General features: G+C 74.4%; 51 protein-coding genes and 1 tRNA gene (1 of these 52 only partly in view). 19 read left to right on the forward strand and 33 right to left on the reverse strand.

Annotation, left to right across the window (positions count from 1 at the left end; genetic code table 11):
- The 3 genes from CYJ76_RS12330 to CYJ76_RS01615 form a co-directional block, all read right to left on the reverse strand.
- The coding region (locus CYJ76_RS12330; RefSeq protein WP_180802170.1) for a M16 family metallopeptidase at positions 1-460 on the reverse strand (460 nt) is incomplete at its 3' end.
- 90 nt (positions 461-550) lie between these two features.
- Positions 551-1,903: an NAD(P)/FAD-dependent oxidoreductase gene (locus tag CYJ76_RS01610; protein ID WP_180802171.1), complete on the reverse strand. Its 1,353-nt coding sequence runs from the start codon at positions 1,901-1,903 to the stop codon at positions 551-553.
- A 251-nt stretch (positions 1,904-2,154) separates the two neighbouring features.
- Positions 2,155-2,231, reverse strand: a tRNA-Met gene (locus CYJ76_RS01615).
- A 91-nt stretch (positions 2,232-2,322) separates the two neighbouring features.
- Here CYJ76_RS01615 and CYJ76_RS01620 point away from each other — a divergent pair.
- A complete protein-coding gene (locus CYJ76_RS01620; RefSeq protein ID WP_238138110.1) occupies positions 2,323-2,808 on the forward strand; it encodes a PPA1309 family protein in 486 nt (161 codons plus the stop codon).
- 6 nt (positions 2,809-2,814) lie between these two features.
- Here CYJ76_RS01620 and CYJ76_RS01625 read toward each other — a convergent pair whose 3' ends face one another.
- The gene (locus CYJ76_RS01625) at positions 2,815-3,930 is read right to left on the reverse strand and encodes a YlbL family protein (protein WP_101849058.1); all 1,116 of its coding nucleotides are present in this window, start codon (positions 3,928-3,930) and stop codon (positions 2,815-2,817) included.
- Between the two features lie 88 nt (positions 3,931-4,018).
- On the opposite strand from CYJ76_RS01625, the gene CYJ76_RS01630 reads away from it, so the two are divergent.
- Positions 4,019-5,572 carry a zinc-dependent metalloprotease gene (locus CYJ76_RS01630; RefSeq protein ID WP_101849059.1) on the forward strand — a complete coding sequence of 518 codons (1,554 nt, stop codon included), beginning with the start codon at positions 4,019-4,021 and terminating at the stop codon, positions 5,570-5,572.
- Positions 5,573-5,575: 3 nt separating this feature from the next.
- On the opposite strand, the gene CYJ76_RS01635 is transcribed toward CYJ76_RS01630, so the two are convergent.
- Together CYJ76_RS01635 and CYJ76_RS01640 are read right to left on the reverse strand one after the other, a co-directional pair.
- Positions 5,576-6,211, reverse strand: coding sequence for a M48 metallopeptidase family protein (locus tag CYJ76_RS01635; protein ID WP_083323680.1), 636 nt, complete (start codon positions 6,209-6,211; stop codon positions 5,576-5,578).
- Positions 6,208-7,050, reverse strand: coding sequence for an enoyl-CoA hydratase/isomerase family protein (locus tag CYJ76_RS01640; protein WP_101849060.1), 843 nt, complete (start codon positions 7,048-7,050; stop codon positions 6,208-6,210). Before CYJ76_RS01640 ends, CYJ76_RS01635 begins: the two co-directional genes overlap by 4 nt.
- A 165-nt stretch (positions 7,051-7,215) precedes the next feature.
- Between CYJ76_RS01640 and CYJ76_RS01645 the strand changes: the two genes are divergently transcribed.
- Positions 7,216-8,235, forward strand: a complete 1,020-nt coding sequence (locus CYJ76_RS01645) for a hypothetical protein (protein WP_101849061.1) — start codon at positions 7,216-7,218, stop codon at positions 8,233-8,235.
- A gap of 7 nt (positions 8,236-8,242) precedes the next feature.
- On the opposite strand, the gene CYJ76_RS01650 is transcribed toward CYJ76_RS01645, so the two are convergent.
- The 4 genes from CYJ76_RS01650 to nudC all read right to left on the reverse strand — a co-directional run bounded on the left by CYJ76_RS01650 (position 8,243) and on the right by nudC (position 12,164).
- The gene (locus CYJ76_RS01650) at positions 8,243-8,536 is read right to left on the reverse strand and encodes a WhiB family transcriptional regulator (protein WP_101849062.1); all 294 of its coding nucleotides are present in this window, start codon (positions 8,534-8,536) and stop codon (positions 8,243-8,245) included.
- A gap of 200 nt (positions 8,537-8,736) precedes the next feature.
- Positions 8,737-8,883, reverse strand: coding sequence for a hypothetical protein (locus CYJ76_RS12335; RefSeq protein WP_168168508.1), 147 nt, complete (start codon positions 8,881-8,883; stop codon positions 8,737-8,739).
- Between the two features lie 175 nt (positions 8,884-9,058).
- Positions 9,059-11,188 (reverse strand): ATP-dependent DNA helicase UvrD2, encoded by a 2,130-nt coding sequence (locus tag CYJ76_RS01655; RefSeq protein WP_101849063.1) that lies wholly within the window; start codon positions 11,186-11,188, stop codon positions 9,059-9,061.
- Complete coding sequence (gene nudC, locus CYJ76_RS12340) at positions 11,181-12,164, reverse strand: NAD(+) diphosphatase (RefSeq protein ID WP_180802172.1); 984 nt, start codon at positions 12,162-12,164, stop codon at positions 11,181-11,183. Before nudC ends, CYJ76_RS01655 begins: the two co-directional genes overlap by 8 nt.
- A gap of 36 nt (positions 12,165-12,200) precedes the next feature.
- On the opposite strand from nudC, the gene CYJ76_RS01665 reads away from it, so the two are divergent.
- On the forward strand, positions 12,201-14,123 hold the full coding sequence (locus CYJ76_RS01665; RefSeq protein WP_101849064.1) for a cation:proton antiporter: 1,923 nt from the start codon (positions 12,201-12,203) through the stop codon (positions 14,121-14,123).
- Between the two features lie 75 nt (positions 14,124-14,198).
- Positions 14,199-15,083, forward strand: a complete 885-nt coding sequence (locus tag CYJ76_RS01670) for a phosphotransferase (protein ID WP_101849065.1) — start codon at positions 14,199-14,201, stop codon at positions 15,081-15,083.
- A 50-nt stretch (positions 15,084-15,133) separates the two neighbouring features.
- On the opposite strand, the gene CYJ76_RS01675 is transcribed toward CYJ76_RS01670, so the two are convergent.
- The 3 genes from CYJ76_RS01675 to CYJ76_RS01685 are packed head-to-tail and all read right to left on the reverse strand — an operon-like array spanning position 15,134 to position 22,910.
- Positions 15,134-18,490, reverse strand: coding sequence for an ATP-dependent DNA helicase (locus CYJ76_RS01675; protein ID WP_101849066.1), 3,357 nt, complete (start codon positions 18,488-18,490; stop codon positions 15,134-15,136).
- On the reverse strand, positions 18,487-21,621 hold the full coding sequence (locus CYJ76_RS01680) for an ATP-dependent helicase (protein WP_101849067.1): 3,135 nt from the start codon (positions 21,619-21,621) through the stop codon (positions 18,487-18,489). Before CYJ76_RS01680 ends, CYJ76_RS01675 begins: the two co-directional genes overlap by 4 nt.
- 47 nt (positions 21,622-21,668) lie before the next feature.
- The gene (locus CYJ76_RS01685) at positions 21,669-22,910 is read right to left on the reverse strand and encodes a ThiF family adenylyltransferase (protein ID WP_180802173.1); all 1,242 of its coding nucleotides are present in this window, start codon (positions 22,908-22,910) and stop codon (positions 21,669-21,671) included.
- 87 nt (positions 22,911-22,997) lie between these two features.
- On the opposite strand from CYJ76_RS01685, the gene CYJ76_RS01690 reads away from it, so the two are divergent.
- A complete protein-coding gene (locus CYJ76_RS01690; protein ID WP_070705273.1) occupies positions 22,998-23,225 on the forward strand; it encodes a DUF3107 domain-containing protein in 228 nt (75 codons plus the stop codon).
- A gap of 230 nt (positions 23,226-23,455) precedes the next feature.
- Positions 23,456-24,988: a DEAD/DEAH box helicase gene (locus CYJ76_RS01695; RefSeq protein ID WP_101849069.1), complete on the forward strand. Its 1,533-nt coding sequence runs from the start codon at positions 23,456-23,458 to the stop codon at positions 24,986-24,988.
- 24 nt (positions 24,989-25,012) lie between these two features.
- On the opposite strand, the gene CYJ76_RS01700 is transcribed toward CYJ76_RS01695, so the two are convergent.
- Together CYJ76_RS01700 and CYJ76_RS01705 are read right to left on the reverse strand one after the other, a co-directional pair.
- The gene (locus tag CYJ76_RS01700; RefSeq protein ID WP_101849070.1) at positions 25,013-25,858 is read right to left on the reverse strand and encodes a PHP domain-containing protein; all 846 of its coding nucleotides are present in this window, start codon (positions 25,856-25,858) and stop codon (positions 25,013-25,015) included.
- Positions 25,855-27,531, reverse strand: coding sequence for a threonine/serine exporter family protein (locus CYJ76_RS01705; RefSeq protein ID WP_144043012.1), 1,677 nt, complete (start codon positions 27,529-27,531; stop codon positions 25,855-25,857). The genes CYJ76_RS01700 and CYJ76_RS01705 overlap by 4 nt, the downstream gene beginning before the upstream one ends.
- 312 nt (positions 27,532-27,843) lie before the next feature.
- On the opposite strand from CYJ76_RS01705, the gene CYJ76_RS01715 reads away from it, so the two are divergent.
- The 4 genes from CYJ76_RS01715 to moaA all read left to right on the forward strand — a co-directional run bounded on the left by CYJ76_RS01715 (position 27,844) and on the right by moaA (position 31,448).
- Complete coding sequence (locus tag CYJ76_RS01715; protein ID WP_070705766.1) at positions 27,844-29,322, forward strand: aminopeptidase P family protein; 1,479 nt, start codon at positions 27,844-27,846, stop codon at positions 29,320-29,322.
- Positions 29,323-29,410: 88 nt separating this feature from the next.
- The gene (locus CYJ76_RS01720) at positions 29,411-29,938 is read left to right on the forward strand and encodes a MogA/MoaB family molybdenum cofactor biosynthesis protein (protein ID WP_101849073.1); all 528 of its coding nucleotides are present in this window, start codon (positions 29,411-29,413) and stop codon (positions 29,936-29,938) included.
- The gene (locus tag CYJ76_RS01725) at positions 29,935-30,456 is read left to right on the forward strand and encodes a molybdenum cofactor biosynthesis protein MoaE (protein WP_101849074.1); all 522 of its coding nucleotides are present in this window, start codon (positions 29,935-29,937) and stop codon (positions 30,454-30,456) included. The genes CYJ76_RS01720 and CYJ76_RS01725 overlap by 4 nt, the downstream gene beginning before the upstream one ends.
- Complete coding sequence (gene moaA, locus CYJ76_RS01730; RefSeq protein ID WP_070705627.1) at positions 30,453-31,448, forward strand: GTP 3',8-cyclase MoaA; 996 nt, start codon at positions 30,453-30,455, stop codon at positions 31,446-31,448. Before CYJ76_RS01725 ends, moaA begins: the two co-directional genes overlap by 4 nt.
- A gap of 208 nt (positions 31,449-31,656) precedes the next feature.
- Here moaA and CYJ76_RS01735 read toward each other — a convergent pair whose 3' ends face one another.
- From CYJ76_RS01735 to CYJ76_RS01765, 7 genes are read right to left on the reverse strand one after another with little or no spacing between them, the layout of a single operon-like run.
- Complete coding sequence (locus CYJ76_RS01735; RefSeq protein ID WP_070705626.1) at positions 31,657-31,899, reverse strand: MoaD/ThiS family protein; 243 nt, start codon at positions 31,897-31,899, stop codon at positions 31,657-31,659.
- Positions 31,896-32,195: a DUF6457 domain-containing protein gene (locus CYJ76_RS01740; protein WP_101849075.1), complete on the reverse strand. Its 300-nt coding sequence runs from the start codon at positions 32,193-32,195 to the stop codon at positions 31,896-31,898. The genes CYJ76_RS01735 and CYJ76_RS01740 overlap by 4 nt, the downstream gene beginning before the upstream one ends.
- Positions 32,192-32,887: a molybdenum cofactor guanylyltransferase gene (gene mobA, locus CYJ76_RS01745; RefSeq protein ID WP_238138111.1), complete on the reverse strand. Its 696-nt coding sequence runs from the start codon at positions 32,885-32,887 to the stop codon at positions 32,192-32,194. The genes CYJ76_RS01740 and mobA overlap by 4 nt, the downstream gene beginning before the upstream one ends.
- The gene (moaC, locus tag CYJ76_RS01750) at positions 32,884-33,369 is read right to left on the reverse strand and encodes a cyclic pyranopterin monophosphate synthase MoaC (protein WP_070705846.1); all 486 of its coding nucleotides are present in this window, start codon (positions 33,367-33,369) and stop codon (positions 32,884-32,886) included. The genes mobA and moaC overlap by 4 nt, the downstream gene beginning before the upstream one ends.
- On the reverse strand, positions 33,366-34,655 hold the full coding sequence (locus tag CYJ76_RS01755; RefSeq protein ID WP_101849076.1) for a molybdopterin molybdotransferase MoeA: 1,290 nt from the start codon (positions 34,653-34,655) through the stop codon (positions 33,366-33,368). Before CYJ76_RS01755 ends, moaC begins: the two co-directional genes overlap by 4 nt.
- Positions 34,656-34,683: 28 nt before the next feature.
- The gene (locus CYJ76_RS01760; RefSeq protein ID WP_101849077.1) at positions 34,684-35,886 is read right to left on the reverse strand and encodes a HesA/MoeB/ThiF family protein; all 1,203 of its coding nucleotides are present in this window, start codon (positions 35,884-35,886) and stop codon (positions 34,684-34,686) included.
- On the reverse strand, positions 35,883-36,518 hold the full coding sequence (locus tag CYJ76_RS01765) for a YflT domain-containing protein (protein ID WP_238138112.1): 636 nt from the start codon (positions 36,516-36,518) through the stop codon (positions 35,883-35,885). Before CYJ76_RS01765 ends, CYJ76_RS01760 begins: the two co-directional genes overlap by 4 nt.
- Positions 36,519-36,619: 101 nt before the next feature.
- Here CYJ76_RS01765 and CYJ76_RS01770 point away from each other — a divergent pair, with 101 nt between their 5' ends.
- Genes CYJ76_RS01770 through CYJ76_RS01780 form a run of 3 tightly spaced genes read left to right on the forward strand, consistent with a single transcriptional unit; the run spans position 36,620 to position 39,816 of the window.
- Positions 36,620-37,945: a magnesium transporter MgtE N-terminal domain-containing protein gene (locus CYJ76_RS01770; protein ID WP_101849106.1), complete on the forward strand. Its 1,326-nt coding sequence runs from the start codon at positions 36,620-36,622 to the stop codon at positions 37,943-37,945.
- Positions 37,935-38,696: a DUF1003 domain-containing protein gene (locus CYJ76_RS01775; RefSeq protein WP_238138113.1), complete on the forward strand. Its 762-nt coding sequence runs from the start codon at positions 37,935-37,937 to the stop codon at positions 38,694-38,696. Before CYJ76_RS01770 ends, CYJ76_RS01775 begins: the two co-directional genes overlap by 11 nt.
- The gene (locus CYJ76_RS01780) at positions 38,683-39,816 is read left to right on the forward strand and encodes an Mrp/NBP35 family ATP-binding protein (protein WP_101849108.1); all 1,134 of its coding nucleotides are present in this window, start codon (positions 38,683-38,685) and stop codon (positions 39,814-39,816) included. The genes CYJ76_RS01775 and CYJ76_RS01780 overlap by 14 nt, the downstream gene beginning before the upstream one ends.
- Before the next feature lie 88 nt (positions 39,817-39,904).
- Here CYJ76_RS01780 and CYJ76_RS01785 read toward each other — a convergent pair whose 3' ends face one another.
- The 3 genes from CYJ76_RS01785 to CYJ76_RS01795 form a co-directional block, all read right to left on the reverse strand.
- Positions 39,905-40,348 (reverse strand): Sec-independent protein translocase family protein, encoded by a 444-nt coding sequence (locus CYJ76_RS01785; RefSeq protein WP_141494745.1) that lies wholly within the window; start codon positions 40,346-40,348, stop codon positions 39,905-39,907.
- A 100-nt stretch (positions 40,349-40,448) separates the two neighbouring features.
- Positions 40,449-41,075, reverse strand: a complete 627-nt coding sequence (locus tag CYJ76_RS01790; RefSeq protein WP_101849079.1) for an O-methyltransferase — start codon at positions 41,073-41,075, stop codon at positions 40,449-40,451.
- 81 nt (positions 41,076-41,156) lie between these two features.
- Entirely contained in the window at positions 41,157-41,327 is a 171-nt protein-coding gene (locus CYJ76_RS01795; RefSeq protein WP_070704863.1) for a DUF3117 domain-containing protein, read from the reverse strand.
- Positions 41,328-41,558: 231 nt separating this feature from the next.
- Here CYJ76_RS01795 and CYJ76_RS01800 point away from each other — a divergent pair, with 231 nt between their 5' ends.
- Positions 41,559-42,353 (forward strand): enoyl-CoA hydratase/isomerase family protein, encoded by a 795-nt coding sequence (locus CYJ76_RS01800; protein ID WP_070704866.1) that lies wholly within the window; start codon positions 41,559-41,561, stop codon positions 42,351-42,353.
- Positions 42,354-42,431: 78 nt separating this feature from the next.
- On the opposite strand, the gene CYJ76_RS01805 is transcribed toward CYJ76_RS01800, so the two are convergent.
- The 7 genes from CYJ76_RS01805 to CYJ76_RS01835 form a co-directional block, all read right to left on the reverse strand.
- Positions 42,432-42,866, reverse strand: coding sequence for an SRPBCC family protein (locus CYJ76_RS01805; protein ID WP_180802174.1), 435 nt, complete (start codon positions 42,864-42,866; stop codon positions 42,432-42,434).
- 81 nt (positions 42,867-42,947) lie between these two features.
- Positions 42,948-43,244: a DivIVA domain-containing protein gene (locus tag CYJ76_RS01810; protein WP_070705496.1), complete on the reverse strand. Its 297-nt coding sequence runs from the start codon at positions 43,242-43,244 to the stop codon at positions 42,948-42,950.
- A 36-nt stretch (positions 43,245-43,280) separates the two neighbouring features.
- Positions 43,281-44,042 carry an LOG family protein gene (locus CYJ76_RS01815; protein WP_070705495.1) on the reverse strand — a complete coding sequence of 254 codons (762 nt, stop codon included), beginning with the start codon at positions 44,040-44,042 and terminating at the stop codon, positions 43,281-43,283.
- A 118-nt stretch (positions 44,043-44,160) separates the two neighbouring features.
- Positions 44,161-45,447: a citrate synthase gene (locus CYJ76_RS01820; protein ID WP_070703320.1), complete on the reverse strand. Its 1,287-nt coding sequence runs from the start codon at positions 45,445-45,447 to the stop codon at positions 44,161-44,163.
- Between the two features lie 78 nt (positions 45,448-45,525).
- Complete coding sequence (gene fdxA / locus CYJ76_RS01825; RefSeq protein ID WP_070703319.1) at positions 45,526-45,849, reverse strand: ferredoxin; 324 nt, start codon at positions 45,847-45,849, stop codon at positions 45,526-45,528.
- 106 nt (positions 45,850-45,955) lie between these two features.
- Positions 45,956-47,968: a VanW family protein gene (locus CYJ76_RS01830; protein ID WP_101849081.1), complete on the reverse strand. Its 2,013-nt coding sequence runs from the start codon at positions 47,966-47,968 to the stop codon at positions 45,956-45,958.
- Positions 47,965-49,416 (reverse strand): flavin reductase, encoded by a 1,452-nt coding sequence (locus CYJ76_RS01835; protein ID WP_101849082.1) that lies wholly within the window; start codon positions 49,414-49,416, stop codon positions 47,965-47,967. The genes CYJ76_RS01830 and CYJ76_RS01835 overlap by 4 nt, the downstream gene beginning before the upstream one ends.
- A gap of 69 nt (positions 49,417-49,485) precedes the next feature.
- Here CYJ76_RS01835 and ppk2 point away from each other — a divergent pair, with 69 nt between their 5' ends.
- The 3 genes from ppk2 to CYJ76_RS01850 all read left to right on the forward strand — a co-directional run bounded on the left by ppk2 (position 49,486) and on the right by CYJ76_RS01850 (position 53,183).
- Complete coding sequence (gene ppk2 / locus CYJ76_RS01840; protein ID WP_070703523.1) at positions 49,486-50,376, forward strand: polyphosphate kinase 2; 891 nt, start codon at positions 49,486-49,488, stop codon at positions 50,374-50,376.
- Between the two features lie 97 nt (positions 50,377-50,473).
- Entirely contained in the window at positions 50,474-51,784 is a 1,311-nt protein-coding gene (locus CYJ76_RS01845; RefSeq protein WP_202820447.1) for an SLC5/6 family protein, read from the forward strand.
- A gap of 124 nt (positions 51,785-51,908) precedes the next feature.
- The gene (locus CYJ76_RS01850) at positions 51,909-53,183 is read left to right on the forward strand and encodes a dicarboxylate/amino acid:cation symporter (RefSeq protein ID WP_101849083.1); all 1,275 of its coding nucleotides are present in this window, start codon (positions 51,909-51,911) and stop codon (positions 53,181-53,183) included.
- A 64-nt stretch (positions 53,184-53,247) separates the two neighbouring features.
- On the opposite strand, the gene typA is transcribed toward CYJ76_RS01850, so the two are convergent.
- On the reverse strand, positions 53,248-55,137 hold the full coding sequence (gene typA / locus CYJ76_RS01855; RefSeq protein WP_070705555.1) for a translational GTPase TypA: 1,890 nt from the start codon (positions 55,135-55,137) through the stop codon (positions 53,248-53,250).
- A gap of 206 nt (positions 55,138-55,343) precedes the next feature.
- Between typA and CYJ76_RS01860 the strand changes: the two genes are divergently transcribed.
- On the forward strand, positions 55,344-56,170 hold the start of the coding sequence (locus tag CYJ76_RS01860) for an ABC transporter substrate-binding protein (RefSeq protein ID WP_101849084.1). Its footprint extends 862 nt past the window's final position; only the first 827 of its 1,689 coding nucleotides appear in the window; its start codon is at positions 55,344-55,346; its stop codon lies beyond the right edge, outside the window.

The raw sequence follows: 56,170 nt of genomic DNA on the forward strand, positions 1-56,170 counted from the left end.
GCGCGGCCTGCATGCGGTGGAAGGCGCTGCCGTACGGCTGGTTGTCGTAGCGCTGACGCTTCTCCTCCACCACCACCGAGCGCTGGTTGTCCAGCGTGGACTGGTCGAGTGCCTCGCGCAGCAGCAGGTGACGGTCGGACTCCAGCCACAGGGCCAGGTCCAGCGCGCCCGCGGGAAGGGTCTCGAAGTAGTTGGTGCGGTCCAGGGCGGTGGTGGCGTTGGCCGAGCCACCCACGGCCATGAGGCGCTCGAAGTGCTCACCGGTGCGCACATTGGCCGACCCCTGGAACATGAGGTGCTCGAAGAGGTGGGCGAAGCCCGTGTGCCCCGGCGCCTCGTGGCCGGACCCGACCCTCACCCAGAGGTTCACCGCCACCACGGGGGCGGTCGCGTCGGGCTGCACCACCACGCGCAGGCCGTTGGGCAGGGTGCGTTCCACCAGGGGGAGGTCCACGGGCATGCGCGTCACCCTACGTGGCGCCGGGCACACGACGGCGCTCCCCCCATCACCCGTGGGCGATGGGGGGAGCGTCGGTGGTGCGGCGGCCGGTCAGGCCTGGCGGGTGGGCGCCGGGTGGGAGGTGATCTCCTTGACCTCCGGCGAGGGGGCGCCCAGGGCGTCGGTGACCCACGCCTTGAGGGAGAGCGCACGGTTGCGCAGACCCGGCAGGTAGGCCAGGTGGATGCCCAGCCACATCAGCCACGCGGGGACGCGGGTGAGCTCGACCTTCTTGTCCGCACCCAGGTAGCCGACGGCCTTGCCGCGGGCGATGACCGCGAAGGAGCCCTTGTCGAAGTAGGAGTACGGCTCGGTGGAGTCCAGGCCCACGGTGCGGCGGGCGATGGTCTCACCGGCGTGCTTGCCGGACTGCATGGCGTTCTGGGCGACGCCCGGGGCGCCGTCGAACTTGATCATGTCGCCGACGAAGAGGATCTCCGGGTGGCCCGGGAGGGTGAGGTCGTCCTGCACCACGACGCGGCCGGCGCGGTCGGTCTCGGCACCGGCCTTGTCGGCCACCACCTTGCCGATGCCGGCGCACTGCACACCCGCGGCCCAGATCTTGGTGTCGGCCTCGATGGTCTCCGGCTCCTGGTCCTTCACCGAGAGGGTGATGCCCTCGGCGGTGATGTCGGTGGCCATGGAGTTCAGGCGCACCTCGACGCCGAGGTCCTCGAGCTGGCGCTGCGCGGAGGCGCCCAGCTTCTGGGAGAACGGCGGCATGACCTGGCCCATGCCCTCGACGAGCACGAGGCGGGCCTCACGGGTGTCGATGTGCTGGTAGCGGTCAGCCAGAGTGCGGTTGCAGATCTCGGCGAGCTGGCCGACGAGCTCCAGGCCGGTGGGGCCGGCGCCGACGACCACGAAGGTCAGGGCCTTGCGGGCGTCGTCCATGCGGCCCTCGGCGGCGGCCTTCTCGGCGCGGTCGAAGGAGTCGAAGATCAGGGAGCGCAGGTAGAGCGCGTCCTCGACGGTCTTCATGCCGGGGGCGAACTCGGCGAAGTGGTCGTTGCCGAAGTAGGACTGGCCCGCACCGGCGGCGAAGACGACCTCGTCGTAGGCGAAGCGCTGCTCGGCCCCGTTCGCGGTGGCGATGACGGCCTTGCCCTCGAGGTCGATGTCGGTGACCTCGGCCTGCACGATGGTGACGTTGTCCTGGCCCTTGAGGACCTCGCCGATGGAGGGGGCCACCTCGTTCTCGGTGATGAGGCCGGTGGCCACCTGGTACAGCATGGGCACGAACAGGAAGGTGTCGGTCTTGCTGACCAGCGTGATGTCGACGTTCGCGTCGGCCAGCGCCTGGGCGGCGGAGATGCCACCGAAGCCGGATCCGACGATCACGACGCGGCGACGACCGGTCGAGGCCGCCGGGACGGCGGTGTTCTGGGCGGACTGAACGGACACGTGGATCTCCTCGGGGATGCTGCGAGCAGGGGTGAACCGAGCGTGGTTCGCCCCTACGGTACCCACTGTCCCGGGAGTCCCGCGCACCCCCACGGCGCGGCCCGTCCCCATGCGTCGCCGGATGCCCGCGGACGCGCCCGTTCGTGCTCCGGGTGACGCACGAGTGACGGCGATCGGGTACGACGAAGGGCCCGGAACCTTCTGGTTCCGGGCCCTTCGGGCGCTTGCGATCCGGTGGGACCTCGACGCGTTGGTAGCGGGGGCAGGATTTGAACCTGCGACCTCCGGGTTATGAGCCCGGCGAGCTACCGAACTGCTCCACCCCGCGTCGGCGGAGCACTACTCTAGACGATCGGCAGCGCCGATGCAAAACGGTGTGCTGCTGCGGACTCCGGGACCGGCTGCGGGAGGATGGGGGCGTGGAACACCCCGAGACGACCCCCCGGACCGACCTGCCGCCCGAGCACCTGCTGGCCGTGGCCACCGAGACCGAGCAGCACGTGGCCGCCGACGGGTGGGGCCAGCCCGACCGCGTGTTCGCCCTCGTGCGCACCAGCGACCTCGCGGCGGCCGAGCCCGCCCTGGCCGCTGCCCTGAGCGACGCGGGCGCGCTCACCGCGGTGGAGCAGGAGCTGCCCGCCGGGACCGACCTGCACGACTACCTGGGCCACCTCGCCTGGCCGGCCGGCGTACACGGGTGCGCCCTGGCGGTCGAGCGCCGCCGTGCCGCGCACGAGGGCGGGTCCGAGACCGAGGCGGTGCGCCTGCTGGTGCTGGCCACCCGCGAGGACGAGCGCCTCACCCTGGTGCGCCTGGCGCAGCACGACAGCGACGACGCCGTGGCCGTCGCCCACCACGTGGCCGACGACCTCGAGGGCGCGCTGGCCGCGAGCCTGGAGGACTGAGCCGGGTCAGCGCCCCGCGAGGTGCTCCTCGCAGGTGGGCAGGGCGTCGGTGCTGCCCGCCGCGATCGCCTCGACCGCCCTGCGCGCCTCGGCGAAGTCGGTGACGGCCACGTCGTGCATGCCCTCGGGCACGTGGCCCACCACCTGCTCGCAGTTGTCGTCCGGGGCGAGGAACCACGTCGCCCCGGCCTCGCGGGCGCCGTGCATCTTCTGCGCGATGCCGTCGATGGGGCCCACGGTGCCGTCGCTGTCGATGGTGCCCGTGCCGGCGACGTCCTGGCCCCCGGTGAGCGGGCCCTCGGTGAGCTTGTCGTAGATACCCAGGGCCAGCATCATGCCGGCCGAGGGGCCACCCACCGAGCCCGCGTCGACGTGCACGTCCACCGGGCTCTCGGCCAGCGTGGCCAGCTGCACACCGACCACCGTGCGGCCCTCCATCTGCCGGGTGGGGACCGTGACGGTGCGCTGGGTGCCCTTGCGCTGCACCACGACCCGGACCGTGGAACCGGCACCGGCCCGCTGCACCGCCTGCTGCACCACCTGCACGGAGGTGGCCTTCGCGCCGTCCACGGACACGATGGTGTCCTCGGCCTCGAGTCGTCCCTCGGCCGGGGCGCCCGGGACCGCCTGGGCCACGACCACCTTCTCGGTCACCGGCACGCCGGCAGCGCGCAGGGCCACCGTCTCGGCGCTGGACTGGGAGCCCGCCATCTGCGCGGTGCTCACCTTCTGCACCTGGTCGGCGGTCACGTCCTCGGGGAAGACGCGGCTGCGCGGCAGGATCTCGTCCTGCCCCCCGAGCCACGAGGTGCCCACCTCCCACCAGCTCAGCTCGTGGCCGGGGCCGCCGTACATGGCCACCGTGGTCATGCGCAGGGCGCCGTCGGTGGGAAAGGTCTCGTGCCCGTCCACGCGCAGCATCGGGCCGTCACCGGGGCCGTCCTCGGCGAGCACGTCGTAGGCGCCGCCGGGTGTGAACACGACGTAGGGGGCGGTGACGGCGTTGGCCACCACGATGCCCACGACGAGCAGCAGGGACAGCACGAGGCCGAGCACGGCCAGCGGGTGACGGCGGCGGGCGGGGGGCGCCTCCCCGGGGGAGGTGTCGCGGGCCGAGGTCATTGCGACATCATCGCACCGGGCCGTGGGCGCCCCGGGAAGGTCCGGACGGCCACGGGTGTTCACCCCTCACCACGACAGGGAGGTCACGATGAGCCAGGACAACCTGCCCCAGGACGACGCGGGCGCCGACGACGAGCACACCCCCGGCGAGGGCGGCTCCGAGCAGCCCACCGACCCGATGAAGGACATGCTGCGGCAGTTCCTCGGCGACGCCGTGGACTCCCCCGAGGTGGACGAGATGCTCTCCGCGCTGGGCATGGGCGGCGCCGGGGCGGCCGCGGCGGGGGCCGGGGCGGCCGCGGCGGGGGCCGGCGGCGCCGCGACCAACCCGATGGCCGCGATGATGGCGAACAACCCGGCGGCGTTCGGGGCCCTGCAGGCGCAGGTGCAGCAGATGTTCGCCGGCGGCGACGGACCGGTGAACCAGCAGCTGGCCACCGACGTGGCCCGCCGGGCCGCCGCCCAGGGGGGCGACTCCTCGGTGGGCGAGGCCGCGCAGCGCGACGCCGAGCAGGTGGGCAACGTGGCCTCGCTGTGGCTCGACGCGGCCACCGAGTTCCCCGCCGCGTCGGGGGCCGTGCAGGTGGTGAGCCGCGCGGAGTGGGTGGAGACCACCATGCCGGCGTGGGTGGAGGCGCTCACCCCGTTGGCCGAGGGCGTGAACTCGGCCGTGGCCTCCTCGCTCACCGACCGCCTGGGTGACGACCCGGAGACCCTGCGCTCGCAGCTCCCGCCGGGGATGTCGCTGCCCGGTGGCATGGACATGGAGGCCGTCATGGGCCAGATGGCGCCGATGATGGAGCGCATGTCCAGCTCGATGTTCTCGCTGCAGCTGGGCCAGGCCGCCGGGGCGCTGAGCCAGGAGGTGGTCTCCGGCACCGACGTGGGGCTGCCGCTGGTGCCCGAGGGACGGGTGCTGGTGCTGCCGACCAACGTGCGTGCCTTCGCCGAGGGGCTGGAGATCGACCCCGCCGAGGTGATGCTCTTCCTCACCGTGCGCGAGAGCGCCCGCCAGCGCCTGTACGCCGGGGCGCCGTGGGTGCGCAGCCAGGTGCTGGAGGCGGTGCGCTCCTACGCGGCGGACATGCGCCTGGACACCGACGGCATCGAGGCCAAGCTGGGCTCGGTGGACCCCACCGACCCGGAGGCGATGCAGTCGGCGCTCTCCGGCGGGCTGTTCCACCCCGAGCCCAGCGAGCGGCAGAAGGCGGCGTTGACTCGCCTGGAGACCTGGCTCGCCCTCGTGGAGGGCTGGGTGGACGTGGTGACCGACCGCGCCACCCGCGGCACCCTGCCGCACGCCGACGCCCTGGCCGAGGTGGTGCGCCGCCGCCGCGCCACGCAGGGTCCGGCCGAGAAGACCTTCGCCGGGCTGGTGGGCCTGGAGCTGCGTCCGCGGCGCCTGCGCGACGCGGCCAACCTGTTCGCGGCCATGGAGGACAAGCACGGCGCGGCCGCCCGCGACGCGGTCTGGGACCACCCCGACATCGCGCCGGACGCCGCCGCCCTGGACGACGTGCTGGGCTACGTGGAGCGCTGGGGCACCAACGAGCCCGGCGAGGCCACCGGCACCGACTTCGACGCCGAGCTGGCCAAGCTGCTGCAGGACGAGGGCGGCGACGGCGGGGCCGGGGCGCGCTGAGGCTCAGCCCTCCGGGTGCGCCCAGCCGTGGCTGACGCCCTGGAGGAAGACCATCGCCTGGTCGTACCGCGGGTAGCGGCGCACGGCGGCCTGGAAGTCCGGGCCGTGCCCGCGGTGCAGCAGGTGGGCCAGCTCGTGCACCAGCACGGCGTCCACCACCCAGTCGGGCATGGGCTGCAGGCGGTCGCTGAGCCGGATGGTGCCGCGCCCCGGGGTGCACGACCCCCAGCGCGACCGCTGGTTGGCCACCCACCGGACGTCGACCGGCACGGCCACCCCGTGGAAGTAGGTGCGGTTGAGGCGCTGCGCGCGCTGTACGAGCGAGGCGGTCGAGCTGGCGTTGCGCCGACGGCGCAGCACCCTGCCCACCAGCTCTGCCACCGCCCGCTCCTCCTCGTGGGGCGGCATGCCGGCGGGCACGGCCACGTGCACCCGGCCGTCCTGCCAGCGCGCCTGGAGGGTCTTGCGCCGCCGAGCGCTGCGGGTGACCACCACCTCGGGTGCCGGCTCGACCGCCGGCGGCGCCTCATCGGCCCACCCGTCGGGCTCCCAGCCGCCGTCCTCCGGCGCAGGCCCGTCCCAGCCGTCGCCCTCCCAGCCGGGCAGCGGCTCCCCCATCGGCTCCCCCTGGGCGGTCATCGGCCGGTGAACTCCGGGGCGCGTCGCTCGGCGGCCGCGGCGATCCCCTCGGCGAGGTCCGCGGTGGTGAGCGTGACGCCCTGGGCGAGGGCCTCCCACTGCAGGGCGTCGGCCAGCGACCGGTGGCCGCCGTCGCGCAGCGCCACCGTGGTGAGGCGCTCGGCCTGCGGCGCCGTGGAGGCCACGGCCCGGGCCATGTCCAGGGCCTCGGGGAGCACGTCCCCCGGCTCGGCCACCCGCGAGGCGAGCCCGAGCCCCACCGCCTCGTGGCCCTTCACGCGGCGCCCGGTGAGCAGCAGGTCGCGTGCCACCGGCAGCCCCACGGCCTGCGGCAGCAGCCAGGTGGAGGCCATGCCCGGGTGCAGCCCCAGGTGGGTGAACGGCATCGCGAGGGTGGCCTGCGAGGAGACGACGCGCAGGTCGCAGGCCAACGCCACCGCGAGCCCCGCCCCGATGGCGTGCCCGTTGACCGCCGCGATGGTGGGGACCTCGAGCTGGCCGAGGGACAGCCAGGTGGCGTAGAAGCGCGCCATGCGCTCGCGCAGGTCCGTGGCCGAGGCGTCCGGCTCGGCGACGATCCAGTCGAGCTGGCCGCCGGCGCAGAAGGCCGACCCGCGGCCCGTGACCACCACCGCCCGCAGGGCCCGGTGCTCGGCCAGCTGGCGCACCACGCGCGCCCACGAGTCGGTCATCTCCTCGCTCATGGCGTTGCGCTTCTGCGGCAGCGCCAGCTCGACGACCGCGACCTCGCCGGTGCCCTGCGGCAGCAGGTGCAGGGCGAGGTCGGGCAGCTCGGTGGTCTGCGCACCGGGCAGGGACAGGGGGGTCTGCTCGCTCATGGGCCGAACGCTAACCCCCTGACCCGGCCGCACCCACGGGCGCGAGGCGACGCGCTGTGGACGAGCACCCGGGGGGTTGATCTCGTCCACCACCCGGCGCGCGCTCCCGTCGGGCCTGTGGACGGAGGACCACCCGCACCCCGGCGGTGGTGTCAGGGTGCCGCCATGGTCGATCTGGTTCGCCTTCCCCACAGCCTGCGCCCCCTGGTGCGCGCCGACGGCGTCGTGCAGCTGGGCAGCCCACCCGGCCGCTGCCTGGAGGTGGACGGGCTCACCCCCGCCGAGGTGCGCTATCTCACCTCGCTGGCCGGACCGGCCTCCGAGCGCAGCGACCGGGCCGCCGCCCTGGCCGCCGGGCTCGACGAGGAGGCCCGCGAACGGCTGGTGGAGCGCCTCCGGCGGCTCGACGCCGTGCTCGACGTGAGCGACCCGCCCCGCGCCCGGGCCATGTGCGGCGCCCGCCGCGACCGGCTGCGGGCGGCCGTGCAGAGGATGCAGGCCGCCGGCGGCACGGGTGGCTGGGACCGGGTGGAGGCGCGCGACCGGGCGACCGTGGTGGTGGACGACCTGGCGGGGTGGGCCGGGGACGTGGCGGTGGACCGCGTGCTGCACGGCCTGCGCGACCGGCTGCGCGAGGGCGGCGTGGGCCAGGTGCTGGGCCCGGTGGAGGCACCCCGCTGGTGGCACGGCCTGGGGGACCACGGGGCGGTGGAGTCCGCACAGCTGGTGGTGCCGGTGCTCACCACGCGCACCGCGGCGGTGGACCTGCGGCGGCTGGTGGAGACCGGCATCCCCCACCTGCCGGTGGTGGTGACGCCGGGCTGGGTGGGCATCGGGCCGTTGGCGGTCCCCGGCGCCGCGTGCGCGGAGTGCGTGGTGCGCCACGAGGTGCCACCCGAACAGCTGGCACTGGAGTGGGGCGGGCCGCAGGCCGAGAGCCCGACGCTCGAGCACCTGGCGCCGGTGGGTCAGACGCCGGTGGACCTCGTGGAGTGGGCGGTGCGGTGGGGTGCCCGCACGGCGCTGTGGGTGCTGGACACGTCGGACGGCCCGGGCACGGCGGACGGCACCGCGGAGCGGGCCACCACACGGGTCAGCGTGGTGGCCCACTCCCCGGTGCCGAGGGTGGAGCGGTTCGCGGTGCACCCGGACTGCTGGTGCACCGGTCGACGGGCCACGGCCTGAGCCGGGGTCACGCCGCGACGGGGTGCTTGCGCGGGCGGCCGCGGGGGCGCTTGCGCGGCAGCACCCGACCGGAGTCGATGAGCTCGCCGCCCCACACGCCCCACGGCTCGCGGCGCTCGAGGGCGCCCTCGAGGCACAGGGTGCGCACGGGGCAGTCGAGGCACAACGCCTTGGCGTGCTCGACGCCGGCGGGGGTGTCGGCGAACCAGGTGTCGGGGTCGTTCACGAGGCACGGCAGGGGGCTGCCGGCGGCACGGGCTTCGTCGATGAGGGTCTGGTGGTGATCTGCCAGGGCCAACATGCCTGGGAGTCCTTCCGGGGTCCTGCGGATGGGTGCCCGTCGGGGCCACGCACGGCTGCGCGGCGGTGTGGGACGGGGCGGCACGCGCCGGGGGCTGCGTGCGAGGGCACCGGGGTCCGGTCGGGGGACACGGGTGCCGTGGTGGGAGCGGCCGGTGGCCGGTCCTGGGCGCGGGGCGCAGTGGGCGCCGCGACGTCGCGTCAGGCCACCAGGGGGAACGCGGTCGAGGCGGAGCGATCTCGCGTCATGCGGCCGGTGGCCGGCACGAGGTCAACACGCCCACGGGCGTCCGTGGCGGCAGCGCGGGCATCGAGTGCCACTGCGGTGCAGGTCAGGGTGTTGATCATGGTTCTCGCTCCTCCTTCCTCGATCGCGGTCAGGTACCCACCCGGCAGGAGCCGCAGACGACTCCCGGAAGGTGTGGCCCCACCCTAGAAACCCCTCCACGGCGGGGGCAACCGATTTAACGGATCCGCCCGATTCGTGACCTTTTCGAGACCTGCGGGTCGCAGGAGGGCCGGCTCAGCCCGCGGCCTCCTCGCCGAAGACCTCGTCGGCCACGGCCTGCGGGTCCTCCCCGCCGAGCACCCGCATCACCGACGGACCGAAGCGCTCCAGCTTGGCCCGCCCGATGCCGGACACGCCCGCGAGGTCGGCCACCTCGCCCGGGTCGGCGGTGGCGATCCCCTCCAGCGTCACGTCGGTGAACACCGTGAACGCCGGCTTGGAGGTGTGCAGTGCCACCGCCTTGCGCCAGGCCTTGAGCGCCTCGAAGGTGGCCACGTCGTACTCCGGCGGGCAGTCGGCGCAGCGCCCCACCTTGGCCTGGGTGGCGTTCTCCAGCGGGACCCCGCACTGCCTGCACACCGCGGGCCGGGCTCGGCGCCGCGAGCGCCCGCCGCCGGGCTCGGCCGGGGCGCGCGTGGCCACGGCCTCGGAGCCCAGCACGGACGCGGCCCCGGCGAGGAAGCGCGAGGGCTCGCGCTCGCTGCGCGCCCCGGGCCGCCCCTTGGCCCGGGAGAGCAGCAGCCGGTCCCGGGCACGGGTGATGCCGACGTAGGCCAGCCGCCGCTCCTCGTCGACGGCCTGGGGCGTGCGGGCCAGCGAGATCGGCATGAGCCCCTCGGAACACCCGATGATGAACACCACGGGCCACTCCAGCCCCTTGGCGGCGTGCAGCGAGGCCAGCGTGACCCCGTCCATGGCCGGGGCGTGCTGCTCGGCCGCGCGCCGGTCGAGCTCGGCCACGAGGTCGGCCATCCGGGCCTCGGGGGCGGCGGCCGCGAGGTCCTCGGCCACGGTGAGCAGCGCCTGCAGGGACTCCCAGCGCTCCCGCTGCGCCCCGCTGGACTGCGGCGGCTCGTGCGTCCACCCGGCCCCGGAGAGCACGTCGGCGGTGAGGCGCACCAGCGGCAGCTCGCCGTCGTCGCTGCGCACCGCGCCGCGCAGCAGGACGATGCCGGCCCGCACCTCCTGCCGGTTGAAGAAGCGCTCCCCGCCCCGCACCAGGTAGGGCACACCGGCGCGCGCCAGGGCGGTCTCCACCGCCTCGGACTGGCCGTTGGTGCGGAAGAGCACCGCCACGTCGCCCGGGGTCACCTCCCCCGATGCCGTGAGCTCCCCGATGCGCTGGGCCACCCAGCGGGCCTCGGCCTCGTCGTCGGCGTGCACGGTGAGCTCCGGCTCCGGGCCCGGCGGGCGCTGCGCGTGCAGCTCCACCCGGCCGGCCGCCGAGCGCACGTCGCCGGCGATCACCGCGTTGGCCACGCCGAGCACCTGCGGCGTGGAGCGGTAGTTGCGGTGCAGCTGCACCGAGGTGACCCCGGGGTGGCGCGTCGGGAAGTCCAGCAGGTGCTGGGGCGTGGCACCGGTGAAGGAGTAGATGGTCTGCGCCGCGTCGCCCACCACGCACACGTCGTGGCGCTCGCCGGTCCAGGCCTCGAGCAGGGCCTGCTGCACGGCGTTGACGTCCTGGTATTCGTCCACCACGAAGTGCCGGTACTGGCTGCGCACCGTGCGGGCCACGTCGGGGCGGTCACGCAGGATCGCCAGCATCGAGAGCAGCACGTCCTCGAAGTCCATGACCCCGCGGTCGCTGGCCACCTCGGCGTAGACCTCCAGCAGCCGCGCCATCGCCGAGGGGTCCAACCCGCCGGCCGAGCGCTCCAGGCGCCGGGCCTCGGCGGCGTAGGTGGCCGGGGTGAGCAGCGAGACCTTGGCCCACTCCACCTCGGCGGCCAGGTCGCGCACGGCGGTGCGGTCGACCTCCAGACGCAGCCGGCTGGCGGCCTCGGCCACCAGCGGCGCCTTGGAGTTGATGATCTGCGGCGGCGCGCCGCCCACCACGTGCGGGTGGAAGTACTGCAGCTGGCGCAGCGCCGCGGCGTGGAAGGTGCGCGCCTGCACGCCCGGCACGCCGAGCGCGCGCAGGCGGGTGCGCATCTCCCCGGCCGCACGCGCGGTGAACGTGACCGCCAGCACCTGCTGGGCCGGGAAGGCCCCGGCGTGCACGCCGTAGGCGATGCGGTGGGTGATGGCGCGCGTCTTGCCGGTGCCCGCACCGGCAAGCACCCGCATCGCGCCCACGGGGGTGGCCGCCACCTGCCGCTGCTCGGGGTCGAGCCCCTCGAGGATGCGCTCGGGGTCAGTCACGCACGGACCCCCGCACCTCGTCGCGCACCGGCAGCGGGCCGCCGTACCACTGCTCGATGAGGCGGCGGGCGATGGAGAACGGCCCCGGCAGGCCCACCTCGCGCGCGGCGAGCGCGGCGGCCAGGCCCTCCCGGGACACCCAGCGGGCCTCGGCGATCTCGTCGTGCTCCAGCGCCGTGGCGGGCACCTCGTCAGGCTGCGCCCCGGCCCGGGCGGTGAAGCCCACCATGAGCGAGGCCGGGAAGGGCCACGGCTGGGACCCCGCGTAGGTCACGTCCGACACCTGCACCGACACCTCCTCGTACACCTCGCGCGCCACGGCCTGCTCGAGCGTCTCGCCGGGCTCCACGAAACCGGCGAGCACCGACAACCTCCCCTCCGGCCAGTGGCGGCCCCGAGCCAGCAGCAGCCGGTCGCGGTCGTCGACCACGGCCATGATCACCGCGGCGTCCGTGCGCGGGAAGTGCAGGCGCCCGCCCTCCTCGCGGCGCACCCAGCCGGAGGAGACCACCTCGGTCTCCGCGCCGGTCTCCGGGGAGAAGCGGTGCCGCTGGTGCCAACGCGCCAGGGCGACGGCCGTCATCGCCGCCTCGCGGTCCTCCTCGCCCAACGCGCTCCCCACCACCTTGAGGTCCGCCCAGGAGGCCCCCTCGGGCAGGTGCACCGCGTCCTCGTCGGCCACCACCACGGCCACCAACGGGCCGTCGGATCCCCGGCCCAGGAAGACCTCGACGCCGTCGGCCACCCCGTCGGCGTCCAGGTCCGGCAGCTCGCCGGCCGGGGAGGTGCGCCACAGCACCGCCGCCGGGCTGCCGGTCACCGCCACGGCCCCCTCGAGGGTCACCCAGAGACGCCGGTGGGGTGCCTCACGCCCCCACGCCGGCTCCCCCGCCGCGCTCCCCCGCAACCACGCGGCCCGCTGCAGCGCGGGCTCGATCCGGGCGGACGACGCGGGCGGTGTGGGAGGGCTGGACACACCCGCAGCCTATGCGGCCGCACTTAGGGTGTGCGCATGGATCCGGCGCCGTACCTCGCCCTCGTCGTGGCCCTGGCGGTCGTGTGCCAGTGGGTCGCGTGGCGCTGGAAGGTGCCCTCCCTGCTGGTGCTGCTGCTGTGCGGCTTCGCCCTGGGACGGGTGGAGTCCCCCGACACCGTGCTGGGGCAGACCATGCTCTTCAGCGGCGTGAAACTGGCCGTCGGCATCATCCTCTTCGAGGGGGCGCTCGGGTTGCGCCTGCGCCAGGTGCCCGACCTCGGCAAGCCCATCCTGCGGCTGTGCACGTGGACGGTGCTCATCACCTGGGTGCTCGTCACCCTGCTGGCCTGGGGGCTCGGGTTCGACCTGCGGGCCGCGCTGCTCGTGGGCGCCATCCTCACCGTCACCGGCCCCACCGTCATCAACCCCATCCTGCGCACCCTGCGCCCCACCCGGCGCGTCTCCCAGCTGCTGCGCTGGGAGGGCATCGTGGTGGACCCCATCGGCGCCATCCTCGGCGTGCTGGTGCTGCAGGTGGTGACCGCCACCGGCCGGGCCGGCCCCTGGGCCGACGCGGCGCTCACCCTGGTGCGCGCAGTGGGCGTGGCCGTGCTGCTCACCGTGCTGGTGGGCTGGCTGCTCACGTGGATGATGCGCGAGGACCTCATCCCGGACTACCTGCAGGGCGTCACCTTCCTGGCCGCCGCGCTGGGCTCGATGACGGCGAGCAACACCGTGCAGCCCGAGTCCGGTCTGCTCACGGTGACCCTGCTGGGCATCCTGCTGGCCAACCAGACCGACCTGCACATCCAGCACATCATCGAGTTCAAGGAGAACCTGCAGGTGCTCTTCGTGGGCGCCCTGTTCATCGTGCTGGCCGGCCGGGTGGAGCCCGCGCAGCTGGTGGAGGTGGCCCCCGTGGCGGCCGTCTTCGTGCTCGGGCTGGTGGTCATCCGCGTCGTCGCCATCGGGGTGGGCCTGCGCGGCACCGACGTGACCCGGGCGGAGCGGACGCTGCTCATGTCGATGGCGCCACGCGGCATCGTGGCGGCGGCCGTCACCTCGATCTTCGCGCTGGAGTTCGGCCACGCCGCCGACCACGCCATCAGCCTCGGCGAGGCCGCCCGCGAGGACGGTGACGCCGCCCAGGCCGCCGCGCTGTTCGAGCGCGCCACCGACCTGCACGCCCTCTCGGTGGAGGTGGACCGCCTGGTGCCGTTGGTGTTCATCGTCATCGTCTCCACCGTGGCCCTGTACGGCCTGGGAGTGGGCCGGCTGGCCGAGCGGCTCGGGCTGGCCACCGCGAGCCCCCGCGGGGTGCTCTTCTCCGGCGCCGCCCCGTGGGTGGTGCCGGCCGCCAAGCGCCTGCGCGAGCTGGGGGTGCCGTCGGTGATCGTGGCCCGCGAGCGCGCGGACCTGCGGGCCGCCCGCATGTCCGGCCTGCGCACGGAGGCCGCCAGCATCATCAGCGAGTACGCGGTGGAGGACATGGACCTGGCCGGCATCCGCTCGATGGTGTGCGCCACCCGCGACGACGACACCAACGCCATCGCCGCCGGGGAGTTCTCCCACGTGCTGGGGCGCAGCCACGTGTACACCCTCAAGCGCCACGAGGACACCGACCGCGCCCGGCAGGCCACCGCCGGCCACCTGGTGGGCAACATCGCGTTCTCCCCGCCGATGGACTACGACGAGCTGCTGCAGCGCACCCGCAACGACCACAAGGTGACCTCCACCGAGCTCACCGAGGAGTACGGCTCGGACGAGTTCTGGAACGACCACCCCGAGGCCGTGGTGCTCTTCGTGCACTCCGAGGAGACCACGCGCGTGGCCTCCGGCAGGCGGCAGTCCGGCGAGGCGGGGAGCACCTTCGTGGCCCTGGTTCCGGTCGGCGCGGACGGCACGCCGGCCACCGGCCCGGTGCCGACCACCACCGGCGCGCACCCCGCGGTGGCGTGAGGTGGACGTGAGAAGGTGGGCGCCGATCTCCGGGAGGTGCAGGTGAAGAAACCGGTTCGCCCCACGTGGGCACGCATGGCGGCGTGGTCCGTGGCCGCCGTCCCCTCGATCGCGCCCCGTGGGGTGGCGTGGGTGGACCCCGGTGGCGCGGACCACGAGGTGGCCCAGGTGGTCGACGCCGACGACCGGCGCTGGTCGGTGCGCCGCACCGACGCCGACGCCACGCCCGGTGAGCGGCTCGCCGAGACGCTGCCGGCGGACCTGCACGGTGCACCCCCGGCCGTGGCCGGCAGGACGATGTTGGGCGACGGCTCCACCGTCAGCGTGCGGCCGTGGGTGGCCGGGCGCTCCCTGCGCTGGGTGATGGTGCGCCCGGGCGACGCCGTGGTGGAGCACTTCGCGGCCTTCCTCGCCGCGCTGCACGGCACGGACCCCGCAGCGCTCGGCGACGCCGCCGAGGTGCCGACCGCGGAGGACCTGCGCACCGAGCGCCTCGACCTGCTGGACCGTGCCGCCTCGACCGGTGTGGTGCCGCCGCGTCTGCTCTCCCGGTGGGAGGAGTCCCTCGAGGACGCCGAGCTGTGGGCCGTGCAGCCCTGCGTGGTGCACGGACGTCTCGTGGACGAGCACGTGCTGGTGACCACCGACCACGACCTGGCCGCCGTCATGGGCTGGTCCGGGGTGCACGTGGGCGACCCCGCGGAGGACTTCGCCGTGGTGAGCCGGTCGGCCACCCCGGACGTGCTGGGGGCCGTGCGCAGCCGCTACGCCGAGCTGCTGGGCCGCACCGACGAGCGGCTGCTCGAGCGCGCCCACCTGGTGGCCGAGATGCGCGACCTGCCGCGGCTGGTGGTGGCGCACACCCGCGGGGACTCGGCGACCGTGGCCGACATCGAGGCCGAGCTGGCGCACCGCTCGCGGCTGCTCGCCGAGGCTGAGGAGCTCGACGCCTGGGAGTGACGCCGGGCTGGCGGGGGTGGTCCGCCGCGGCACCCCCGTCCTCGCCGGCCTCAGGCCTCCTCGCCTGCGCGCAGCAGGCCCACGAGGCGTTCGAGTTCCGCGCCCGCGGGCAGGGTCGGGCGCAGCGTGACGCCGTTGCCGGCGTGGAAGAAGGCACCCCCCACCACGGCGGGGTCGAGCCCCTGCCAGGCGGCGAACGCCTGCCGGTAGCAGGCCAGCTGCACCGCGGCCACGGCCGCCTGCTGCCCACCGGGCGCGGACGAGGTCTTCCAGTCCACCACCACCCACTCCAGGCCCTCGGCCCGTTCGGCGGGTGAGGCCGGGAAGATCGCGTCGGCACGCCCGCGGACGGTCAGGCCCGCCACGGTGGTCTGCAGCGGCAGCTCCACCCAGCGCGGCACGCGGTCGGCCCACTCGCTGGCCCGGAAGTTCTCCCGCAGACGCTTCAGCTCGTCGCCGGGCGCGTCCGGGGCGGTGCCACCGTGGTCCTGGGGCCCGTCGGCCCACACCAGCTCGTCCTCGTCCTGTGTGGCGTCGAACAGCTGGGCCGGCGCCCACTGGGCCTCCACCCAGGCGTGGAAGTCCGTGCCCCGCCGGGCTGCCCGCGCCGGTGGCGTGGGCACGGGGCGGGCCAGGAGGCGGCGGGCCTGCGGGTCGCGGGCCACGGCCACCAGGGCGCTGGTGCTCACGTGGCGGGGCAGCGCGTGGCCGGGCCGGTCCACGGCGTCGCGCTCGGCGAGCAACAGGCGCACGTCCTGGCGGAAGGCCAGCAGGTCGGCGCGGGTGGCGTCGTCGAGGCCGTCCCAGCCCGGCTCGGCGCCCGGTCGCGTGGCCAGGGCCGTGCCCACCTCGGCGGCGGCGGCCGCGTGCGCGTGGTGCACCAGGTCGGCGACCTGCTCGCGGGGCCACGGCGCGGTGACCGGCTCGGCCCGCACGGGGTTCTCCGGCACCGGGTCGGTCGGAGGCATCGGCGCCCAGGCACCCACGGCGCACCGGTCGAGCACCTCGGTGAGGAAGTCGCTCGTGGGCGTGGGGGCGGCAGACTCCCCCCAGACCGATGCCGTGAGGTGCAGCCAGGAGCGCGCCCGGGTGACGCCCACGTAGGCCAGGCGCCGTTCCTCCTCGAGGGCGCGCGCCCCGTTGGCCCGGCCGAAGTCCTCCATCGCGGCGTCGAAGTCCGCCTTGTCCGCATCGGGCGGGAGGGTCCAGACCGGCAGGGACGGGGAGTCGCCGCGCAGCGCGAAGGGCAGCTGGCCGCTGGCCGGGGCCCACCAGGCGCTGTCGGTGGCCGGCCCCGCCACCCACTCGTCGTCCACGGCGCGCACGGTGCCGGTGCCGCTGGGGAAGGTGCCGGCCACCAGCCCGGGCACCCACACGGCATCCCACTCCAGGCCCTTGGAGGCGTGCACGGTGAGCACCTGCACGGCGTCAGGGTCCACCTCCACCGCGCCGGGCTCCAGCGCGCCGTCGTGCTCCTCGGCGGCGTCGAGCCAAGCCATGAGCGCCGAGAGGCTCGGCTCGCGGGTGCCGGCCTCGGCGAAGGTGGCCACGTGCTCGTGGAAGGCATCCAGGTGCGCCCGCGCCCGCCACACCGGCAGGTCCACCCGCGAGGCGAGCTCCACGTCCACGCCGAGGGCCTGCTCGGCCACCAGCGCCAGCTCGCCCACCCCGCGGTGCTGCGCGCCCAGGCACTGCGTCACGGCCTCGGCGAGCACGGCCAGCCGAGACCGGGCGGTCTCCCCGACGTGCTCGCCCTCCGGCCCGGTCCAGTCGGGGTCCACGGGGGTGAGCACGGCATCGAGCAGGGTGACCTGCGTCTGCAGCTGGTCGCGCCGCTCGGCCAGCCCCTCGTCACCGCGGGGGCGGGTGTTCCAGCGGCGCTCGAGCTCCCGACGCCAGGCGTGCAGGCCCACCAGGTCGGCCGCCCCGAGGCGGGTGGCCGGGCCGGTGAGCAAGCGCACCAGGTGGTCGCCGCGGGTCGGGTCGTCCACCACCGCCAGCAGGGCGCGCACGTCGGCCACCTCGGGCACCAGGAGCAACCCGCCCAGACCCACCACCTCGTAGGGCAACCCGGCGGCCTCCAACGCCTCGGTGACCAGTGGGAACCACGACCGCTTGCGGCAGAGCACCGCGGCCGAGGCCTCCCCGGGACGCCAGTGCCGGCCCAGCCAGGCCGCCCCCTCGGCGGCCTCCTGCGCCGGTGTGGTGCTGCGTACCGCGCTCACCACCGACTCCCCGTGGTGGCCGGGGCGGGGCGAGAGCTCGGGCAGGTCGAGGCGACTGGCCGCCCGCAGCGGCGCCGCCACGGCGTTGGCCACCTCGAGCACCTGCGGGGAGTTGCGCCAGCTCACCGAGAGCGAACGCTGCGTGGCACCGAAGGCCTCCACGAAGGACTCCATGGTGCGCGCCGAGGCCCCCCGGAAGCCGTAGATGGACTGGTGCGGGTCGCCCACGGCGGTGACGCTCACCCCGGCGTGGCCGGCGAACACCCCGCGCACCACCTGCAGCTGCGCCTCGGTGGTGTCCTGGAACTCGTCCAGCAGCACCGCCCGGCTGCGGGCCCGCTCCACCCGACCCACGGCCCGGTGGCCGCCGGCGAGCAGCGCCGAGAGCCGCGTCTGGTCGGAGAACTCGATGACCTGCCGCTCGGCCTTGACCTCCTGCCAGCGCTGCACCAGCGGCACCAGCGCGCGGCGGGCGGCGAGCGTCGCGCGCGCCCTGGTCACCGCGGCCGCCTCCTTGCCGCCCCGCACCGAGGCCACGGTGTCCAGCAGCGCATCGATGCGGTCGAGCTCGGCCTCCACCTGCGCGCCGGTCACGAGGTGGTCGCCCATCTGCCCGGCCAGGGTGCGCACGCCCTGCACCACCGACCCGATGGAGGTCAGCCCCTCGGGCAGGTCGCCCGGCCAGGCGGTGGCCAGGTCGGTGACGCCCTGCCACGCCTCCACCTCCGAGAGCACACGGGCACCGGGCTCCACGCCCACCCGCAGGCCGTGCTCGGCCACGATGCCGCCGCTCCACGCGTTGTACGTGGAGACCACCGGCGGCTGCAGCTCCTCCTCCCCGAGCACCCCGGCCCGGGCGAGCGCCTCGAGCCGCGCGCCGAGCCGTTCGGAGAGCTCCGCGGCGGCCTTGCGGGTGAAGGTCAGGCCGAGCACCTGGTCGGGCCGCACCACGCGGTTGGCCACGAGCCACACCACGCGGGCGGCCATGGTCTCGGTCTTGCCCGACCCGGCACCGGCCACCACGAGCTGCGCCGGCGCCGTGCACTCGATGACGGCGGCCTGCTCCGGAGTGGGCCGGTGCTGGCCGAGTACGTCGGCGAGGTCGGCGGCGCTCCAGCGCCGGCCGGCCGGCCGCGCTCCGGACCCCTGCGCCGGGTCGGTGGTGCCGGTGGGCTCGCTCATGCGACCTCCTTGCCCTCGGGGCGGGCCGGGCAGCTGGACCGGACGGGGCAGTGCCGGCAGGCCTCCCCCACCGTGGCGACGTGGCGGGCCTGCACCATCCCCACGCCGGCCTCGGCCACCCGGGCACGGTGGTCCACCGGCCCGTCGGCGAGGGCCGGCTGACGCCGGTCGATGGTGCCCACCTTCTCGCCGGAGTCGAGCTGCACCAGGGAGGCACCACCGGAGTGGTCACCGGCCTCGAAGGCCCCGGCCTCCACGGCCACCTGGTAGGCCCCCAGCTGGGCGTTGTCCGGCAGGTCCTTGGGCGAACCCACGTGGCCGGTCTTGAGGTCGGCCACGTGCAGCGCACCACTGCCGGGGTGGCGCTCCAGCCGGTCCACCCGGCCGGTGAGGCGCACCCCCTCGGCCTCCACGCGCAGCGCGAGCTCGGTTCCCACGAGCTCGCGGCCGCACTCGCGGCGGTAGACGTCGTAGCGGCGCAGCCACTGCGCCATCCGCTCGCCCTCCCGGCGCGACCACCACACCTCCGGCGAGCCGAGCTCCTCCCGCCGGCGTGCGGCCTCGGCCCGCAGCTCCTCCAGCGGGGCCTCGGGGTGCTCGGCCAGCAGGTCGTGGAGCAGCGTTCCGATCTCCTGCGCGCGACCGGGCGGGGTGCTGCCGCCGTGGGTGGTGAGGAACCACTTGAGGCCGCAGTCCTGCCAGGTGCCCAGTGAGGAGGGGCGCACCACCGGCAGCGTGCCGGGTGCCCAGGGGGCCTCGGCGGAGGACACCTGGCGCAGTGCCCACCACGCCTCGGGGTGGGCGTGGGGCACCTCGGCCCGCACCAGGGCGGCGAGCTCGGCGGCCCACGCAGCACGGGCCCCGGGGTCGGTGCGGGCCGTACCGGCACCCGCGGGTTCGTCGGCCTCGGGCACGGCGCCCGCGGCGTGCAGGAGCTCGCGCCGGGCGTGCGCCACCTGGTGGCGCAGGTCCACCGGCACCGACCACGGCGCGAACTCGCGCTGCTCCACCCCCTCGGGCAGCGGGTCCACGAGGTCGAGGAAGGGCGAGGGGGTCTCCTCGGCGTCCCGCACCGCCGTGACCACGAGGCGCCGGGTGGCCCGGGTGCAGGCCACGAGGAACTGCCGTAGCTCGTCGTGGCGCACGGCTGCCAGCTCCTCGGCGATGCCGCCGGTGCGCCCCTCGACCAGCTCCACCAGCCGCGAGGACCCCACGAGCGATCCGCGCAGCCGCAGGTCCGGCCACACCCCGGTCTGCACACCGACCACGGCCACCACCTCCCACTCCCGCCCGGCGGCGGCCTGCGGGGTGAGCACCTGCACGGCCTCCCGCTCCCGCCCCAGCACGAGGGAGTCGCGCGCCACCTGCGAGGAACGCATCCGCTCGGTGAACACCTCCGGCCCGGCGCCGGGGTGCCGCTCGACGAACTGCTCGGCCGCGGCGAAGAGCCCCAGCACGGCGTCGAGGTCGCGGTCGGCGCGCTGCCCGGCCACCCCGCCGGCCAGGGCCTGCCGCTGCCAGGAGGCCGAGACCCCCAGCCCGTCCCACACCGCCCAGAGCACCGTCTCGGCATCGACCCCGACCGCCCAGCCGCGTCCACCGGCGGCCCGCGGCGCAGCGGCCACCCCCGCCTGCAGGGCGGTGGCCAGCCGGCGCAGGGCGCCGGTCTCCGCACCGCGCCGCTCCCAGGGGTGGGCCGGGTCGGTCACCGCGGCCACGAGCAGCTCCCCGCTCGTGGCGCGTGAGTCGGTGCCCGCCTCGGCCCGCAGCACCCGCCGCAGCCGCCGCACCGAGGAGCTGTCCAGGCCCCCCACCGGCGAGGTGAGCCAGCGCGTCACCCGCGCCTCGTCCACCACGGGTGCCGCCGGGTCGTCGGTGCCCTGCCGCGCGAGGTCGAGCGCCGCGTCCACGAGGTCGAGCACCGTGGACACCACCGGCTGGCTGCCCGCGGGCTGCCCGCCGCCGGAGACCTGCACCGGCACCCCGGCCCGCTCCAGGGCCCGTCGCACCTGCTCGGTGCGCCCGCGCCCGCGCGCCAGCACGGCCATGCGGCGCCAGGGCACGCCACCCATCACGTGCTCACGACGCAGCAGGGTGGCCACCTGCGCGAGCTCCGCGTGCGCGCTGGGCAGCACGAGCGCCTCGGCCCGCTCGCCGTCGTCCCCCTCCTGCGCCGGTGCGGGACGCCGGTGCGCCACCGCCGTGGCCCCGATGCGGGCGGTCACCCGGTCGGCCACGGCGCGCAGCACCGGCCCGTGCCGGACCGAACGCCCCAGCACCTCCGGCTCCGGGTCACCCGCCCACTCCACGAAGGCCCCCGGGCGGGCACCCCGGAAGCCCTGCACGGCGGCGTCCGGGTCGCCCACCAGCACCCACCGCGCGTCCGGCGCCCGTACGGCCAGGGCGTCCAGCAGCGCCTGCGTCCCGGCCGTGAGCTCCTGCGCGTCGTCCACGAGCACCAGCCGCAGCGGCTCGGCCACCACCTGCGCCAGCGCGTCGTCCACCACCAGCAGGTCCGCGGCGGCGGCCACCACCCACGCCGCGTCCACCGCCTGGTGGTCGGCGAGCGCCGTGACCTGCTCGTACTCCCGCATCAGGCCCGCCGCGGCGCGCCACAACCCCGACGTGCCGCACTCCCCCTGCTGGTCGTCCAGCGCGGCGAGCTCCCCGGCGGTGACCCCGTGCTCCACCGCACGCATGAACAGGTCCCGCACCTGGTCGCGGAAGCCCTGCGTGCCCACCGCCGCCCGCACCTCCTCGGGCCAGCCTGCGGCGGCGAAGGCCGCGTCGTCACCGGCCACGCCGGCCAGCAGGTCGGCCAGCACCGCGTCCTGGTCGGCGCCCGTGAGCAGGCTCGGCGGCTCGGCCCCGGTGAGCCGCGCGTGGTGGCTGAGCACGGAGAACCCGAAGGCCTGGTGCGAGTAGACGGGCATGCCGGTGGCACCCCGCTGCCAGCGCTCCTCGAGCCGCTCGCGCAGCATCGATGCCGTGAGACGCGAGGGCGCCAGCACGAGCACCTCCGAGAGGTCTCCCCCGCCCTCGAGGTGGGCCAGGACCTCCTCGACCACCCGGGTGGAGCGGCCGGTGCCGGGGGCACCGAGCACGAGGTGGGCGCGGGGCGAGGGGGTCATGCCCCCATCGGACCACGGGCCACCGACAACCTCCGGCCCGGGCCGACTCACCAGACGGGCAGCTCGGGGTCGACCTCGCGCGCCCACTGCGTGAGGCCGCCGTCCAGGAGGAAGACCCCACCGAAGCCCTGCGCGTGCAGCTGGCGCGCGGCCTCCGCCGAGCGGCGCCCGTTGCGGCAGTAGACCACCACGTTGTCGTGCGGCCCGAAGACCTCCTTGGCCTTCCCCTCGCGCACCTCGTCCAGCGACAGGTGGAAGGAGCCGTCCAGGGCCACCACCTCGCGCTCGTGCTCTCCGCGCACGTCGAGCAGCACGAAGGGCTCGAACTCCTCCCGGTTCTGCATCATCTGCTGGAGCGTCGAGGCGTCGAGCTCCGGCGGCTGCCACAGCTCGTCGGCCGGCGGCAGCGTGATGGCGCCGGTGTGCGCCCAGGCCCGCTCGCTCGAGGCCGCGGGACGGCACACGGGGCACTGCGGGTCGGCGGCGCGGCGGTCGTCGGTCCACTGCTGGGTGAGGGTGTCCACCTGCAGGATCCACCCCAGCAGCGGCTCGCCGAGGGCCAGCAGGAGCTTGAGCGCCTCGCTGGCCATGACCATGCCCACCTGGCCGGTCACCGGGCCGAACACGCCGGACTCGGTGAACGACAGCGCCGAGGAGCTCGGCGGCTCGAAGTCCGGGGTGCACTCCGAGCAGGGCCCGTGCGGCGCCCACCAGGTGGCCACGCGCCCGCTGAACTGCTCGACGGCGCCCCACACGTGGGGCACGGCCAGCTCCGCCGCGGTGCGGGCGATGACGCGGCGCGCCTCGGGCGTGTCGGTGCAGTCCACGATGACGTCGTAGCGCTCCAGCAGCTCCAGGGCGTTCTCCGACGTGACGTAGCCGTCCACCATCCGCACGTCCACCCGGTCGTTGATGCGGTGCACACCCGCGGCGGCCGCCTCCACCTTCGGCCGTCCCACCCACTCGGTGCCGAAGATGGGCTTGCGCTGGAGGTTGGAGAGCTCCACCGGGTCCACGTCCACCACGAGCAGCTCCCCCACGCCGGCCCCGGCGAGGTACTCCAGCACCGGGGAGGCCAAGCCACCCAGACCCACCACGGCCACCCGGGCGGCCGACCAGCGGCGCTGCCCCACCATGCCGATGCCGGGGGTGGCGATGTTGCGGGCGTAGCGCTGCACCGTGGCGCGGTCGAACTCGGGGGCCATGTCGGCCAGGGGGGTGCCGGGGCCGGCCATCCGCCGCTCGGGCGGGGTCGACGGGGCGGTCTGGTCGGGGGCGACGGTGGACATGGCCTCCACCCTAGGCGTCAGGGCGCCGGAGCACACGACATACGCTGGGGCAGGACCCATCCCCCGAGGTGAAGACGAGGTTTGAGCATGGACATCCGCATCGGCATCCGCGAGGTCGCCCGCGAGGTCACGATCGACGTCGACCAGCCCGCCGCCGAGGTGCGCGCAGCCGTGCAGGCCGCCCTCGAGGGCAGCACCCCGGTGCTGGAGCTCACCGACGCCCAGGGCCGCTCCGTGATGGTGCCCAGCGCCCAGATCGGCTACGTGGACCTCGGCAGCGAGGACCGTGGCCGCGTGGGCTTCGGCACCGCCTGAGCCCCCACCGCCCGACGCCGCGCCCCTCCCCCGGTGGCGCGGCGTCGTCGTGCACCGGCCCCAGGTGCCGCGGTGCCCCTAGGATGGCCCGGACACCCGGTGCCCGGTCGGCACACCGTGAACGGGGCGCGACGCCCCCGGTCCGCAGCAGCGCAGACGCGCGCGGACACCCAGAGAGACCTCCGATCGGCCCGCAGACAGCGCCCCACCGGCGCCCGATCAGGAGATCCATGAGCGACAAGACCTTCGCCGACTTCGGCATCCACCCCGAGATCGCCGCCGCCCTCTCCGAGGCCGGCATCACCACGCCCTTCCCCATCCAGGCGATGACGCTCCCGGTGGCCCTGGACCGCCAGGACATCATCGGCCAGGCCAAGACCGGTACCGGCAAGACGCTCGGTTTCGGCGTGCCGATGGTGCACCATGTGGTGGCCCCCAAGGACCCGGGCTTCGACGCCCTGGAGCAGCCCGGCGCCCCGCAGGCCCTGGCCGTGGCCCCCACCCGTGAGCTCGCCCTGCAGGTGGCCAGCGACCTCGAGCGCGCCGCCGCCCAGCGCGGCATCCGCGTGCTCACCGTCTACGGCGGGCGTGCCTACGAGCCGCAGATCGAGGCCCTGGAGCGCGGCGTGGAGATCGTGGTGGGCACCCCCGGCCGCCTCATCGACCTGGCCGAGCGCGGCCACCTGACCCTGGCCCACGCGCGGACCGTGGTGCTCGACGAGGCCGACGAGATGCTCGACCTGGGCTTCCTGCCGGACGTGGAGAAGCTGCTCTCCCTCACGCCGGCCGGCCGCCAGACGATGCTGTTCTCCGCCACCATGCCCGGCGCCGTGGTGGCCATGGCACGCCGCTACATGAACCAGCCCACCCACATCCGGGCCATGGAGGAGGTGCCCGGCGCGGGCGCCACCGTGGAGGCGATCGACCAGTTCGTCTACCGCGCCCACGCCATGGACAAGGTGGAGATGCTGGCCCGCCTGCTGCAGTCGAAGGGCCGCGGCCTGTCGATCGTGTTCACCCGCACCAAGCGCACCGCCGCCAAGGTGGCCGAGCAGCTCGTGGAGCGCGGCTTCGCGGCGGCGGCCATCCACGGCGACCTCGGCCAGGGGGCCCGCGAGCAGGCCCTGCGCGCCTTCCGCACCGGCAAGGTGGACGTGCTCGTGGCCACCGACGTGGCGGCCCGCGGCATCGACGTGGACGACGTCACCCACGTGGTCAACTACCAGTGCCCCGAGGACGAGAAGACCTACCTGCACCGCATCGGCCGCACCGGCCGCGCGGGCAAGCAGGGCACGGCCGTGACCCTCGTGGACTGGGACGACCTGCACCGCTGGGCGCTCATCAACCGGGCGCTCGACCTGGGCGCCCCGGAGCCGGCGGAGACCTACTCCACCTCCCCGCACTTCTACGCCGACCTGCAGATCCCCACCGACGTCACCGGTGAGCTCCCGGACGCCCAGCGCACCCGCGCGGGCCTGGACGCCGAGCGCCTCGACGAGGCGGGGGACCTGAAGTCCGCCCGGAAGCCCGAGGGCGGACGCGGTGGCCGAGGCGGGCGCGGCGGCTCGGGCGGGCGTGGCCGGCGAGGCGGCCAGGGCGGCCGTGGCCGCGGCGGTCGGGGCCGCGGCGGTCGGGGCGAGCAGCGCAACGCCTCGGGGGGCGACGCCCGCACCACCCCGGTGTCCGAGTCCCCCGAGGGCGGGGCGCGCCGGCCGCGTCGTCGCCGTCGCACCCGCGGCGGGTCCGCCTCCTCCGAGGGCTGAGGCCCAGCGGCGCAGGGCCCGGCCTCAGCGGCGCAGGAACTCCTCCCACACCTCCAGCGGGGTCGTGTTCTCCGCCAGGAGGTTGGGCTTGCCCGTGCCGTGGTAGTCGCTGGACCCCAGTGGCACCAGGCCGAGCGACTCGGCCCACCCGGCGGCGCGGCGTCGTTCCTCGGCGTCGTGCTCGCGGTGGCGCACCTCGAGGCCGGCCAGCCCCAGCTCCACCAGCTCCTCCACCTCTTCGCGGGTGACGTTGCGGCCGCGCGTGCCGGTGAGCGGGTGCGCGAGGGCCACGACGCCCCCGGAGGCCTCGGCGGCCCGCAGCACGTCCGCGGCGTCGGGCACCGGGTGGTGCAGGTGATAGCGCCCGCCGCGCCGCAGCGGTCCGGCGAAGGCCTCGTCACGGTCCCGGACCACCCCGGCGGCCACGAGCGCGTCGGCGATGTGGGGGCGCCCCGGCGTGGCGCCCGGCGGCACGTGCGCCCACACCTGCTCGGTGGTCCACCCGGTGTCCTCGGCCACCAGCTGCGCCATCCGGTCCATGCGTCGGTGGCGCCCCTCCACGGTCGCGCGCAGCAGCGCCACCAGGGCGGGACTGTCAGCGGGCACCCGGTGCACCAGCAGGTGCACGGGCACCGGCCGGTCGGGGCGCGGCACCTGCGCGCTCACCTCGATGCCGGGGTGCACCCGGATGCCGTACCGCTGGCCGGCCGCCAGCGCCTCGGACCAGCCGGCGGTGGTGTCGTGGTCGGTGAGCGCCACCGCCCCGAGCCCCAGCTCGGCGGCGCGGCGGACCACCTCGGCGGGTGGCTGCGTGCCGTCCGAGGCGGTGGAGTGGGTGTGCGGGTCGACCTGCCCGCCGAGGCCGCTCACGTCTCCACCACGCGGCTGGCCTTGCGCTCCGAGCGGCTCATGCCCGCCAGCGCACGGTGCGCCCACGTGCCCAGGCTGACCCCGGCGGCCAGGGCCAGGCCGCTGGCCACGGCGCTGAGCAGCTCCTGCAGCCCGGCGAAGTAGGTGGCGGGGTCGTTGTCCATGAGCTTGAACAGCCCGCGGTAGACCGCCCCACCCGGCAGGAAGGGCGCGATGACGGCCGTGGTGAGCGCCAGCGAGGGCACGTGCAGGCCGCCGGCCAGCCAGTGGGCCAGGAAGCTCACCATGGCCACCGCCAGCATCACGCGCGTCTCGTAGGTGAACCCGCCCACCTGGAGCGCCCAGAAGAGCAGGAACGCGGTGCCGCCGAGCGCGGAGGACAGGAAGGCCGCACGCAGCGAGGCGTAGGTGGCGATGGCCGAGAAGAAGCAGAACACCATCGAGCTGATGACCAGGGTGGCCAGGTCCTCCGAGAGGTAGGACCGGGTGAGCACCGTCATTCCGATGCCCGCCCGCCGCGCCGCGTCGAGCACCAGGGAGACGCCGATGGCGACGCCGGCGGTCATGACCACCACCTCCAGGGCCCGCGCCCCGGCGGTGACGTAGTACCCGTCGAGGGCGTCCTGCGCGGTGCCCACCACGCCGAGGCCGGCCAGCAGCACGATGATGCCGGCGGCCACGATGAGCGAGGGGTACTGGTCGCCCGGCGGGTCGAGCCCGATGCCCCACAGGTGGAGGTCCTCGCGTTCCACCACGTAGATGGCCACCGCCACCATCGTCGGGATGGCGGACGCCACGATCTGGGCGAAGAAGGGCGGCAGCCCCCACCGGCCCAGGCGGGCCAGCACCTGGTCGATGGCCAGGGTGGAGAAGAAGGTGAGCACCCAGGTGACCTGGTCGGCGCCGAGCAGCGCGGAGATGGCCGCACCCATCATCGCCAGGGCCACGCTGGCCACCCACGGCCGGTAGGGGCGGGGCGCGTGGAGGATCTCCTCCAGCCGGGCCGAGGCCGACTCCAGCTCCCCGGGGTGCTCGGCCAGGTCGTTGACGAAGGCCTGGAGCCGCTCCACGGCCATGAAGTCGTAGGTGCGGGCGCGCACCACGCGCATCACCGACAGGGGGTCCTCCCCCATGCCGCGGTGGATGCTCACCGTGATGGAGGTGAAGGTGATGTCCACGTGGGCCGAGCGCACGCCGAAGGCGGAGGTGAGGCGCAGCACGGTGGCCACGACGTCGGCGGCGGGGGTGCCGGCACCGAGCAGGGCCTCACCGGTGCGCAGCGAGAGGTCGATGATCTGGCGGCCGCGGCGCTCGTCGAGGTCGCGGTCGCCGGACTCCACCATCGGCACCGGCGAGGCGGAGCTGGGGCGGACCACGTCGGCCAGCCGGATGACGCGGCGTCGCGTGCTGCCGCGTACCGTGCCGGGCGCCAGCTGCTGCTGCACCCCGGGCGCCAGAGCGACGTCCTCGGAGAGGCCGGTGGTGAGGTTGGTGGTCGGCGCCACGCCCGGCGGGACCGGGCCCTCCCCCTCGGTGCCGCCGGGGGCGGTGGTGGTCGGGGCACCGGTCTGGACGGGGTTCAGGACCGTGGTGGCCGCGGGCTGCGGAGCGGTCTCGGACTGCGCACCCCGGGCCACCGACGACAACGAACGGGGCGTACGCGAGGGAGACACGCGGGACACTCTCACCCGGAGGGGGCTTCGGAGACAAGTTCCGTCGCACCCCGTGGACGTGGGCACCGAAGAGGGGCCCGGGGCCGAGTTCGGCACCGGTGCCGAACTCGGCCTGACCCGGCATCGAGAACCGCACCGGTGCCGAACTCGGCCTGACCCGGCATCGAGAACCGCACCGGTGCTGAACTCGACTGTCGAGTTCAGCACCGGTGCGGAGGTGGGTTGGGGTGTCCGGTCGAGAACGGCACCGGTGCCGTTCTCGGCGCCGGGGTCGGCCACCGTGTGCAGCGTGGTGCATGACACACTGGCCGGGTGAGTGAAGAGCAGCCGAAGCAGGACCACCGCAGCCGTCCGGACTCCGAGAACTTCCGCGCGTTCATCGCCGCGGACTGGGCCGAGCGCGACCTCTCCGGGGTGCGCCCGCTGGAGGCCGCCCAGTACGCCGCGCCCCGCCGCACCGCCCTGGCCGAGAAGTTCCCCGAGCAGACCCTCGTGGTGCCCGCCGGCGGCCTCAAGGTGCGCTCCAACGACACCGACTACGTGTTCCGCCCGCACTCGGCCTTCGCCCACCTCACCGGCCTGGGCGCCGACCGCGAGCCGGACGCCGTCCTGGTGATCCGCACCGGCGAGGCCGGCAGCGAGCCCGAGGCGGTCTTCTACTTCCGGCCGATGGCGGCCCGTGACTCCGAGGAGTTCTTCGCCGACTCCCGCTACGGCGAGTTCTGGGTGGGCCCGCGCCCGGTGGAGGAGGACATCCGCCGCGAGCTCGGCCTGGACGCCCGCCACGTGGACCGTCTGGAGGCCGACCTGGCCGCCGACGCCGACCGCCTGCGCGTGGTGCCGGACGCCGACCGCGACGTGACCGAGCTGGTGCGCCGGGTGCGCGGCGACGCCGCCGACGACGCCTCGGCCACCGAGCGCGACGACGAGCTCGCCCACGCCTGCTCCGTGCTGCGCCTGGTCAAGGACGACTGGGAGGCCGACCAGATGCGCGAGGCCGTCCGGGCCACCGGGCGCGCCTTCGACGCCGTCATCGAGAACCTCGACGAGGCGGTGCGGCGTGGCCGCGGCGAGCGCTGGGTGGAGGGCGTCTTCGGCCTGCACGCCCGCCACGCCGGCAACGGGGTGGGGTACGACTCCATCGTGGCCTCCGGCGACCACGCCAACACGCTGCACTGGATCCGCAACACCGGCGACCTGGACCCGAACGAACTGCTGCTGCTGGACGCCGGCGTGGAGCTGGACTCCCTGTTCACCGCCGACGTGACGCGCACGCTGCCCATCGGCGGCACCTTCACCGACGCCCAGCGCAAGGTCTACGACGCGGTGTACGCCGCGCAGGAGGCCGGCATCGCCGCGGTGAAGCCGGGCAACAAGTTCGGCGACGTGCACGCCGCGGCCATCCGCGTGATCGCCGAGCACCTGCACGAGTGGGGCCTGCTCCCCGAGGGCGTGTCCGTGGAGGACACCCTCGCCCCCGAGGGCCAGTACCACCGCCGCTGGATGGTGCACGGCACGAGCCACCACCTGGGCATCGACGTGCACGACTGCGCGCTGGCCCGCCGCGAGGAGTACATGGGCGCCGAGCTGGTGCCGGGCATGTGCCTGACCGTGGAGCCGGGCCTGTACTTCAAGGCCGACGACCTCAAGGTGCCCGAGGAGTTCCGCGGCATCGGCGTGCGCATCGAGGACGACGTGCTGGTCACCGGAGACGGCTGCGAGAACCTCTCGGGCTTCATGCCCCGCACCTCGGCGGACGTCGAGGCGTGGATGAAGCGCCTGCGCGGCTGAGCCACGCACCGCCGGAGGGCCGGGTGGGGGGTCTCCCCGCCCGGCCCTCCTCGCGTCGCGGGGTGGGGCCGGACGTAGGCTGGCGGGCATGCCGACCGCTGCGAGGGACAGCTCCGTGAGGGCCTGCGTCCTCACGGTCTCCGACCGGGTCTCCCGCGGGGAGCGCGAGGACCGCTCCGGGCCGCTCGCCCGCGACCTGCTCACGTCCGGGCTGGGGGACCTGCTCGAGGGGGTGGACCTGCGCGTGGTGCCCGACGGCGAGGACCCCGTCCGCGAGGCCGTGGCCGCCGCCCTGCGCGAGGGGGCCCGCCTCGTGGTGACCACCGGCGGCACCGGCGTCTCGCCGCGTGACCGCACCCCCGAGGGCACCGCTCCCCTGCTGGACCGCGAGCTGCCCGGGGTGGCCACAGCCCTGCACGCCGCCGGCGCCGAGGCCGGCCCGCACGCCCTGCTGACCCGCGGCCTGGTGGGCGTCGTCGATGCCGGGCCCGGTGCCCCCGGCGCCCTGGTGGCCAACCTGCCCGGCAGCACCGGCGGCGTGCGCGACGGCCTGGCGGTGCTCCTGCCGCTGGTGCCCCACGTGCTCGACCAGCTCACCGGAGGTGACCACGCATGAGCGACCCGGCCATCGTCCACACGGCCGTCACCGACGAGCCGCTGGACGCCGACGCCCTGGAGGCCGCGGTGCTCGACCCCGCGCACGGCGCCGTGACGCGCTTCGTGGGCCGGGTGCGCGACCACGACCCGGAGGCCGCCGGCGAGGTGGTGGCCCTGGACTACAGCAGCCACCCCGACGCACCCGCCGTGCTGCGCCGCATCACCGCCGAGGTGCTCCGAGAGCATGACGCCGGCGGCGTGACCCGGGTGGCGGTGGCGCACCGCACCGGGCACCTGGAGGTCGGCGACGTCGCCATCGTGGTGGCCGTGGCCTCCGCGCACCGCGCCCCCACCTTCGCCGTCTGCTCGGCGCTGGTGGAGGCCGTGAAGGCCGGGCTGCCGGTGTGGAAGCACCAGCACGAGGCCGACGGGCGGGCCGTGTGGTCCGGGCTCGGGCTCGACGCCCGGGACGCTCCGCTGGACGACGCGCCACCGACCGAGGGCTCGCGGGCCGGCGCCGCGGAGGGGTCCTCGTGACCGGGCTCGTGGACCGCTTCGGCCGGGTGCACACCGACCTGCGCATCTCCCTCATCGACAAGTGCAACCTGCGCTGCACCTACTGCCTGCCCGCCGAGGGCGTGCCCTGGCTGCCCAAGGACGAGCTGCTGACGCGCGAGGAGATCCGCGCCGTGGCGGCAGTGGCCGTGGAGTGCGGCATCACCGAGATCCGCCTCACCGGCGGGGAGCCGCTGCTACGCCGCGACCTCACCGAGCTCGTGGGCGACCTTGCCACCCTCGAGGGCGAGGACGGGCCGGTGGAGCTCTCACTCACCACCAACGGCATCGGGCTGGACAAGGTGGCCCCCGCCCTGGCCGAGGCCGGGCTGGCGCGGGTCAACGTCAGCCTCGACACCCTGGACCCGGCGCTCTTCCACCGGATGACGCGCCGCGACCGGCACGCCGACGTGCTGGCCGGCATCGACGCCGCGCTGGCGGCCGACCTGCGACCGGTGAAGGTCAACACCGTGCTCATGCGCGACCAGAACGACCACGAGGCCGCCGACCTGCTCGCCTGGGCGGTCGAGCGCGGGGTGGAGCTCCGCTTCATCGAGCAGATGCCGCTGGACGCCGGGCACACGTGGACCCGCGAGGGCATGGTGACCCGCGAGGAGGTGGTGGCCGCGCTGTCCGAGCGCTTCGAGCTCACGGAGCTGCCCGGCCGCGGCGCGGCCCCGGCCGAGCGTTTCCTCGTGGACGGCGGGCCGGCCACCGTGGGCGTCATCGCCTCGGTGACCGCCCCCTTCTGCGGGGCCTGCGACCGTCTGCGCCTCACGGCCGACGGGCAGCTGCGCTCGTGCCTCTTCGCCCGCTCGGAGACCGACCTGCGCGGACCGTTGCGCGACGGCGCCACCTCCGAGGAGCTGGCCGCGCTCTTCCGCGAGGCGACGCTCGGCAAGCAGCCGGGGCACGGGATCGACGACCCGGGTTTCCTGCAACCGCCGCGGCCGATGAGCGCCATCGGCGGCTGAGCAGCCGGACGGGTTCGAGCCGGGGGGTCAGCCCCGCTCGGCGAGCTCCCAGCGCCAGAGGTGGCCGGGGCACTCGGCGCCCACCTCGCTCGGCCCCCGGCCACCGCGTGACGCGCGGTCACAACCGCTCGCAGACCCTGCAGATCCGTCTGAACCCCGAGGAGCTCGAGGCCCTCGTGCTCTCGGTGGCCTGAGCGGACGGCCCCGGTCAGCCGCCGGCGAAGGGCGGCAGCACGTCAACCAACGCGCCCTCACGCACGGGGGTCGAGGGGTCGTCGACCCGCATCCCGTCCACGAGCACCGCGCACCGGCCCACCACGCGCCCCAGGCGCTCCCCGTGGCGGGCGGTCGCATCGGCCAGCAGCTCACCCAGCGTGGCGCCGGCGTACTCGCCCTCGGCGCAACCGGCTGCCTCCCCGGCGGCTGCGAACCAGCGCACCCGGGCCGTCACCGTGCACCGTCCCGGGTCACCTCGGTGAGCGGCCCCTCCTGGGCCAGCCGCTCGATGCGAGCCGTGGCCTCCTCGAGCGTCAGGGCCGGGTCGTGCTCCAGTGCGCGCCCCACCAGGTAGGTGGTCACCGGCACCAGCGGGCGCTCCACCCTGCGGGCCACCACGGTGGCGATGCGGTGCAGGGTCGGCACGTCCACGTGCCCGGGCGGCAGCCCGAGCCGGTCGGCGGCGCGGGCGGCCCAGGCGTCCCACCGGGCGGGGTCCTCGGCCAGGTCGTGCGGTCGGCGGTCGCTCATGCGTCTCCTCCGGGGTTGAGGCGCGCCGTCCAGCGCGCGTGGTCCTCCCAGGTGTCCACGTCCTCGACGTCGCGCTCGTCGGGCAGGTCCACCGGGTGCAGGTCAAGCTCCCCCACCAGCTGCCGCACCGAGCGGTCGGTCGGGTCACCCAGCGCCTCGGCGGCGCGCAGCAGCGCTTCGCGCCGGTAGAGCGCGGCCAGCCACTGCCGGTGCCCGCCGGCGTCCACCGGCGCGAAGCCGTCGGCCCCGCCGAGCCCGCCACCGTCCACGTCGGCCAGCACCTCGGCCACCCCGGCGGCCTGCAGCAGCAGCGGCACCACCCGGGCCAGGCCGGGCGCGTCGGTGGCCAGCACCAGCACCCACGGGGCGGGGTCCCCGGCAGCGGCCAGTGCGTGCAACCCCGCCACGATGCCGGCGGCGGGCCCCGAGCGCGGCGGCTCCTCCACCGTGCGCAGCACCCCCTCGGGCACGTCCACGTCACCCACCACCACGGTGCGAGTGGCACCGGTGGTGGCCGTGAGCACGCGGTCGAGCAGGCGCTCGCCGGCCAGGTCCACGTCGGCCTTGGAGACACCGCCGAGCCGCTCGCCCGCGCCGCCGGCCAGCACCACGGCGTCGTGCACGAGTCCGCCCAGCGGCTGCGCAGGCGCCTCCGCGGGGGTGGCGCGCGGCGCGCGTGTCGCCGGGCTCACGCCTGCTCCTCGCGCACCCAGGTGCCGCTGCGGCCACCCTCCTTGCGCACCAGGCGCACGTCCGCCAGGTGGGCCGAGCGGTCGGTGCCCTTGACCATGTCGATCACCGACAGCGCGGCCACGCTCACGCTGGTGAGCGCCTCCATCTCCACCCCGGTGCGGTCGGCGGTGCGCACGGTGGCCTCCACCTCCACGCCGTCGTCCACGAGCTGCAGGTCCACCACCACGCCGTGCACGCCGATGACGTGGGCCAGCGGCAGCAGGTCCGGGGTGCGCTTGGCCGCGGCGATGCCGGCGATGCGGGCCACCGCCAGCACGTCGCCCTTGGGCACCGTGCCGTCGCGCAGCATCGACACCACCTCCGGCGCGCAGACCACCCTGCCGCGGGCGGTGGCGGCGCGGACGGTGGGCTCCTTGGCGGTCACGTCCACCATCCGGGCCTGCCCGGCGGCGTCGAGGTGGGTGAAGCGGGGCTCGGTCATCGGATGCTCCTCAGGGTCAGCAGGTCGCCGGCGGTCACGTGGGTGGTGTCCTCGGGAACCTCCACCACGGCGTCGGCCAGAGCCAGGGCGGTCACCATGTGCGATGCCGAGCCGCGCCGGTGGGCGGGCACGGCCACCCGGCGGCCGGTGGCGTCGGTGGAGGTCACCACTGGCAGCACCTGGCGGCGCCCGGGCGGGCAGTCCCAGTCGGCCCCGGCCACCGCCACCTGCGGCACCGGGTCCGGCAGGCCCAGCAGCACACGCATCGCGGGGCGCACGAACATCTCGAAGGACACGGCCGCCGAGAGCGGGTTTCCCGGCACGGCCACCAGCGGCGTGCCGGCCCAGACGGCGTGGCCCTGCGGCTTGCCCGGCTGCATGCGCACGTGCACGAAGCGCCCGGCCACCCCACGCGCCCCGGCCTGCGCGGACCCGTCCCCCAGCACGATGCGGGTGACGTCGTGGTCGCCCACGCTCACCCCGCCGCTGAGCAGCAGCAGGTCGCACCGGGTGGCCAGCTCGTCGAGGCGGGCGGCGAAGGACTCGGCGTCGTCGGGCACCACCGGGCCGGTCACCACCTCGGCGCCTGCTCCCGCAGCGAGCGCCGCCAGGTGCACGGCGTTGCTCTCGTGCACCTGCCCCCGGCCCAGCGGTCGACCAGCGGGCACCAGCTCGTCACCGGTGGCCACCACGCCCACCACCGGGCGGCGGCGCACGCACACGGTGGCCACCCCGGCCCCGGCCAGGGCACCCAGCGCCCCGGGGGTCAGCAGCGTGCCCGCGGGCAACACCTCGTCGCCGGCGGCCAGGTCCTCACCGGCGTGGCGCACGTGCGCACCGACCCCACCGCGGGGCGCGGACACCACGCGCACCCGCTCGGTGGGCCCGGACACACGCTCCAGCTGCTCCACCGGCACCACGGTGTCGGTGTCGGTGGGCACCGGCGCCCCGGTCATGATCCGCACGCACTCACCGGGCCCCACCGCGGGGTCGTCCGGGCACCCCGCGGGCACCTCGCCCACCACCACGAGCACCACGCCGGCGCCGTCCTCGCCCTGTCCGGCACCGAGCAGCGGCCCCAGGTCGGCGCCGCGCACGGCGATGCCGTCCATGGCCGAGTTGGCGAGCGGTGGCACGGCCCCCGCCGCCCGGGCCGGCTCGGCCAGCACCCGCCCGGCAGCGTCCGGGACCGCCACCTCCTCGGGGCCGGTGGGTCCGGGAAGCAGGGCGAGCACCTCGGCGCGGTACTCCTCCACGGTCAGCACCTCGCGGCGGGTGGTGGTCACTCGGCTCCCATCGGGTCGTTCACGGCGGTCAGTAGCGCGGCAGGTCGGGGTCCACCTCGCGGGACCACGCGATCATGCCACCGTCGAGCACCGCCAGCTCCTCGACGCCGTGCTCGGCCAGGTGGCGCGCCGCGGCGCGGGCCCGCACTCCACCCTTGCAGACCAGCACCACTGGCCGCTCCCCCGCCCCGGCGGCCCGCAGGCGCTCCACGGCGGGAACGGGGTCGTCGGCGAGATCGCTCAGGGCCAGGTGCAAGGCCCCGGGCACCTGCCCGAAGGCCAGCTCCCCGACCGCGCGCACGTCCACCACCAGCGGCGGGGCGTCCCCGGCCAGCCGGTCGGCCAGCACCTTGGGCGAGACCAGCGGCCACTCGCGCGCCCGGTCCGGCCCCGGCTGGTCCGCAGCGCCCGTCGCCTCGTCCGCCGCACCGCCCCCGGCCACGGGGATCTCGTGCGTCCGCATCGTCGCGGCGTCCACGAAGAGCACCCGCCCCAGCAACGGCTCCCCGGTGCCGGTCACGAGCTTCACCACCTCGAGCGCCATCGTCGAGCCGACCACACCGCACAGCGCCCCCACGATGCCGGCGTCCCCGCACGCCGGCACGGTGGTCGGGTCCGGCGGGCTCGGGAAGAGGTCGCGCAGGGTCACACCGGCCACCGCGGCGTCCCCCAGCGTGCGGGGCGCGGCCCAGAAGGTGCTCACCTGCGCCCGGGTGGCCATGAGCGCCGCCCACACGTGCGGCACGCCCAGCTCGCGGCACGCGGCGTCGAGGGTGTAGCGCGTGGGGAAGTTGTCCGTGCCGTCCACCACCAGGTCGTGCCCCGCCAGCAGCGCGGCGGCGTTGCCCGGCTCCAGGCGCTCGCGCACTCCGGCCAGGGTGGTGGCACCGCCCATGCGCCGCAGGGCGTCCAGGGCGCTGTCCACCTTGGGGCGCCCCACGTCATCGGTGCCGTGGAGCACCTGGCGCTGCAGGTTGCTGGTCTCCACGAGGTCGTCGTCGTAGAGTGTCACGTGCCCCACCCCGGCGGCCACGAGGTACTGCAGCACCGGACAGCCCAGACCTCCGGTACCCACCACGGCCACGCGGGCCGCGCGCAGCCGGCGTTGCCCCACCGGGCCCAGGTCCGGCAGCAGCACGTGGCGGGCCCAGCGCTCCAACTCGGCCCGCGACAGGTCCGGCCCCGGCTCCACCAGGGGGGCGAGCCGGGGCGGGGCGGGACGGGACGTCACGCCAGGGGGCCCTGCTCCCCCGTTGCGGTGCGGTGGGAACCGTCATCCGGCCGGGCCCGGCCGGCCTGCTCGGCGCGGGCGGCGTCCACGGCCTCGCCGTAGGTGCGCAGCGGGCCGGTGTGCACCGGTGCCGGGGCCCCGAGACCGAGCATCTCGCGCGCGGCGGCCACCTGCGGCGCCTCGGCGAGCACCTCGTAGCTCGTGGCCACCACGGCGGTCACCGACGTGAAGTCACGGCGGCCCTGCGTCATCGCGTAGCCGATGGCGGCCCACACGAGGCCGAACACGGCCCCGGCGCCCAGGGTGGTGGCCATGACGGCCAGGATCGGGTCGTCCGTGAACAGCGACATCACCAGCCCCACGAAGGCGCCCAACCACAGACCGCTCAGCAGGCCGCCGGCGAGCACCCGCCCCCAGGTGAGGCGGCCGGTGACGCGCTCCACCTGGCGCAGGTCGCTGCCCACGATGGCGAGCTGGTCCACCGGGAAGCCCTCGTCGCTGAGGTGGTCCACGGCACCCTGCGCCTCGGCGTAGTCGGAGTAGGTGGCCACCGACCGCGGGTCGGAGAGCTCCAGCAGCGAGCGGCCGGCACCCAGAGCACCGGGGCCGCGCATTCCAGTCGGTGTGGTCATGCCCACAGTGTGGCGGGCCGGGCTGGGGGTTCGCTGGGAGGCCCCTGTGTGCCGTGTCGCCGTGCCGGGGCCCGGCAGGCCCCACCCTCTACCCTGTGCCCGTGAGTGCACCCCGCGTCTTCGTCTCCCGCCTCATCGGCCTGGGCGTCTTCGATCCCCTCGGCGACCGGGTGGGCCAGGTCCGCGACGTCGTCGTGCAGCACTCCAGCCAACGCCGCCTCACCCGCGTCATCGGCGTGGTCGTGGAGGTGGCCGGCCGCCGGCGCGTCTTCCTCCCGATGACGCGCGTCACCAGCATCGACGCCGGACAGGTCATCACCACCGGCCTGCTCAATATCCGCCGCTTCGAGCGCCGGCCGCGCGAGGTGCTCGTGCAGGCCGAGCTGTTCGACCGGCGGGTCGTGGTGGCCGACGACGACGAGCGCTTCGAGGCCACGGTCGAGGACATCGGCATCAACCAGCAGCGCAACCGCGACTGGCACGTCACCAAGGTGTTCGTGCGCAAGACCCCGCCGCCCTCGCGCCGCCACCGCCTCAGCCTGCGCCGCCGCGGCGAGACCCTCGTGGTGGACGTGGACGCCGTGAGCGGCCTGCACACCGAGGACGCCGCCCAGGGCGCCGACCGCCTGGTGGAGAGCTTCGACGACCTCAAGCCCGCCGACGTGGCCGACGCCCTGCAGGAGCTCACCCCCAAGCGGCGCCGCGAGGTGGCCGAGGCCCTGCCCGACGAGAAGCTCGCCGACGTGCTGGAGGAGCTGCCCGAGGAGGACCGCGTCGCCATCGTGGCCGACCTGGCCACCGACCGCGCCGCCGACGTGCTCGAGGCCATGCAGCCCGACGACGCCGCCGACCTGCTCGGCGAGCTGCCCGAGGGCACCGCCGCCATCCTGCTGGGCGCCATGGAGCCCGAGGAGGCCGAGCCGCTGCGCACGCTGCTCACCTACGACGAGGACACCGCCGGCGGCATGATGACCACCGAGCCGGTGGTGCTGGGCGCCGACAGCTCCATCGCCGAGGCCCTGGCCACCGTGCGACGCTCCGAGCTGCACCCGGCGCTGGCCGCCATGGTCTTCGTCTGCCGCGCCCCCTTGGAGGTGCCCACCGGCAAGCTGCTGGGCGTGGTGCACCTGCAGCGGATGCTGCGCGAACCCCCGCACGAGGCGATCGGCGCCATCGTCGACAGCGACATCGACCCGCTGCACGTGGACGCCAGCCTCGGCGAGGTCACCCGCACGATGGCGAACTACAACATGATCTCGCTGCCGGTGGTGGACGAGGACCGGCGCCTGCTGGGCGCCGTCACGGTGGACGACGTGCTCGACCACATCCTCCCGGACGACTGGCGCGAGGACCGCGACACCGAGGCCCCCGACGTCTCGGCCGCCCTGGACGAGGTCGAGGAGCAGGAGGTGACCCGTGGCCGCTGACATGGACCGTGAGGAGCGCGCGAGCCGCCTGCGCGAGCTGCGCGAGCGCCGGGCGCGCCGTCAGGCCGCCGGTGAGGGGAGCACCACCCGCCCCCGGACGGCCGCGGCCAAGACCGGCACGCTGAAGACCGTCGACCGGCTGGAGTCCTCCGGCGGACTGTCCACCCCGCAGACCTCCCAGCGCCGGCGCCTGCCGCGCGTGGGCATGGACTCCGAGGCCTTCGGCCGGGCCAGCGAGGCGTTCGCGCGCTTCATGGGCACGCCGCAGTTCCTGCTGTACATGACGCTCTTCGTGGGGGCGTGGCTGGCGTGGAACACCTTCATGCCGGTCAGCGCGCAGTTCGACCCGCGCGAGCTCAACTACACGCTGCTCACCCTGATCCTGTCGCTGCAGGCCTCCTACGCCGCGCCGCTCATCCTGCTGGCCCAGAACCGGCAGGACGACCGCGACCGCGTGAGCATCGAGCAGGACCGCGCCCGCGACGAGCGCAACCTGGCCGACACCGAGTACATCACCCGCGAGGTGGCCTCGCTGCGCCTCACCGTGGGCGAGATGGCCAGCCGCGACTTCGTCCGCTCCGAGCTGCGCGACCTGCTGGAGGACCTCCTCGAGGAGCTCGACGAGCGGCAGCACGACCGGGAGCAGGGCGAGCAGCCCGACCCGCGCGACGAGCCGGACGACGGGTGCTCCCCCTCGCGTGCGGGGGCCACGAGGCACCGCACGTACGATGGAGGACATGCCCACCCCTGATCCCACTGCCATCCAGCATGCCCTGAGCACGGTCCAGGACCCGGAGATCCGCCGCCCCATCACCGAGCTCGGGATGGTCGAGGAGGTCCTCACCGCGAAGGACGACCCGGGCCGCGTGCTCGTGCGCGTGCTGCTCACCGTGGCCGGCTGCCCGCTGAAGTCCACCATCGAGAAGGACGTCAAGGAGGCCGTCGGCGGCGTGGAGGGCGTCACCGCCGTGGACGTGGAGATGGGCGTCATGAACGACGAGCAGCGGGCCGCCCTCAAGCAGGGCCTGCGCGGCGGCCAGGCCGAGCGCGAGATCCCCTTCCAGCGCCCGGACAACATGACCCGCGTCTACGCCGTGGCCTCCGGCAAGGGCGGCGTCGGCAAGTCCTCGGTCACGGTCAACCTCGCCGCCTCGATGGCCACCCAGGGCCTCAAGGTGGGCGTGGTGGACGCCGACATCTACGGCTTCTCCGTGCCCCGCATGCTCGGCGTGGAGCGCCAGCCCACCCAGGTGGACGAGATGATCATGCCCCCGGTGGCGCACGACGTGAAGGTCATCTCCATCGGCATGTTCGTGCCCGGCAACCAGCCGGTGGTCTGGCGCGGCCCGATGCTGCACCGCGCGCTGCAGCAGTTCCTCTCCGACGTGTTCTGGGGCGACCTCGACGTGCTCCTGCTCGACCTGCCGCCGGGCACCGGTGACATCGCGATCTCCGTGGCCCAGATGCTGCCGGGCTCGGAGCTGCTCGTGGTGACCACCCCGCAGCAGGCCGCCGCCGAGGTGGCCGAGCGCGCCGGCGCCATCGCCCTGCAGACCAAGCAGCGCGTGGCCGGCGTCATCGAGAACATGTCCTGGCTCGAGATGCCCGACGGCACGCGCCAGGAGCTGTTCGGCTCCGGCGGCGGCCGCACCGTGGCCGAGTCCCTGGGCCGCACCATCGGCGGCGAGGTGCCGCTGCTGGGCCAGGTGCCGCTGGACACGCGACTGCGCGAGGGCGGCGACGCCGGCACCCCGGTGGTCCTGGCGGCCCCGGACAGCCCCGCCGGCGCCGCGCTCAACGACATCGCCTCCGGCCTGGCGCAGCGTGCGCGGGGCCTCTCGGGGCGCAAGCTGGGCATCAGTCCGGTCTGACCCCGACCACGTCAGAGGGCCCGGGACGCTGCGTGCGTCCCGGACCCTCTGCGCGTGGCCACCCCGCGGTGCGCGGCCGGGCGGCGCCTCAGGTGGCGTCGGGGTCGAAGGGGGTGGGAACCAGCGGGTCGTAGGTGTGTGGGTTGCCCCAGCGGGGCGTGGGAGCTCCACCGCGCTGCTCGACGGCACCGGTGGAGCTGGCCACCCCGGTGGTCTCGCCGGCCGGCGTGGAGGTCGGGTCCTTGAGCGGGTTCAGCTCGTCGACCAGGGGCTGGTAGTCCTCCATGAGCGCCTCGCGGACGATGCGGCGCGGGTTGTACTGGCGGGGGTCCCACTTGCGCCAGTCGAGGTCCACGTCGTCGCCCACCTGCTCGCGCAGGTCGCCCTTGGCCTGGTTGGCCATGTCGCGGGCCTGGCGGACCCAGCGGCGGAGGTTGTCCATGGCGGCCGGCAGGCGGTCGGGACCGATGATGACCAGGACCGCGACCATGATCAGCAGGAGCTCCCACTGGGACATCCCGAAGATGTTCACGATCCTGCTCCTGTCGTCGTCCGTGCGTCACGGGCCCCGTCGGGCCCCCGGTGGCCGTCCCGCCCGGCGGGTGGCCAGGGGACAGTGTGCCAGCCCGCCGTCACGGGGCCACAGCCAGCGCCACCCCCGCCCCCACCGGCAGCAGCAGGGCGTCGGAGTCCCGCTCGCGCCACTCCTCCAGCACGTGGCGCACCAGCAGCGTGCCCGGGTCCCGGTCCACGGGGTCAGCCAGGCGGCCGCCGAGGCCGGCACCCACCATCGCCAGGAGCCCCCCGGGCCGCACGACGCGGCGTGCCTGCTCCACCTGGTCGGCCAGGTCGGGCGCGGGGGCGTCCACCACCACGAGGTCGTACGCGGCGTCGCGCAGGCGCGTCATCACCTCGCCGGGACGCCCGGGCATGATCCGCCAGCGGTGCTGGGGCACCCCGGCCGTGGTGGTGGCACGGCGGGTGAGCGCGGCGCGGGGCTCGTCGTCGATGCAGGTGAGCGCCCCGTCGGTGGGCATGCCCTGGAGGATCCACAGCGGCAGCGCGCCGCCCATCGTGGTGGCGGTCACCGCGGAGCGCGCCGCGGCGGTGCGCGCCACGAGGCGCAGCACGGCCCCCTCGGCGGCCACGTCCCCACCACCCGCCTGGGTGCGCGCCACGTCCGCGGCGTCGGCGGCGCCCACCGGCTCGGCGGGCCAGCGGGCGGCGTACGCGGCCAGCGCGACCTGCTCACGGTTCATGGGGCCACACTATGCGGCCGCAGACGCCGGTGGGCCCTCCCCCGCATCGGGAGAGGGCCCACCGGGTGGGGGGCGCGCAGGTCAGGCGCCGACGCAGTCGTTGATGACCGCGCCCAGCTCCTTGGCCTCGTCGGGCGTCATCTCGACCACGAGACGGCCACCGCCCTCCAGGGGCATGCGCAGGACGATGCCGCGGCCCTCCTTGGTCATCTCCAGGGGGCCGTCACCGGTGCGGGGCTTCATGGCAGCCATGCCTCTACCTTTCGTCGTCGTGCCGGACGCGCGGACCGGGCCCGGCACAGGGTGGGCCTGCTCGTGCAGGTCCGCTGGTCGCAGCGACCATTATCGCCCATCGGCGGCACTGCTCGGCGCGAGAGGGGGCCCGACGGGCGGATCGTCACCGCATCGCAACACTCGCACCACCTCCCCACGGGTGCCGGCCGGGTGGCAGGCTACGGGCAGCCGACCCGACAGGAGCACACCGTGAACGACAACCCCCGCCCCGTCCTGCTCGACCTCACCGACGGCGTGGCCACCGTGACCCTCAACCGCCCCGAGGCGATGAACGCCCTCGACGTGGCCACCAAGGAGGCCCTGCTCTCCACCCTGCGCGAGGTGGCCGAGGACCCCGCCGCGCGCGTCGTGGTGCTCACCGGCGCCGGTGACCGCGCCTTCTGCGTGGGGCAGGACCTCAAGGAGCACATCGGGCTGCTCGAGGACGGCACCGCCTGGGACACGGTGCCGCAGCACTACAACCCCATCGTCACCGCGCTGGCCGAGATGCCCAAGCCCGTCGTCGCCCGCATCAACGGGGCGTGCGCCGGGGCCGGCGCGGCGTTCGCCATGGCCTGCGACGTGCGCGTGATGGCCGCCGAGGCCCAGGTCACCTTCGCCTTCGCCGGCATCGGGCTCTCCTGCGACTCCGGCACCAGCTGGCACCTGCCCCGCCTGGTGGGGCCGCAGCGGGCCGCCGAGCTGCTCCTCATGGGGGGCCGTGTGTCCGCCCAGGAGGCCCTCGCGATGGGGCTCGTGGGCACCGTGGTGCCGGCGGCGGAGTTGGACGCCACCGTGGCCGAGCTGGCGGGGCGCCTGGCCCAGGGGCCGACCGTGGCCTACGCCGCCATCAAGGCCTCGCTGCGCACCGCCCAGGGCACGGACCTGCCCGGCGCGCTGGCCTTCGAGGCCGAGCAGATGCGCCGCACCGGCAGCAGCCGCGACCACCGGGCCGCGGTGGAGGCCTTCCTGGCCAAGGAGAGGCCCGTCTTCGCCGGCGAGTGACCCCCGCACCGCCCCGGGCACGCAGGAGGGCCCGCTCCACGGGGCGGGCCCTCCTGCGTGCGTGTCCGGCGCCTCGGCTCAGGCCCGGCGGGAGGACGCCTCCGCGGCCTCGATGGCGCGCTTGACCGCCTTGTTCACCGCGCGCTCGGCCGCGCCGTCGCCCCCCATACCCGAGGGGCGCACGGACTCGCGCCACGAGATGCGGCACCCCCGCGGGTGCGGGGTCATCGTCACGTCGCACCAGCCGGCCACCCGGGAACCCACCCGGCGCAGCGAGAACGCGGCGGGGCCCCCGGTCGGCGGCGTCCAGCGCGTCACCTTGAACTCGTCCCGGGCCGAGCCCAGCCCCACGGGCGTGCGCGCCTCGAACGTCCAGCCGATCCCCACCGGGCCCGGCGCGGTGGTGGTCACCTTGTAGGGGGTGTAGGCGCTGCGGGGCGCGAACTCGGTGAGCAGCGGCCAGACCGCCTCCACCGGCGCGCTCGCGAAGCGCTCCACCTCAAACGACTTCACGGGTGTTCCTCTCTGCTCCAGGCCCCACCCGGTGTGCGACGAGGGTGGAGGCAGGGACACCTTGCCACGGTGTGGGCCGCTTCACGCGGTCGGGGGCGTGCGGCGCGCCGCCTCGAGCGCCCGGTCGCGCGCCTCCAGCTCCTCGGCCATGCGGCGCAGGGCGTCATCGACCTCGGCCATGCGGTAGCCCCGCAGGGCCACCGGCAGCCGCAGGCCCTCCACGTCCTGGGCGTGCAGCGGGCCGTCCGGCAGGTGCACGGCGGCGTCGGCCGGCAGCTCCGGGGAGAGGGCCCCCTCCCCCGCGGGCAGGCGCCCGACGGCCAGCGCGGCCACCCAGGCCACGACGCAGACGAGCAGGACGATGACGACGACCTCCATGGCGCAGATCATGGCACGCCGCGGGCGCCGCCGGCCTCACTCCGCGGGACGTCCCCGGCGGGCGGCCCCGGGGTGCTCCACCACGTGGCGGACCGCGTCGGCCGGGTCGTCGGTGAGGTACAGCAGGTCGGTGTCCTGCGGGGAGACCATGCCGCGCTCCATGAGGACGTCGCGGATCCAGTCCAGCAGCGGCTGCCAGAAGTCCACCCCGATGAGCACGATCGGGAAGTGGGTCACCTTGCCGGTCTGCACCAGGGTGAGCGCCTCGAAGAGCTCGTCGAGCGTGCCGAAGCCGCCCGGCAGCACGATGAAGCCGCTGGCGTACTTGACGAACATCGTCTTGCGCACGAAGAAGTAGCGGAAGTTCACGCCCAGGTCGACGTACTCGTTGAGCCCGGTCTCGAAGGGCAGCTCGATGCCCAGGCCCACGCTGTCACCCTCGGCCTCGGCCGCGCCCCGGTTGGCGGCCTCCATGGTGCCCGGCCCGCCCCCGGTGATGACGGCGAACCCGGCCTCCACGAGCAGGCGCCCCACCTCCAGCCCGAAGGCGTAGGCCGGCGAGTCGGGTGTGGCCCGCGCGGAGCCGAAGACGCTCACGGCCGGGCCGAGCTCGGCCAGCGCCCCGAAGCCCTCCACGAACTCGGCCTGGATGCGCATGACGCGCCACGGGTCGGTGTGCACGAAGGCCCCCAGGCCGTCGTTGCGCAGCAGGCGCTCGTCAGTGGTCTCCGACGGCACGCGCCGGCCCCGCAGGCGTACCGGACCCTTGTAGTAGCTGGACTTCCGCGATGTGGTCACCGGGCCACCGTAACCATCGGCACCGACGACCTCCCGACGACCTGCCACCGCCCCGGGGCGCAGCACGCCCCCGGCCGCGCGGCCGGGGGCGTGCTCGTGGTGCGCGGTGCGTCGCGCGTCAGGCGGTCGGGTAGTCGCGCTGCGCGGACCCGGTGTAGATCTGGCGCGGACGGCCGATCTTGGTGTGCGGGTCGTTGATCATCTCGCGGTACTGGGCGATCCAGCCCGGCAGGCGCCCGATGGCGAAGAGCACCGTGAACATGTCGGTCGGGAAGCCCATGGCCTGGTAGATGAGGCCGGTGTAGAAGTCCACGTTCGGGTACAGCTTGCGCTGCACGAAGTACTCGTCCTCGAGGGCGACCTTCTCCAGCTGCATGGCGATCTCGAGCTGCTCGTCGCCGGCTCCCAGGTGCTCCAGCACCTCGTCGGCGGTCTTCTTGACGATGGCCGCGCGCGGGTCGTAGTTCTTGTAGACACGGTGGCCGAAGCCCATGAGCTTGACCCCGTCCTCCTTGTTCTTGACCTTGCGGACGAACTCGTCCACGCCGCCCTCGGACTTCTGGATGCCCTCGAGCATCTCCAGCACGGCCTGGTTGGCGCCACCGTGCAGCGGACCCCACAGGGCCTGCACGCCGGCGGAGACCGACCCGTAGAGGTTGGTGTTGGCCGAGCCCACCAGGCGCACCGTGGAGGTGGAGCAGTTCTGCTCGTGGTCGGCGTGCAGCACGAAGAGCATGTCCAGCGCACGGACCATGCGCTCGTCGAGCTCGTAGTTGCCGTCGGCGTCCGCGAAGGTCATGCGGAGGAAGTTCTCCACCACCGTCAGGTCGGTGTCGGCCTGCATCGGGCCGAGGCCCTGACGGTTGCGGTAGGCGTTGGCGGCCAGCACCGGCACCTGGCCCATGAGGCGGCGGGCGGCGTTCTCCAGCTGCTCGGGGTCGAAGGGGTCCAGGTTCTCGGTGTCGTAGGTGCACAGCGCCGAGATGGCCGAGGAGAGCACCGGCATCGGGTGGGCGTCGGTGGGGAAGGAGTGGAAGAAGTCCTTCATGCCCTCGGGCATGACCGCCTTGGCGCGCACGTCGCGGCGGAAGGTGTCCAGCTCCTCGGCGGACGGCAGCTCGCCGTCCATGAGCAGCTTGGCGACCTCCATGAACTCGGACTTCTCGGCCAGCTGCTCGATGGGGTACCCGCGGTAGCGCAGGATGCCCTCGTCGCCGTCGATGAAGGTGATGGCCGACGAGCAGGAGGCGGTGTTCACGAAGCCCACGTCGAGCGTGACGTTGCCGGTCTCCTTGCGCAGGGCGGAGATGTCGTAGCCGTTGTCGCCCTCGACGGACTCGACGAAGGGGAACTCCAGGGTCGTGCCCTCGTGGGTGAAGGTGGCGGGTGCCTTGTCGGCGGTCATGGTCTTCCTCTCGGCGGGCCGGCCTGTGGCCAGCAGTCAGAACGGGTGGCACCGCGCAGCGGCGCCCGTCGCGTCAGGTCAGTGGTCGCCCTGGGGCGGCAGGGCGGAGACCACCGGGTGGTCCTTGGGGATCACGCCCATCTTGGCAGCGCCTCCGGGGGCACCGAGGTCGTCGAAGAACTCGACGTTCGCCTTGTAGTAGTCGGCCCACTCGTCGGGCAGGTCGTCCTCGTAGTAGATGGCCTCCACAGGGCAGACCGGCTCGCACGCACCACAGTCCACGCACTCGTCGGGGTGGATGTAGAGCGACCGCTCCCCCTCGTAGATGCAGTCGACGGGGCACTCGTCGATGCAGGCCTTGTCCTTGACGTCGACACACGGCAAGGCGATGACGTAGGTCACGCTTTCTTCCTCCTGGCAGCTCGGCACGGCGGGCACGCAGGCCACCTCCGGCCCTTCATCCTAAGTGCACTCGCACCGGCCCACCGCCCACGGGGGCCCACGCCACTCAGCCGGCGGACGCCGAGGGCCCTGCCCCCGGCTCCCCGGAGGGCGAGGACGACGGGCTCGGCGACGCCCCACCCTCGGGGCGCCCGTCCTGCTCTGCGGCCTCCTGTTCGGCCTGCTGGTCGGCCCGTGCCTCGCGCTCGGCCCGGTCCCGGGCGTCCTGCGCCTTGTCGGCCTTCCGCTCCGAGAAGGGGCGGTAGTCCCACGAGGGCGGCACGGTGGACCCGGAGAACTCGGGCGAGGCCGGGTTGGTGCACCACACCTCGTCACTGGGCTCGTAGTGCGTGTCCACCGTCTCGGTGCGCGCCGGGCCGTCGAAGCCCTGCACCGGCTCCAGGCGGCGCTCCACGGTGACGTCGAAGCCCTTCACCCCGTGCTGGCTGATGCAGGTGGAGCTGTTGCTCCAGTACTTCCGGGGCTCCACCACGTGCTGGCGCTCCCGGGTGGTCGACTCCACGTCGTACTGCCTCACGCCGTACAGGGTGAGGGTCAGGTCCTGCCCCTCCACCCGGGTCCGCAGCAGCACCGGGGCCGGGGTGTCGTTGGTCCACCGGTTGTCGATGGAGGGGTACCACAGGGTGGCCTCGCGCCCCTCGGGGTAGCGGGCGATGTAGTAGCTGTGGGGCTTGTGCTCGTCCAGCTGCACCCCGGCCTCGAAGGCCACGTTGTAGACGGCGGTGGAGACCTGCGAGAGCCCGCCGCCGACGGCGTTGGAGAGCGTCCCGTCGCTGATGACGTGCGCCTCGCGGTAGCCCTTCTCCTCCGTGGGCTCCCCCATCACCCGCACCAGGCTGAACTGGTCACCGGCCGCCACGACGGTGCCGTCCAGCTGCCGGGCCAGCGTGCGGATGTTGTGGGTCCGGGCCGCGTTCTCCTGCCCGCCGGGCAACCGGGTGGTGAAGGTGCCCATGCGGTCGGTCCGCCACCCCTGGCCGTCCTTGGCCGGCTGCACCACGTGCACGCCGACCGGGGCACGGCGCTCCTGGGCCCGCACGGCCTGGCGGACCGCCTCCTCGACGTCGCCCACGGAGACCTGGCGCCCGGCGCGCCCCGGCTCCACCCGGGCACCCTCCCCCGCGGTCACCAGCCGGGCGTCGCGGGCCGGCCGGTCGGCCAGCGGGTGGCCCGCGTCGAGTTCCTCCACCCAGCGCGAGGCGTCGACCTCCAGGGAGGGGCGTCCGCCCTCCCCGCCGACGGACAGCATCGAGGCGAGGACCTCGCGCGAGAGCACGACCGGCTGCTCGTGGGGCGGGACGTCCTCCTGCGGGGCGTCGCCCGAGGGCGAGGCCGTCGGGTCGGGCGACGGCTCGGCCGCGTCCGGGGTGGCCACGAGGGTCACCGGGCCGGACAGGGCCGGGCCGAGCACGCGGTCGGCGAACTCCCGCACCTGCCGCGTGGTCACGGCAGGCCGCTGCTCCCGGATCCGCGCGTCCACCCGGCGCGTGGCGGGCCAGGCGTCACCCACCGCCTCGGCGGTCCCGCGCACGTCGAGCCCCCGGCCGGTGCGCGCCTCGGTCACCACGGTCTCGGTGCCCTCCAGGCGCACCGAGGCGTCCCGGGCCGGGGTGCCCACCTCCTGGGAGAGCCGCCCCAGCCGCTCCCGCAGGCGGGACTCGTCCACCGTGACCACCCAGTCGCGGTGCACCTCGCCGGTGGCGCGCACCCACAGGTCGCGCGGGTCCCAGGTGCGTCCCGTGGTGCCCTCGAGGCTGGCGTCCACGTCGTGGCCCAGGCCCAGCTCGGAGGCGGCGATGCGGTGCGGGCGACCGTCGACGACCACTGTCATCGGCTCCCGGTCCAGGCGGTCGGCCTCCTCCTGCAGGGTCCGGTGGGCACGCTCGTGCGACAGGCGGCTCACGTCCGTGCCGCCGACGACGAGCTGGCGCGGCGTGGTGCGCCCCACCACCAGCACGAGCGCGAGGTAGACCAGGGCGAGCAGGCCGACCAGCAGGAAGACGGTGGAGGCCACGCCCTGCCAGCGGGTTCCCTGCCCGCGCGGCGCGGGCGCCGTCACCGGGTGCCCCGCATGCGGCCGCGGTGGAAGAGCAGCGGGTCGGTGTCGTCGACCCCGTCCGCGCGCCCGTCGCCCACACCCTCCACGAGGCCGACGAAGAGCGTGTGGTCACCCAGCACGACGTGGTGCACCACGCGGCACTCGGCCGTGGCGAGTGCCTCGGTGAGCAGGGGCAGTCCGGTCATCGGACCAGAGTAGGTCGGCACCCGGTCGAGCTGGCCCACCACCGGGCGGCCGGGCGTGGACAGCCACTCCCCGTGGCGGCGGGCGGAGGCCGGCAGCACGTTCACGGCGAACACCCCCGAGGCGTGCACGGCCTCGCCGAAGCGCGCCGCGTTGTCCACGAGGATCCCCAGCAGCACCGGGTGCAGGGAGACCGGCACCACGGCGTTGGCGGTCATGGCGTGCACCCCGGACCCCCAGCGGGTGGTGAGGACCGTCACCCCGGTGGGCAGCGCGGACATCGCGGCCCGGAAGGCGTCCCGGTCGGCCATGGGGCCGGCCAGCGGGGCCCGCAGGTCGCTGTCGCCGGTCACGACCCGCCCCGATGCCGGGTCGAGCCGCGAGTAGCCCTCGGCCGGGGCCGCCCGGTGTGCCACGAGGTTGGTCATGGCCCACCACCCGTCGTGCTCGGTCACCTGGGTGGCGTGGGCACGGCGGGCGGCGGAGACGGCCGCCAGGCTCGAGGGGGTGCCGTGCACCTCGTGCGTGACGTCCTCGTCGGGGCGCACCCCACTGGCCCAGGCGTCGACCTCGCGGGGGTGCTCGGGGTCCGGTCCCTCCGGGCGGGGCACGACGACGCCCTCGGTGGGCCGGCCCCGGAAGGAGCCGGTGGGCTCCACGGGGTCCACGTGGTCGGCCACCCAGCGGCGCCCCTCGGCCTCCCAGGACCGTGGGGTCACGGCGGCGTACAGCTCGGGACGGGTCTCGGCCGGCAGGGAGCGCACGGCGGCCACGGTGGCGCGGTGCACGGCCACGTGGTCGGGGTGGCCGTAGCCCCCGGTCTCGTCGTAGGTGAGCACGATGCGGGCGCCGGTGCGCTCGACCTCCTCGCGGACCAGCGCCGCCAGCGCGGACCGGTCGGCGTTCACCAGGGCCCGCGGGTGGGCGGCCTCGGGGCTGCCGGCCATGCCCGAGTCGCGGAAGAGCGCCGCCGCCGGGTCGGGCCGACCCGGCTCCTCGCCCAGCACCCGCACCTGCACGCCCAGTGCCTCCGCCGCCGCCGCCAGCTCACCGCGGCGGTGCGGCGCGAGCGCCTCGGTGCCCTCCAGGTGCTGGAGTCCCGGCACCATCACCTCGCCGTGGTCCCCCAGGGTGCAGGTGAGCACGTGCACCGGGTGGCCCCGCTCGGCCAGGGTGGCCAGGGCCACACCGGTGGCGAGGGTCTCGTCGTCGGGGTGTGCGTGGACCGCCAGGACCGGGAGATCGGCGGGCGTCGGGTGCTGCATGGGGCAACCGTAGGCGTCCCGGGCACGGCCGTTCACCTCACGGTCATGTGCTGCGGCTATGTTGCACCCATGCAGATGGAACTGCGCGAGTACATCGACCGCCTCTCCGCGGAGGGCTACACCGTCCGGGACGACCAGGGGTCGGACCCCGACCTCATCGATCCGGGCGGCAAGGCGGTCGAGACCTGGCGGGAGAACTACCCGTACGACGAGCGCATGACGCGCGAGGACTACGACGTCGAGAAGTACCTGCTGCAGGTCGAGCTCATCAAGTTCCAGAACTGGACGCAGAAGTCCGGCTCGCGCCACATCCTCGTGTTCGAGGGCCGCGACGCCGCCGGCAAGGGCGGCACCATCAAGCGCTTCATGGAGCACCTCAACCCACGCTTCGCCCGCGTGGTGGCGCTCAACAAGCCCAGCGAGCGCGAGCGCGGCGAGTGGTACTTCCAGCGCTACGTCAACCACTTCCCCACCGCCGGCGAGATCGTCTTCTTCGACCGCTCCTGGTACAACCGCGCCGGCGTGGAGCGTGTCATGAACTTCACCAACGGCCCCGACTACGAGCAGTTCATGCAGCAGGCGCCGCAGCTGGAGAAGATGATCACCGACGCCGGCACCACCCTCACCAAGTTCTGGTTCTCGGTCACCGCGCACGAGCAGCGCACCCGCTTCGCCATCCGCCAGATCGACCCGGTGCGCCGCTGGAAGCTCTCCCCCATGGACCTCGCCTCCCTGGACAAGTGGGACTCCTACACCGCGGCCAAGGAGGACATGTTCGCCCGCACCGACACCGACTGGGCGCCGTGGATCACCATCAAGTCCAACGACAAGAAGCGCGGGCGCATCAACGCCATGCGCTACTTCCTCAGCCAGTTCGAGTACGAGGGCAAGGACCACGACATCGTCGGCGAGCCCGACCCGCAGATCGTGCGCCGCGCCAAGGACACCATCGGCGACTGACCACGCGGGCCGGCCCCGGTCGACACGCCGCGGAGGTGCCGGACGCCGGGGCCAACGGCTAGGGTCGCGAGGTCCCCACCCCCGCCCGGAAGGACCCATGTCCCCCTCCGCAGGACCGTCCACGCCCACCCGAGCCGCCCGGGGCCCCCACCCCGACGGCGCCCCCGGACGCTGGACCGGCGCCGACACGGCGTGGGTGATCAGTCTCTTCGGCACGGCGGTGGGGGCCGGCATCCTCTTCCTACCGCTCAACGCCGCCTCCACCTCGCTGGCCCCGCTGGTGGTGGGCACCCTGCTCATCGGGCCGATGACCTACTTCGCGCACCGGGCCCTCTCACGCCTCATCTGCGCCGCCCCGGAGAAGGGCAAGGACATCACCGAGCTCGCCCGCGGCTACTTCGGCGAGGTGCCGGGCACCCTGGTGACGGTGCTGTACTGGCTGTGCTTCTACCCCATCGTGCTCATCTACGCGGTGGCGCTCACCAACACCGTGGACGACTTCATGGTCCACCAGCTGGGCCTGGCCTCCCCGCCGCGGTGGCTGCTCTCGCTGGTGCTGGTAGGCCTGATGATGGCGGCGGTCCTCACCAGCCAGAAGCTGGTGATGGCCGTCACCCAGGCCCTGGTGTACCCGCTCATCGCCCTGCTGGCGGTCTCCACGCTGCTGCTCGTGCCGCACTGGCGCCCCGGGGCCTTCCAGTGGATGCCCGAGGGCGACTTCGGCACCACGCTGTGGATGCTGGTGCCCACGCTGGTGTTCGCGTTCAACCACTCGGCGGCCATCTCGCAGTTCTCGCTGAGCATGCAGACCGAGCAGGGTGACCGCGCCGCCGCCAAGGCCTCCCAGATCCTGCGACGCACCGCCACGCTGCTCACCGTGTTCACCATGGCCTTCGTCTGGTCCAGCGTGCTCGCTCTGGGGCCCGACGGCCTGGAGCGCGCGGAGGGCTCCAACCTCTCGGTGCTGTCCTACCTGGCCAAGGAGATGGACAACGCGTTCTTCCTGTGGGCCGGCCCGATCATCGCCGTGGCGGCCATCGCGTCCTCCTTCTTCGGCCACTACCTCGGTGCCGCGGAGGGCGGGCGCGGCCTCGTGCGCGCCCTGGTGGACCGGCGCGAGCGGATCGGCGACCGGACGCTGGACCTGGGCATCGCGGGGGTCTACGGCCTCACCGCGTGGCTGGCGGCCGTGCTCAACCCGACCATCCTGGACATCATCGAGGCGCTCTCGGGCCCGGTCATGGCGGCCTACCTGTACCTCATGCCGATCGTGGCCATTCACACGGTGCCGGCGCTGAAGCCCTTCCGCCACCGCGTGGCAGCGCACTCGTTCGTGGTGGTGATGGGCCTGGTGGCCGTGAGCGCCGCCGCCTACGCCGTGCCGAAGGCCCTCCAGCCGTACCTCTAGGACCTGCCCTCGCCGGCGCCACCCCCGGCCCCCGGAGGGTGACGGGTCACAACTCGGTTGCGATCGGTGGACGGGCCGGGCGGCGGCGGGCGCCCCGTGCCGGCCCGCGGTTACATTCCGCGCCATGACCTCTGACTCCCCCTCGCGCAGCCGCTGGTTCGGACTGCTGCCCCGCATCGTCCTGGCGATCGTGCTGGGCATCCTCGTCGGCCGGATCGCCCCCGAGGCACTCACCCGCACGGTGGCCACCTTCAACGGCCTGTTCAGCAACTTCCTCGGCTTCGTGATCCCGCTGATCATCCTGGGCCTCATCGCCCCGGCCATCGGCGAGCTCGGCCGCGGCGCCGGCAAGTGGCTGGCCCTCACCGCCGCCCTGGCCTATGGCTCCACCCTGTTCGCCGGTTTCCTCGGCTACGCCGTGAGCTCGGCCGTGCTGCCGGACCTGCTGCGCGGCCGCTCGACCCCCCAGCTGGGCAACCCGGAGGACGCGCTGCTGGCACCGTGGTTCGAGATCGAGATGGACCCGGCCTTCGGCGTCATGACCGCCCTGCTGCTGGCCTTCACCGTCGGCGTCGGCATGACCATGATCAAGGGCGACACCCTGCAGCGCGGCTTCGAGGAGTTCCGCGAGATCGTCAACAAGGTCATCAGCGGCATCATCATCCCGCTGCTGCCGGTCTACATCTTCGGCGTCTTCCTGAACATGACCGCCGCGGGCGAGGTGTGGAACGTCATCACCACCTTCTCCGGCGTGATCCTCCTGGTCTTCGCGCTCACCGTGGCGCTGCTGCTCATGCAGTTCGGCGTGGCCGGCGCCGTGTCGGGGCGCAACCCGCTGGTGCTGCTCAAGAACATGCTCCCGGCCTACGCCACCGCCCTGGGCACCTCCTCGTCGGCGGCCACCATCCCGGTGACCCTGCGCCAGAGCCTGAAGAACGGCGTCTCCGAGCCGGTGGCCTCCTTCGTGGTGCCACTGTGCGCCACCATCCACCTGGCCGGCTCCACGGTGAAGCTCACCTGCTTCTCCATGGCCGTGATGATGCTCTCGGGCATGGAGGTGCACCCCGGCACGATGGTCGGCTTCATCCTGCTGCTGGGCATCATGATGATCGCCGCCCCCGGTGTGCCCGGTGGTGCGGTCATGGCCGCCGTGGCGCTCATGGAGAGCAACCTCGGCTTCAACGAGGCCCAGGTGGGCCTGATGATCGCCACCTACATCGCCATCGACTCCTTCGGCACGGCCACCAACGTCACCGGCGACGGCGCCATCGCGCAGGTCGTGGACCGTCTGGCCCGCAACCGCGGCTTCGGTCGCCACGGCCAGGAGGAGACCGCGCGCGACGAGGCGACCACCGGCGTCAGCCCCGCTGCGGGTGTGGCCGCCACCCGCACGGCCTGACGCACCACATGCCGGAGGCCGGCACCCCCGTGGGGGTGCCGGCCTCCGGCATGCGCGGGCCTGCTCAGGCGTTCTTCGCGCGGCGCGCCTCGCGGCCGCGGGCCACCTGGTCGAGCACCACCTTGCGGATGCGAACGGCCTCCGGCGTGACCTCCACGCACTCGTCCTCGCGGCAGAACTCCAGCGACTGCTCCAGGCTCATCGCGCGCGGCGGGGCCAGGCGCTCCAGCACCTCGGCACCGGCGGAGCGCACGTTCGTGAGCTTCTTCTCCTTGGTGATGTTCACGTCCATGTCATCGGCGCGCGAGTTCTCGCCGACGATCATGCCCTCGTACACCTCGGTGGTGGGGTGGATGAAGAGGGTGCCGCGCTCCTGCAGGTTGAACATGGCGTAGGAGGTGGCGTTGCCGGCCCGGTCGGCCACCAGCGAGCCCGCGATGCGCGTGCGGATCTCGCCGAACCACGGCTCGTAGCCGTCGAAGATGTGGTGGGCGATGCCGGTGCCGCGCGTCTCGGTGAGGAACTCGGTGCGGAAGCCGATGAGGCCGCGGCTCGGCACGCGGAACTCCATGCGCACCCAGCCGGTGCCGTGGTTGCTCATCTCCTCCATGCGGCCCTTGCGGTTGGCCATCACCTGGGTGATCGCGCCGAGGAACTCCTCCGGGGCGTCGATGGTCAGGGCCTCGACCGGCTCGTGCACCTTGCCGTCGATCTCCTTGGTGACCACCTGCGGCTTGCCGACGGTGAGTTCGTAACCCTCGCGACGCATCTGCTCCACGAGGATGGCCAGCGCCAGCTCGCCGCGGCCCTGCACCTCCCACGCGTCGGGACGGTCGGTCGGCAGGATGCGCAGCGACACGTTGCCGATGAGCTCGGAGTCGAGGCGGTCCTTCACCAGGCGGGCGGTGACCTTGCTGCCCTTCACCTTGCCGGCCAGCGGCGAGGTGTTGGTGCCGATGGTCATGGAGATGGCCGGCTCGTCCACGTGGATGAGCGGCAGCGCCACCGGGTTCTCCGGATCGGCCAGGGTCTCGCCGATCATCACCTCGGCGATGCCGGCCACGGCCACGATGTCGCCCGGGCCGGCGGACTCGGCCGGCTGGCGCTCCAGCCCCTCGGTGACGAGCAGCTCGGACAGGCGCACGTTGGAGACGCTGCCGTCGCGCTTCATCCACGCCACGGTCTGGCCCTTGCGCAGGGTGCCGTTCTTGATGCGCAACAGGGCCAGGCGGCCGAGGAAGTTGGACGAGTCGAGGTTGGTGACGTGGGCCTGCAGCGGGGCCTCGTCGTCGTACACCGGGGCCGGCACGGTCTCTAGGATGGTGCGGAAGAGCGGCTCGAGGTCCTCGTTCTCCGGCAGAACCCCGTCGCCCGGGGCCTCCAGGGAGGCGCGACCGGCCTTGCCGGAGGCGTAGACGATCGGGAAGTCGATCTGCTCCTCCTCGGCACCCAGGTCCATGAAGAGCTCGTAGACCTCGTCGATGACGGCCGCGCAGCGGGCGTCGGGGCGGTCCACCTTGTTGATGACCAGGATCACCGGCATCTTGGCCTCGAGGGCCTTGCGGAGCACGAAGCGCGTCTGGGGCAGCGGGCCCTCGGAGGCGTCCACGAGGAGCACCACACCGTCCACCATCGACAGGCCGCGCTCCACCTCGCCACCGAAGTCGGCGTGGCCGGGGGTGTCGATGATGTTGATGACCACGCCGTCCTCGCCCACCCCCTCGAGGTCCTGGGCGGCCGGGCCGCGGTAGTGCACCGCGGTGTTCTTGGCGAGGATGGTGATGCCCTTCTCCCGCTCGAGGTCGCCGGAGTCCATCGCCCGCTCGTCGACCTTGGAGTGCTCGCCGAACACCCCCGACTGGTGGAGCATGGCGTCGACCAGCGTGGTCTTTCCGTGGTCGACGTGGGCAACGATGGCGACATTGCGCCGGTCAGCGCGGGAGGTCTGCGTCATAACCTCCAGTATCCCCCCGATCGCGGTCGCTCGCCCCACCCCCGGGATGTCGCGCAGGTCACGAATTGGTGTCAATCGGATTGCGACTTGCCCAAGATGTGGCCCGCTCCGCGCCCGACGCCTAGCGTCTGATCCACACACGGCCGCCCCCGCGGCCCCGGGTCGCGCAGGTCACACGCCCTGCGCGAGACACGTGAGGAGAGCCCATGAGCACCCACCGCAAGTCCGCGGCCGTCGCAGCCGCCGTCTGCGCCGCCGCACTCACCCTGTCCGGGTGTGCGGAGTCCCAGCGCGACAAGGGGGGTGAGGGCTCCGGCGGGGGTGAACAGGCCGCCGGCGGCACGCTGACCTTCGGCGCGGCCGGCGAGCCCAAGCTCTTCGACCCCTTCTACGCCACCGACGGCGAGACCTTCCGCATCACCCGCCAGGTCTTCGAGGGGCTGCTGGAGATCGAGCCCGGCACCGCCAAGGTGGGCCCGGGGCTGGCCACCAAGTGGGAGTCCAACGACGACGGCACCCAGTGGACCTTCACCCTCAAGGAGGGGGTGACGTTCCACGACGGCACCCCCTTCAACGCCGAGGCCGTGTGCAAGAACTTCGAGCGCATGTACAACCAGACCGGTGCCGGCCAGAGCCCGTCGGTCTCCGCCTACTGGCAGGACACCATGGGCGGCTTCGCCGACGGCAAGGTCGACTCCCTCTACAAGGGCTGCAAGGCCCCCGAGGACAACAAGGCCGTGGTGACCATCACCGAGCCCACGTCCAAGTTCCCCACCATGCTGACGCTCTCCTCGCTGGCCATGCAGTCCCCCACGGCCATGGACAAGTACAAGGCCAACGACGTGAAGGCCCAGGGCGAGGGCTTCACCTACCCGGAGTACGCCACCAAGCACCCGACCGGCACCGGCCCGTTCACCTTCGCCGGCTACGACCGCGCCAACAAGACCATCAAGCTGAAGCGCAACGAGGACTACCACGGTGACAAGGCCAAGCTCGACGAGCTGATCTTCAAGGTCATCCCCGACGAGTCCAC

The organism is Kytococcus schroeteri (genome assembly GCF_002847825.1).
Classification (GTDB): Bacteria; Actinomycetota; Actinomycetes; order Actinomycetales; family Dermatophilaceae; genus Kytococcus; species Kytococcus schroeteri.

What these genes read in the sequence shown, in the direction of transcription:
- CYJ76_RS01690 (WP_070705273.1), top strand. Translation starts at nt 22,998, where the DNA reads ATGGACATCCGCATCGGCATCCGCGAGGTCGCCCGCGAGGTCACGATC.
- moaC (WP_070705846.1), bottom strand. Translation starts at nt 33,369, where the DNA reads ATGACCGAGCCCCGCTTCACCCACCTCGACGCCGCCGGGCAGGCCCGG.
- CYJ76_RS01725 (WP_101849074.1), top strand. Translation starts at nt 29,935, where the DNA reads ATGAGCGACCCGGCCATCGTCCACACGGCCGTCACCGACGAGCCGCTG.
- CYJ76_RS01630 (WP_101849059.1), top strand. Translation starts at nt 4,019, where the DNA reads ATGAGCCAGGACAACCTGCCCCAGGACGACGCGGGCGCCGACGACGAG.
- CYJ76_RS01635 (WP_083323680.1), bottom strand. Translation starts at nt 6,211, where the DNA reads ATGACCGCCCAGGGGGAGCCGATGGGGGAGCCGCTGCCCGGCTGGGAG.
- CYJ76_RS01670 (WP_101849065.1), top strand. Translation starts at nt 14,199, where the DNA reads ATGGCGGCGTGGTCCGTGGCCGCCGTCCCCTCGATCGCGCCCCGTGGG.
- CYJ76_RS01780 (WP_101849108.1), top strand. Translation starts at nt 38,683, where the DNA reads ATGCCCACCCCTGATCCCACTGCCATCCAGCATGCCCTGAGCACGGTC.
- CYJ76_RS01695 (WP_101849069.1), top strand. Translation starts at nt 23,456, where the DNA reads ATGAGCGACAAGACCTTCGCCGACTTCGGCATCCACCCCGAGATCGCC.
- CYJ76_RS01625 (WP_101849058.1), bottom strand. Translation starts at nt 3,930, where the DNA reads ATGACCTCGGCCCGCGACACCTCCCCCGGGGAGGCGCCCCCCGCCCGC.
- CYJ76_RS01845 (WP_202820447.1), top strand. Translation starts at nt 50,474, where the DNA reads ATGTCCCCCTCCGCAGGACCGTCCACGCCCACCCGAGCCGCCCGGGGC.
- CYJ76_RS01645 (WP_101849061.1), top strand. Translation starts at nt 7,216, where the DNA reads ATGGTCGATCTGGTTCGCCTTCCCCACAGCCTGCGCCCCCTGGTGCGC.
- CYJ76_RS01675 (WP_101849066.1), bottom strand. Translation starts at nt 18,490, where the DNA reads ATGAGCGAGCCCACCGGCACCACCGACCCGGCGCAGGGGTCCGGAGCG.
- CYJ76_RS01665 (WP_101849064.1), top strand. Translation starts at nt 12,201, where the DNA reads ATGGATCCGGCGCCGTACCTCGCCCTCGTCGTGGCCCTGGCGGTCGTG.
- CYJ76_RS01680 (WP_101849067.1), bottom strand. Translation starts at nt 21,621, where the DNA reads ATGACCCCCTCGCCCCGCGCCCACCTCGTGCTCGGTGCCCCCGGCACC.
- typA (WP_070705555.1), bottom strand. Translation starts at nt 55,137, where the DNA reads ATGACGCAGACCTCCCGCGCTGACCGGCGCAATGTCGCCATCGTTGCC.
- CYJ76_RS01790 (WP_101849079.1), bottom strand. Translation starts at nt 41,075, where the DNA reads ATGAACCGTGAGCAGGTCGCGCTGGCCGCGTACGCCGCCCGCTGGCCC.
- CYJ76_RS01810 (WP_070705496.1), bottom strand. Translation starts at nt 43,244, where the DNA reads ATGGAGGTCGTCGTCATCGTCCTGCTCGTCTGCGTCGTGGCCTGGGTG.
- ppk2 (WP_070703523.1), top strand. Translation starts at nt 49,486, where the DNA reads ATGCAGATGGAACTGCGCGAGTACATCGACCGCCTCTCCGCGGAGGGC.
- CYJ76_RS01765 (WP_238138112.1), bottom strand. Translation starts at nt 36,518, where the DNA reads ATGACCACACCGACTGGAATGCGCGGCCCCGGTGCTCTGGGTGCCGGC.
- CYJ76_RS01835 (WP_101849082.1), bottom strand. Translation starts at nt 49,416, where the DNA reads ATGCAGCACCCGACGCCCGCCGATCTCCCGGTCCTGGCGGTCCACGCA.
- CYJ76_RS01740 (WP_101849075.1), bottom strand. Translation starts at nt 32,195, where the DNA reads ATGAGCGACCGCCGACCGCACGACCTGGCCGAGGACCCCGCCCGGTGG.
- CYJ76_RS01850 (WP_101849083.1), top strand. Translation starts at nt 51,909, where the DNA reads ATGACCTCTGACTCCCCCTCGCGCAGCCGCTGGTTCGGACTGCTGCCC.
- CYJ76_RS01795 (WP_070704863.1), bottom strand. Translation starts at nt 41,327, where the DNA reads ATGGCTGCCATGAAGCCCCGCACCGGTGACGGCCCCCTGGAGATGACC.
- CYJ76_RS01820 (WP_070703320.1), bottom strand. Translation starts at nt 45,447, where the DNA reads ATGACCGCCGACAAGGCACCCGCCACCTTCACCCACGAGGGCACGACC.
- CYJ76_RS01640 (WP_101849060.1), bottom strand. Translation starts at nt 7,050, where the DNA reads ATGAGCGAGCAGACCCCCCTGTCCCTGCCCGGTGCGCAGACCACCGAG.
- CYJ76_RS01685 (WP_180802173.1), bottom strand. Translation starts at nt 22,910, where the DNA reads ATGTCCACCGTCGCCCCCGACCAGACCGCCCCGTCGACCCCGCCCGAG.
- CYJ76_RS01650 (WP_101849062.1), bottom strand. Translation starts at nt 8,536, where the DNA reads ATGTTGGCCCTGGCAGATCACCACCAGACCCTCATCGACGAAGCCCGT.
- CYJ76_RS01720 (WP_101849073.1), top strand. Translation starts at nt 29,411, where the DNA reads ATGCCGACCGCTGCGAGGGACAGCTCCGTGAGGGCCTGCGTCCTCACG.
- CYJ76_RS12335 (WP_168168508.1), bottom strand. Translation starts at nt 8,883, where the DNA reads ATGATCAACACCCTGACCTGCACCGCAGTGGCACTCGATGCCCGCGCT.